Source organism: Pseudomonas putida (genome assembly GCF_050989985.1).
GTDB classification, from domain to species: domain Bacteria; phylum Pseudomonadota; class Gammaproteobacteria; order Pseudomonadales; family Pseudomonadaceae; genus Aquipseudomonas; species Aquipseudomonas putida_AI.
On sequence record NZ_CP158815.1, the window covers coordinates 963579 to 1019688 of the forward strand.

Annotated in this window: 54 protein-coding genes, 1 other RNA gene, 1 pseudogene and 1 riboswitch (2 of these 57 only partly in view); of the genes and pseudogenes, 35 read left to right on the forward strand and 21 right to left on the reverse strand. The window is 59.1% G+C overall.

Annotation, left to right across the window (positions count from 1 at the left end):
• Both ABTV29_RS04615 and ABTV29_RS04620 read left to right on the forward strand, forming a co-directional pair.
• A protein-coding gene (locus tag ABTV29_RS04615) for a hypothetical protein (protein ID WP_433769030.1) crosses the window boundary here: on the forward strand, positions 1-27 show its end. Its footprint begins 459 nt before the window's first position; 27 of the gene's 486 nt are visible here — the last part of the coding sequence; its start codon lies beyond the left edge, outside the window; its stop codon occupies positions 25-27.
• A gap of 63 nt (positions 28-90) precedes the next feature.
• Entirely contained in the window at positions 91-378 is a 288-nt protein-coding gene (locus ABTV29_RS04620) for a PA4642 family protein (RefSeq protein WP_433769031.1), read from the forward strand.
• A 74-nt stretch (positions 379-452) separates the two neighbouring features.
• Here the strand turns inward: ABTV29_RS04620 and mqo are convergent, their stop codons facing one another.
• Positions 453-1964, reverse strand: coding sequence for a malate dehydrogenase (quinone) (gene mqo, locus ABTV29_RS04625; RefSeq protein WP_433769032.1), 1512 nt, complete (start codon positions 1962-1964; stop codon positions 453-455).
• Positions 1965-2711: 747 nt separating this feature from the next.
• Entirely contained in the window at positions 2712-2945 is a 234-nt protein-coding gene (locus ABTV29_RS04630) for a hypothetical protein (protein ID WP_433769033.1), read from the reverse strand.
• A gap of 204 nt (positions 2946-3149) precedes the next feature.
• On the opposite strand from ABTV29_RS04630, the gene ABTV29_RS04635 reads away from it, so the two are divergent.
• Complete coding sequence (locus ABTV29_RS04635) at positions 3150-3734, forward strand: YajG family lipoprotein (protein WP_433769034.1); 585 nt, start codon at positions 3150-3152, stop codon at positions 3732-3734.
• A gap of 231 nt (positions 3735-3965) precedes the next feature.
• Positions 3966-4244, forward strand: coding sequence for a hypothetical protein (locus tag ABTV29_RS04640; protein ID WP_433769035.1), 279 nt, complete (start codon positions 3966-3968; stop codon positions 4242-4244).
• Positions 4245-4283: 39 nt separating this feature from the next.
• On the opposite strand, the gene ABTV29_RS04645 is transcribed toward ABTV29_RS04640, so the two are convergent.
• A complete protein-coding gene (locus ABTV29_RS04645) occupies positions 4284-5447 on the reverse strand; it encodes a 1-acyl-sn-glycerol-3-phosphate acyltransferase (RefSeq protein ID WP_433769036.1) in 1164 nt (387 codons plus the stop codon).
• A 141-nt stretch (positions 5448-5588) separates the two neighbouring features.
• Between ABTV29_RS04645 and ABTV29_RS04650 the strand changes: the two genes are divergently transcribed.
• The 3 genes from ABTV29_RS04650 to ABTV29_RS04660 are packed head-to-tail and all read left to right on the forward strand — an operon-like array spanning position 5589 to position 6700.
• Complete coding sequence (locus tag ABTV29_RS04650; protein WP_101161926.1) at positions 5589-5771, forward strand: CPXCG motif-containing cysteine-rich protein; 183 nt, start codon at positions 5589-5591, stop codon at positions 5769-5771.
• Positions 5772-5779: 8 nt separating this feature from the next.
• Complete coding sequence (locus ABTV29_RS04655; RefSeq protein WP_433769037.1) at positions 5780-6040, forward strand: putative signal transducing protein; 261 nt, start codon at positions 5780-5782, stop codon at positions 6038-6040.
• 36 nt (positions 6041-6076) lie between these two features.
• Entirely contained in the window at positions 6077-6700 is a 624-nt protein-coding gene (locus tag ABTV29_RS04660) for an SOS response-associated peptidase (RefSeq protein WP_433769038.1), read from the forward strand.
• 111 nt (positions 6701-6811) lie between these two features.
• On the opposite strand, the gene ABTV29_RS04665 is transcribed toward ABTV29_RS04660, so the two are convergent.
• Both ABTV29_RS04665 and ABTV29_RS04670 read right to left on the reverse strand, forming a co-directional pair.
• A complete protein-coding gene (locus ABTV29_RS04665; protein WP_433771736.1) occupies positions 6812-7654 on the reverse strand; it encodes a methyl-accepting chemotaxis protein in 843 nt (280 codons plus the stop codon).
• 60 nt (positions 7655-7714) lie between these two features.
• Positions 7715-8953: pseudogene (locus ABTV29_RS04670) on the reverse strand (PDC sensor domain-containing protein); the annotation flags it as partial.
• A gap of 285 nt (positions 8954-9238) precedes the next feature.
• Here ABTV29_RS04670 and ABTV29_RS04675 point away from each other — a divergent pair.
• Positions 9239-10054: a M48 family metallopeptidase gene (locus ABTV29_RS04675; RefSeq protein ID WP_433769039.1), complete on the forward strand. Its 816-nt coding sequence runs from the start codon at positions 9239-9241 to the stop codon at positions 10052-10054.
• Between the two features lie 148 nt (positions 10055-10202).
• Here the strand turns inward: ABTV29_RS04675 and ABTV29_RS04680 are convergent, their stop codons facing one another.
• The 3 genes from ABTV29_RS04680 to ABTV29_RS04690 all read right to left on the reverse strand — a co-directional run bounded on the left by ABTV29_RS04680 (position 10203) and on the right by ABTV29_RS04690 (position 13038).
• Positions 10203-10787: a TMEM165/GDT1 family protein gene (locus ABTV29_RS04680; protein ID WP_433769040.1), complete on the reverse strand. Its 585-nt coding sequence runs from the start codon at positions 10785-10787 to the stop codon at positions 10203-10205.
• Between the two features lie 89 nt (positions 10788-10876).
• Positions 10877-11001, reverse strand: a riboswitch (yybP-ykoY riboswitch).
• A 39-nt stretch (positions 11002-11040) separates the two neighbouring features.
• Positions 11041-12039 carry a methyltransferase gene (locus ABTV29_RS04685; protein ID WP_433769041.1) on the reverse strand — a complete coding sequence of 333 codons (999 nt, stop codon included), beginning with the start codon at positions 12037-12039 and terminating at the stop codon, positions 11041-11043.
• A gap of 33 nt (positions 12040-12072) precedes the next feature.
• On the reverse strand, positions 12073-13038 hold the full coding sequence (locus ABTV29_RS04690; protein WP_433769042.1) for a 2-hydroxyacid dehydrogenase: 966 nt from the start codon (positions 13036-13038) through the stop codon (positions 12073-12075).
• 91 nt (positions 13039-13129) lie between these two features.
• Here ABTV29_RS04690 and ABTV29_RS04695 point away from each other — a divergent pair, with 91 nt between their 5' ends.
• Complete coding sequence (locus ABTV29_RS04695; RefSeq protein ID WP_090464985.1) at positions 13130-13759, forward strand: LysE family translocator; 630 nt, start codon at positions 13130-13132, stop codon at positions 13757-13759.
• A gap of 49 nt (positions 13760-13808) precedes the next feature.
• Here the strand turns inward: ABTV29_RS04695 and ABTV29_RS04700 are convergent, their stop codons facing one another.
• Positions 13809-14447: a CatB-related O-acetyltransferase gene (locus ABTV29_RS04700; RefSeq protein WP_433769043.1), complete on the reverse strand. Its 639-nt coding sequence runs from the start codon at positions 14445-14447 to the stop codon at positions 13809-13811.
• A 45-nt stretch (positions 14448-14492) separates the two neighbouring features.
• Complete coding sequence (locus ABTV29_RS04705; RefSeq protein ID WP_433769044.1) at positions 14493-15386, reverse strand: glycosyltransferase family 2 protein; 894 nt, start codon at positions 15384-15386, stop codon at positions 14493-14495.
• Positions 15387-15663: 277 nt separating this feature from the next.
• On the opposite strand from ABTV29_RS04705, the gene ABTV29_RS04710 reads away from it, so the two are divergent.
• The 6 genes from ABTV29_RS04710 to ABTV29_RS04735 all read left to right on the forward strand — a co-directional run bounded on the left by ABTV29_RS04710 (position 15664) and on the right by ABTV29_RS04735 (position 25595).
• Positions 15664-17346 carry a fatty acid--CoA ligase gene (locus tag ABTV29_RS04710; RefSeq protein WP_433769045.1) on the forward strand — a complete coding sequence of 561 codons (1683 nt, stop codon included), beginning with the start codon at positions 15664-15666 and terminating at the stop codon, positions 17344-17346.
• Between the two features lie 337 nt (positions 17347-17683).
• Positions 17684-19570 (forward strand): DUF1302 domain-containing protein, encoded by a 1887-nt coding sequence (locus tag ABTV29_RS04715; protein WP_433769046.1) that lies wholly within the window; start codon positions 17684-17686, stop codon positions 19568-19570.
• Between the two features lie 28 nt (positions 19571-19598).
• On the forward strand, positions 19599-20963 hold the full coding sequence (locus ABTV29_RS04720) for a DUF1329 domain-containing protein (RefSeq protein ID WP_433769047.1): 1365 nt from the start codon (positions 19599-19601) through the stop codon (positions 20961-20963).
• A 333-nt stretch (positions 20964-21296) separates the two neighbouring features.
• A complete protein-coding gene (locus tag ABTV29_RS04725) occupies positions 21297-24035 on the forward strand; it encodes a LuxR C-terminal-related transcriptional regulator (RefSeq protein ID WP_433769048.1) in 2739 nt (912 codons plus the stop codon).
• 85 nt (positions 24036-24120) lie between these two features.
• Entirely contained in the window at positions 24121-24762 is a 642-nt protein-coding gene (locus tag ABTV29_RS04730; RefSeq protein ID WP_175377770.1) for an MBL fold metallo-hydrolase, read from the forward strand.
• 101 nt (positions 24763-24863) lie between these two features.
• Positions 24864-25595: an OmpA family protein gene (locus tag ABTV29_RS04735; RefSeq protein ID WP_433769049.1), complete on the forward strand. Its 732-nt coding sequence runs from the start codon at positions 24864-24866 to the stop codon at positions 25593-25595.
• A gap of 222 nt (positions 25596-25817) precedes the next feature.
• On the opposite strand, the gene ABTV29_RS04740 is transcribed toward ABTV29_RS04735, so the two are convergent.
• On the reverse strand, positions 25818-26252 hold the full coding sequence (locus ABTV29_RS04740) for a YhcB family protein (protein ID WP_110964824.1): 435 nt from the start codon (positions 26250-26252) through the stop codon (positions 25818-25820).
• 144 nt (positions 26253-26396) lie between these two features.
• Here ABTV29_RS04740 and ABTV29_RS04745 point away from each other — a divergent pair, with 144 nt between their 5' ends.
• The 3 genes from ABTV29_RS04745 to zapE all read left to right on the forward strand — a co-directional run bounded on the left by ABTV29_RS04745 (position 26397) and on the right by zapE (position 29591).
• The gene (locus tag ABTV29_RS04745) at positions 26397-27026 is read left to right on the forward strand and encodes an alpha/beta hydrolase (RefSeq protein WP_433771738.1); all 630 of its coding nucleotides are present in this window, start codon (positions 26397-26399) and stop codon (positions 27024-27026) included.
• Between the two features lie 24 nt (positions 27027-27050).
• Positions 27051-28406: a tryptophan--tRNA ligase gene (locus ABTV29_RS04750; protein ID WP_433769050.1), complete on the forward strand. Its 1356-nt coding sequence runs from the start codon at positions 27051-27053 to the stop codon at positions 28404-28406.
• Positions 28407-28496: 90 nt separating this feature from the next.
• Positions 28497-29591, forward strand: a complete 1095-nt coding sequence (zapE, locus tag ABTV29_RS04755; RefSeq protein WP_433769051.1) for a cell division protein ZapE — start codon at positions 28497-28499, stop codon at positions 29589-29591.
• A 46-nt stretch (positions 29592-29637) separates the two neighbouring features.
• On the opposite strand, the gene ABTV29_RS04760 is transcribed toward zapE, so the two are convergent.
• From ABTV29_RS04760 to ABTV29_RS04780, 5 genes are all read right to left on the reverse strand, one after another.
• A complete protein-coding gene (locus ABTV29_RS04760; RefSeq protein ID WP_433769052.1) occupies positions 29638-30648 on the reverse strand; it encodes an asparaginase in 1011 nt (336 codons plus the stop codon).
• A gap of 75 nt (positions 30649-30723) precedes the next feature.
• Positions 30724-31917, reverse strand: coding sequence for a hypothetical protein (locus ABTV29_RS04765; RefSeq protein ID WP_433769053.1), 1194 nt, complete (start codon positions 31915-31917; stop codon positions 30724-30726).
• A 14-nt stretch (positions 31918-31931) separates the two neighbouring features.
• On the reverse strand, positions 31932-32819 hold the full coding sequence (locus ABTV29_RS04770) for a nitrilase family protein (protein WP_433769054.1): 888 nt from the start codon (positions 32817-32819) through the stop codon (positions 31932-31934).
• Between the two features lie 203 nt (positions 32820-33022).
• A complete protein-coding gene (locus tag ABTV29_RS04775; protein ID WP_433769055.1) occupies positions 33023-34969 on the reverse strand; it encodes an FAD-dependent oxidoreductase in 1947 nt (648 codons plus the stop codon).
• 216 nt (positions 34970-35185) lie between these two features.
• Positions 35186-36106, reverse strand: a complete 921-nt coding sequence (locus ABTV29_RS04780; RefSeq protein WP_433771740.1) for a GlxA family transcriptional regulator — start codon at positions 36104-36106, stop codon at positions 35186-35188.
• A gap of 221 nt (positions 36107-36327) precedes the next feature.
• On the opposite strand from ABTV29_RS04780, the gene ABTV29_RS04785 reads away from it, so the two are divergent.
• A complete protein-coding gene (locus ABTV29_RS04785) occupies positions 36328-37464 on the forward strand; it encodes an acyl-CoA dehydrogenase family protein (protein WP_433769056.1) in 1137 nt (378 codons plus the stop codon).
• Between the two features lie 102 nt (positions 37465-37566).
• On the opposite strand, the gene ABTV29_RS04790 is transcribed toward ABTV29_RS04785, so the two are convergent.
• The gene (locus tag ABTV29_RS04790; protein WP_433769057.1) at positions 37567-38607 is read right to left on the reverse strand and encodes an NADP(H)-dependent aldo-keto reductase; all 1041 of its coding nucleotides are present in this window, start codon (positions 38605-38607) and stop codon (positions 37567-37569) included.
• A gap of 245 nt (positions 38608-38852) precedes the next feature.
• Between ABTV29_RS04790 and rplM the strand changes: the two genes are divergently transcribed.
• The 7 genes from rplM to ABTV29_RS04825 all read left to right on the forward strand — a co-directional run bounded on the left by rplM (position 38853) and on the right by ABTV29_RS04825 (position 43741).
• Positions 38853-39281, forward strand: coding sequence for a 50S ribosomal protein L13 (gene rplM / locus ABTV29_RS04795; protein WP_433769058.1), 429 nt, complete (start codon positions 38853-38855; stop codon positions 39279-39281).
• Positions 39282-39295: 14 nt separating this feature from the next.
• Positions 39296-39688: a 30S ribosomal protein S9 gene (gene rpsI / locus ABTV29_RS04800; RefSeq protein WP_433769059.1), complete on the forward strand. Its 393-nt coding sequence runs from the start codon at positions 39296-39298 to the stop codon at positions 39686-39688.
• A 268-nt stretch (positions 39689-39956) separates the two neighbouring features.
• Complete coding sequence (petA, locus tag ABTV29_RS04805; RefSeq protein WP_433769060.1) at positions 39957-40550, forward strand: ubiquinol-cytochrome c reductase iron-sulfur subunit; 594 nt, start codon at positions 39957-39959, stop codon at positions 40548-40550.
• A complete protein-coding gene (locus ABTV29_RS04810; protein WP_110964815.1) occupies positions 40550-41761 on the forward strand; it encodes a cytochrome b in 1212 nt (403 codons plus the stop codon). The genes petA and ABTV29_RS04810 overlap by 1 nt, the downstream gene beginning before the upstream one ends.
• Positions 41761-42543: a cytochrome c1 gene (locus ABTV29_RS04815; RefSeq protein ID WP_433769061.1), complete on the forward strand. Its 783-nt coding sequence runs from the start codon at positions 41761-41763 to the stop codon at positions 42541-42543. The genes ABTV29_RS04810 and ABTV29_RS04815 overlap by 1 nt, the downstream gene beginning before the upstream one ends.
• Positions 42544-42693: 150 nt before the next feature.
• The gene (locus ABTV29_RS04820) at positions 42694-43311 is read left to right on the forward strand and encodes a glutathione S-transferase N-terminal domain-containing protein (RefSeq protein ID WP_110964813.1); all 618 of its coding nucleotides are present in this window, start codon (positions 42694-42696) and stop codon (positions 43309-43311) included.
• A 16-nt stretch (positions 43312-43327) separates the two neighbouring features.
• The gene (locus ABTV29_RS04825; RefSeq protein ID WP_110964812.1) at positions 43328-43741 is read left to right on the forward strand and encodes a ClpXP protease specificity-enhancing factor; all 414 of its coding nucleotides are present in this window, start codon (positions 43328-43330) and stop codon (positions 43739-43741) included.
• A 54-nt stretch (positions 43742-43795) separates the two neighbouring features.
• Here the strand turns inward: ABTV29_RS04825 and ABTV29_RS04830 are convergent, their stop codons facing one another.
• From ABTV29_RS04830 to ABTV29_RS04845, 4 genes are all read right to left on the reverse strand, one after another.
• Positions 43796-44374 carry a BON domain-containing protein gene (locus tag ABTV29_RS04830; protein WP_433769062.1) on the reverse strand — a complete coding sequence of 193 codons (579 nt, stop codon included), beginning with the start codon at positions 44372-44374 and terminating at the stop codon, positions 43796-43798.
• Positions 44371-44964: a phosphoheptose isomerase gene (locus tag ABTV29_RS04835; RefSeq protein WP_095192986.1), complete on the reverse strand. Its 594-nt coding sequence runs from the start codon at positions 44962-44964 to the stop codon at positions 44371-44373. The genes ABTV29_RS04830 and ABTV29_RS04835 overlap by 4 nt, the downstream gene beginning before the upstream one ends.
• Before the next feature lie 101 nt (positions 44965-45065).
• Positions 45066-45428, reverse strand: a complete 363-nt coding sequence (locus ABTV29_RS04840) for a YraN family protein (RefSeq protein WP_433769063.1) — start codon at positions 45426-45428, stop codon at positions 45066-45068.
• Entirely contained in the window at positions 45428-47239 is a 1812-nt protein-coding gene (locus tag ABTV29_RS04845) for a penicillin-binding protein activator (protein ID WP_433769064.1), read from the reverse strand. Before ABTV29_RS04845 ends, ABTV29_RS04840 begins: the two co-directional genes overlap by 1 nt.
• A 209-nt stretch (positions 47240-47448) precedes the next feature.
• Here ABTV29_RS04845 and rsmI point away from each other — a divergent pair, with 209 nt between their 5' ends.
• The 9 genes from rsmI to mraY all read left to right on the forward strand — a co-directional run.
• Entirely contained in the window at positions 47449-48321 is an 873-nt protein-coding gene (gene rsmI, locus ABTV29_RS04850; protein ID WP_433771742.1) for a 16S rRNA (cytidine(1402)-2'-O)-methyltransferase, read from the forward strand.
• 76 nt (positions 48322-48397) lie between these two features.
• Positions 48398-48751: RNase P RNA component class A (gene rnpB / locus ABTV29_RS04855), an RNA gene on the forward strand.
• 355 nt (positions 48752-49106) lie between these two features.
• Positions 49107-49562: a division/cell wall cluster transcriptional repressor MraZ gene (gene mraZ / locus ABTV29_RS04860; RefSeq protein WP_007917012.1), complete on the forward strand. Its 456-nt coding sequence runs from the start codon at positions 49107-49109 to the stop codon at positions 49560-49562.
• The gene (gene rsmH / locus ABTV29_RS04865; protein WP_433769065.1) at positions 49559-50506 is read left to right on the forward strand and encodes a 16S rRNA (cytosine(1402)-N(4))-methyltransferase RsmH; all 948 of its coding nucleotides are present in this window, start codon (positions 49559-49561) and stop codon (positions 50504-50506) included. Before mraZ ends, rsmH begins: the two co-directional genes overlap by 4 nt.
• Entirely contained in the window at positions 50503-50796 is a 294-nt protein-coding gene (gene ftsL, locus ABTV29_RS04870) for a cell division protein FtsL (RefSeq protein ID WP_110964807.1), read from the forward strand. Before rsmH ends, ftsL begins: the two co-directional genes overlap by 4 nt.
• Entirely contained in the window at positions 50796-52535 is a 1740-nt protein-coding gene (locus ABTV29_RS04875; protein ID WP_433771744.1) for a peptidoglycan D,D-transpeptidase FtsI family protein, read from the forward strand. Before ftsL ends, ABTV29_RS04875 begins: the two co-directional genes overlap by 1 nt.
• Positions 52535-53998 carry a UDP-N-acetylmuramoyl-L-alanyl-D-glutamate--2,6-diaminopimelate ligase gene (locus ABTV29_RS04880; protein ID WP_433769066.1) on the forward strand — a complete coding sequence of 488 codons (1464 nt, stop codon included), beginning with the start codon at positions 52535-52537 and terminating at the stop codon, positions 53996-53998. The genes ABTV29_RS04875 and ABTV29_RS04880 overlap by 1 nt, the downstream gene beginning before the upstream one ends.
• A complete protein-coding gene (locus ABTV29_RS04885; RefSeq protein ID WP_433769067.1) occupies positions 53991-55358 on the forward strand; it encodes a UDP-N-acetylmuramoyl-tripeptide--D-alanyl-D-alanine ligase in 1368 nt (455 codons plus the stop codon). Before ABTV29_RS04880 ends, ABTV29_RS04885 begins: the two co-directional genes overlap by 8 nt.
• On the forward strand, positions 55358-56110 hold the 5' portion of the coding sequence (gene mraY / locus ABTV29_RS04890; protein WP_433769068.1) for a phospho-N-acetylmuramoyl-pentapeptide-transferase. 330 nt of this gene lie beyond the right edge of the window; 753 of the gene's 1083 nt are visible here — the first part of the coding sequence; it begins with the start codon at positions 55358-55360; the stop codon falls past the right edge of the window. The genes ABTV29_RS04885 and mraY overlap by 1 nt, the downstream gene beginning before the upstream one ends.

Below are 56110 nucleotides of genomic sequence, written 5' to 3' on the forward strand. Positions count from 1 at the left end.
CATACCGCTAGCGTTCGTCCGCGTTGAGTGCCGGGCCCGCGCAGGGGTAAACTGCCCGCCCCGTGAAATGTCTGCGAGCTGGAGTCGGCAATGCGTAAAGATAAGAAACAAGTGATTGGTGACGAGATCGGCGATGAGCAGATCAAGTTGTTCCTCGATTTCGAACCGGTCGACGCCACTTCGCCTTCGTTGCACAAACTGATCAAGGCCTACCGTGGCTTGCGCATCGACGATTTCGAGCGTTTCCTGACGTTCTTCATCGAGGCCGGTTATGACGTGAACGGCAAGGACGAGCACGGCAATGACTTCGTTGCCCTGATCCAGGACCAGCGCAACGCACCGGATTACATCGAGCTGATCCAGAAGGCTCGCGGTTAAGATCCGCGATCTTTCAAAGGCGTAAAAAAACGCCCCGGCCTCAATGAGGGCGGGGCGTTTTTATTGGGGCCGAATCAAGCGTAGCTTTCGGTTTCGCTGCTGGCTTCAACCAGTTCCAGTGCGACGTTGTTCTGCGCGTTGATCTTGCGATACAGCGCAGCGTCGGTTTCCAGGACTTTTTCGCGAGCCGGGAAGATTTCCGCCAGTTTGGCAGCCCATTCGCCGGAGGCTTTGCCCGGGAAGCATTTTTCGATCAGTTCCAGCATGATCGAAACGGTCACCGATGCACCCGGGGACGCACCGAGCAGGGCGGCAAGAGAACCGTCCTTGGCCGCGACCAGTTCGGTGCCGAATTGCAGCACGCCGCCTTTTTTCGGGTCTTTCTTGATGATCTGCACCCGTTGGCCGGCCACTTCCAGGCGCCAGTCTTCGGCTTTGGCTTCCGGGTAGAAACGACGCAGGGAATCCAGGCGCTGCTCCATCGATTGCATCACTTCGCTGACCAGGTACTTGGTCAGGTCCATGTTGTTTTTCGCCACGGCCAGCATCGGGCCGATGTTGCCGGCGCGAACCGACATCGGCAGGTCCATGAAGGAGCCATGCTTGAGGAACTTGGTGGTGAAACCGGCGTATGGTCCGAACAGCAGGGACTTCTTGCCGTCGACGACACGGGTGTCCAGGTGCGGCACGGACATCGGTGGCGAACCCACGGCGGCCTGGCTGTAGACCTTGGCCTGGTGGTGCTTGACCACTTCCGGATTGTCGCAGCGCAGCCACTGGCCGCTGATCGGGAAGCCGCCGAAACCCTTGCTCTCTTCGATGCCCGAAGCCTGCAGCAGCGGCAACGCCGCGCCGCCAGCGCCGAGGAAGACGAATTTGGCATCGACTTCACGGCTGTTGCCGCTGTTGACGTCCTTGATGCTGACGGTCCAGCCGCCGCTCTTGTTGCGCTTCAGGCCGGTCACGCGCTTGCAGTACTTGACCTGGGCATCGGGTGCGCTGGTCAGGTGCTTGAGCAACTGGTTGGTCAGGGCGCCGAAGTTGACGTCGGTACCATTGATCACGCGAGTGGCGGCGAGGACTTCATCCTTCGCGCGGCCAGGCATCATCAGTGGCATCCACTCGGCCATCTTGGCTTTGTCTTCCGTGTACTCCATGTCGGAGAAGGCGTGATGCTTGCTCAGCAACTTGAAGCGTTCCTTGAGGAACGACACGCCTTTGTCGCCCTGAACGAAGCTCAGGTGCGGCACCGGACTGATGAAGGATTTGCACGAACCGAAGGTGCCTTTTTTGGTCAGGTACGACCAGAACTGCTTCGACACCTCGAACTGGGTGTTGATGTGCACGGCTTTCTTGATGTCGACTTTGCCGTCGGCAGACTGCGGCGTGTAGTTCAGCTCGCACAGGCCGGCGTGACCGGTACCGGCGTTGTTCCACGGGTTGGAACTCTCCGCGGCACCGGAATCCATCAGCTCGACGACTTCCAGCTTGATCGCGGGGTCGAGCTCTTTGAGCAGTACTGCGAGGGTGGCACTCATGATGCCGGCCCCAACCAGTACTACGTCGACTGCTTCGTTATGCGCCATTTAACGCGTCTCCAAAATCTGCAGCACCAAATTGACGGCATGGCTGCCAGGAGTGACGGGGCGTGTCTGTGTTGCCCCAGGTACCCATGGCAGGATCGCCATGTCCGAATCTTCGCAATTTTTTGCAACTTCGACGGACGCTGCCTGCCGGGTCTAATCAGAGTCCATATGAACTCATTTCGACGGGCGACTGACAATTCGACTTATGGTCGATACATCCGTTTGTGCAACCAAATCCGTAGCGGACAGGCTTCAGGCCCCGGTCGTTGTGTACTCGGGCCTGTGTCGTCGGGCTGTTGTAGACGCCAATGATGCATATCCAGACGCAAAACTATTCATTTGCTCGCCACACTCTTGTGAAGTTGTGAAAACCCGTTTTTTTCACGCTCTTTTGAAGACGTGAACCTCAAAAAGGGCTGTCCCAGCCTGGCACCGTGCCCGGAGGGTTTGCCGCCAGGGAGTGCATGGCGGGCAAATCGGGCAAACAGCTCAGTGACCGAGCGTAATGACAGCTCTGCAGATTCGCGAAAAGTGGTGGTTTTGCCTGAGGAACAGCAAGCGCGCCAGCTTCACTCGATCTGTGTGGGCGGCTCTCTGTGGGCGGTGCGGGTGTCAATTCCGGTGCGATACCAGAGCATTGACGGTGTTGCGAGGCCCGATCAGGAGACGTCCTTATAATCGGGGGGAGATTGTATCTAAGAAATGCAGGGAAATGGACGTGTTTAACGACTTTTATTAGGCGTCTGGTCAGGTGGTCAACAGTTGTCGTACCCGTGGGCGGGCTTGATGCTGGGCGACACGGGCGCTGGCGGGCAGGGGCTGGTGCAGCCAGTTGAGGCGGATTTCCTCGATTTCGACCCATCCGTCGCCCATGGGCTGGAGGCTGCACTGCTTGAATGCCTGGCAATGACCGTTGCCATCGAGCAAAGCGAAGCAGCGATGCAGTGGACGCGGTGCGAACAACGAGATGAGAAAGCGCATGGCAAATGACCTTTTGGCTAATTGCCGGCTAAGTTGTCAGGCTGTCGTGACACGCCGGTGAAAGCCGGGTGAAAAATCTGTGACAGGAACCCCGGTCTGCCAGATGTGTCAGAGATTTCAGTAATCACTGTGCGACGCTGGTTCGCCGCAGTGGCGCACCGCTATACTGCCGGCCTGTTTGTGCCTGATTATGGAGAGAAGAGCATGTTGCAACGCCTGTTGTTCGGTTTGATCACTGTGACCAGCTTGACGCTGGTCGGCTGCGCCCACAGTCCGCAACAACTGAGCCCGGAGCCGAAGCTGACCGCGCAACTTGCACCGGTCGGTCATGGTCAGCCGGTGGTGGTGCGTGTGGTGGACGGACGGCCGTCGCCAACCCTGGGCACCCGTGGCGGACTGTATCCGGAGACCAGCGCGATCACCGTGCAGGGCCAGCAGATCCTGCCAAAGCTGCAAGCTCAGGCTGAAGCTGCCGTTCGCCTGTTGGGTTTCACCCCGACAGCCAATGCGATGAACGCACCGCAACTGACCGTTACCCTGGCCGAACTGAAGTATCAGTCGCCTAAGGAGGGCATGTATGTGACCGAGGCGACCATCGGCGCGACTTTCCGCTCCGACGTGCAGAACGCCAACCGTCGCTACAGCGGCCGCTACGGCGCATCCCTGGATCAGCGTTTCGGCATGGCGCCGAACCAGGAAACCAACACCAAGCTGGTCAGCGATGTGTTGAGTGATGCGTTGACCCGCCTGTTCAAGGATCCGACCGTGGGGCAGATTCTCGGCGAATAACCTTTCGCCGGATGTAAAAAAAGCCCGGTGCCAGCGATGGCCCGGGCTTTTTCATGCCTGCCGGATATTTGCGTACATGCATCGAACAGCCATGGGCGGCGGTCAGGCAGAAAATCGGGCAACCATTGGTTAATTGTCGGAAAGAGAGGGCAGGCCGCAAGGCATTCGGTAGAATCCCGGCCGCGGTCGTCGGTCGGCGCCTGCCCTACCTGTTTTTGCTTGAGGCTTGTGATGTCGCTGCACTTGATGACGCTGTTTACCGCCCATCCCGCCAAACTGATCAATCTGCTGGCTTTGCTGTTTGCCTTCCCGGGCAGCTGGCTGCTGCACGCCACCCGTCGCCGTGAATTGCGTGCCATGGCCAGTCTCCAGGCGCAGCGCCAGAACAGTTCTGGCGAAGAACCGACACTGGACTGGGCGACCCTGCGCATGAACCGGTTTTTCTACTGCTTCGGCTTTGCCTGCATGGGGCTGGCGTTGCTGGTGTCGTGGATCAGTACACAGGTTTAATGAAAACGGCGCCCACAGGCGCCGTTTTTGTATGCGGGGTTAAAGCGGCAAGCCAGCCTTGACCCGATACTGATTGCGCACCGGCGTTGCATATTGCAGCACCAGGTAAGGACGATGTTCTTCAGGGCAGGCGTCCAGGCGTTGCTGCCATTGTTCCTGGGCCTTGGCCAATTCGTCGGCCGCGAACATCTCGGCGGCGGCAGGCACCTGCAATTGCGGGTCGGCGTCCTTCCACTGTGCATAAGCCAGGTAGTGCACCGGAAACAGGCGATAGCCGCCCAGAATCTGCTTGTCCATCTCGACCGCCAATTGCTTGGTGTCTTCATACAAGTCAGTGATCGGTGCGGCGAAGTTCACGTGCACCCGGCCCTTGTAGCCGGTAATGCCCTTGGCGATGCTCACATCGTCCTCGCCCGGCGCCTTGGTGTAGGTACCGGTGGTGGCGCGGATGTAGAGTTCGCGGGCCTTGGCCTGGTCGCACGGGTCGTATTCATAGCTGATCGACACCGGCGTCAGGTTCAGCGAGCGAATGACCTCGCCGAACGGCTCGTCCTTGCGGCTCATGTGGAACATCTTGAGAATCGCCGACTCGGTACGGTCGTCGCCGTCCTTGGCCCGACCTTCGGCCTGGGCAATCCAGATGGAAGCGCAATCGTTGCGGATCGAATGGTTGATGTAGGCCGACAGCAACTGGTAGGCCGCCATTTTTTCGCGGCGGCCGGTGATCGAGCGGTGCACGATAAAGCTCTTGTTCAGGCGCATCAGGTCGCTGACGAAGGGCTTTTGCAGTAGGTTGTCGCCGATGGCGATACGCGGTGTCGGCAGGCCGGCGTGATACACGGCGTAGTTGACGAAGGCCGGGTCCATCACGATATCGCGGTGGTTGGCGATGAACAGATAGGCGCTGCCGGACTTGAACTGCTGGACACCGGTATACGTCACCCCGTCGGTGGCGCGTTCGATGGTGTGGTCGACGTAATGCTCGACTTTATCCTGCAAGGTGGCCACCGACGTGATGCCGGCGAACTCACGGCGCAGACGATGAGCTATAAGAGGTTTGAGTGCCCAGCCCAGGGCGCCGGCAAAACGCGGAAAGCGGAAGTGGGTGAGGATATCTAAAAACGCCTTGTCGCCGAGCAGTCGTGCCAGCACTGCCGGGACTTCACTGTCGTCATAAGGTCGGATGGCATCGAATTCGCCCATCATGCTCTCTTGTTAGAAACGGCTAGGGTAAGTAAAGGTTCTGATCGAAAACCGGCAGGGCACGGTCTGAAAAGTAGCCAGACAAAAATAGCCCTGCAAATAGACCGGCGATTATACGCACAAGTCACTCGGGAGACCGCGATGCTGGAAAACGCAGTGTATGAATGTCCGTATTGTGGTGAGGAAGTCGAGACCACGCTGGATCTGTCCGGTGGAGATCAGACCTATATTGAAGACTGTCAGGTGTGCTGTCGGCCGATAACCTTTGTGTTGCAGGTTCATGAGGACGAATGGCATCTGGAAGTGTTCAGCGAGAACGAATGAAGGCCTATATGCAGCGAATCTACGAACCGGAAAACCTGATGGAAGGCGAGTTGCTGCGAGGCATGCTCGCCAGCGAGGGCATCGAGGCGCATCTGGTGGGTCGCGACCTGGTCGGAGCCAGCGGCGAGTTGCCGATTTTCGGGCTGCTGGGCCTGGCGGTGGACAACGATCAGGCCGAATACGCCCGCGAGCTGATCAGCGCGTACAATGCCGCGCTGCCGCTCCCCGGTGATGAACCCGAGAGCTTTCCGGGCACGCTGGTCTGTTAGGCTGGCCGTTCGTTTGATCAAGAGTTGTGCTGCGCCATGTGTGGACGTTACGCCCTGTTTCGCTGGAATCCCGCCTTTGCAGCCCTGCCTGGCTTCCCCGCCGACCAGCAGGCTCAGTGGAACATTTCCCCCAATGATTCGGTGTTGATCCTGCGTGCCGGCGAAGACGGGCAGCGCAACCTGGCGCGTGCGCGCTGGGGCCTGACGCCACCGTGGCTGACCGATCTGTCCCGCACCCCGGCTCATGCCCGGGCCGAAACCGTGGCCGAACAACCGATGTTCCGCGAAGCCCTGCGCCTGCGCCGTTGCCTGTTGCCGGCCAACGGGTTCTACGAATGGCGGGGCGGTACGCGCAAACGCCCGTACTGGCTGACGCCGGGGGAGGGGGCGTCGCTGTTTTTCGCGGCAATCTGGGAGGCCTATCCGGTGCAGGAACAGGTGTGGCTGAGCACGGCGGTGATCACTCAACCCGCCGCCAGTCAGCGCCGGCCGTTGATCCTTGATGCGGCGGGGCAGGAGGCCTGGCTCGATCCGCAAACGCCGTTGCATACCCTGCAAGCCCTGCTGGCCAGTGAACCTGCCGCGTTGCGCGAACGGGTGCTGGCGAACATGGTCAATGACCCGAAGCTCAATGGGCCGGAGTGCCTGACTCCGGGTTGAGGTCTTCAGCGTTTGTGCCGTCCTCATCGCGAGCAGGCTCGCTCCCACAGGGATTTGTGAGTGCCACAGATCCAGTGTGGGAGCGAGCCTGCTCGCGATGGGGCCTTTGGATCAGACCTTGAACTGATTGATCAACCGCCGTTGCTGCTCGGCCAGTTTGGTCAAATCCGCACTGGCCGCGCTCGATTCATCCGCGCCGCCCGCCACTTCATTGGCCACCTGGCCGATGTTGATCACGTTGCGGTTGATGTCATCCGCCACCGCGCTTTGCTCCTCGGCGGCACTGGCGATCTGGGTGTTCATGTCATTGATCACCGACACGGCCTGGGTGATGGTTTCCAGCGCTTCAGCCGCTTTTGCCGCATGCTGTACGCTTTCGTCCGTACGGTGCTGGCTGTCCTCCATTACCCGCACCACATCTCGCGTGCCTTGCTGCAGCTGCTGGATCATGGTCTGGATTTCTTCGGTAGCCCCCTGGGTCTTCTGCGCCAGGTTGCGCACTTCGTCGGCTACCACCGCAAAACCACGGCCCTGCTCACCGGCCCGTGCCGCTTCGATGGCGGCGTTCAGCGCCAGCAGATTGGTCTGTTCGGCAATCCCGCGGATGGCGGTGAGGATCGCATTGATGTTTTCGCTGTCCTTGGCCAGGGTCTGCACAACGCCTACGGCACGACCGATTTCCACCGCGAGCGCGCCGATGGAGTTGGAGGTCTCATGGACAATCTGTTTGCCCTGGCTGGCCGCCTGGTCGGCATGGCTGGCGGCTTGCGCGGCCTGGGTTGCGTTACGCGCCACGTCCTGGGCGGTGGCGGTCATTTCCTGCACGGCGGTGGCCACCTGGTCGATCTCGGCCATTTGCTTGTGCACGCCGGTGTTGGTGCGGATGGCGATGTCGGCGGTGTGTTCGGATGAATCGCTGACACTCTGCACCGACGTCACCACCTGGGTGATCATCGCCTGCAGCTTGGCCAGGAAGGTGTTGAAGCCCTTGGCGATCGAGCCCAGTTCGTCGGCGCGATCGCTGCTCAGGCGGCGGGTCAGGTCGCCTTCGCCTTGGGCGATGTCATCGAGCATGGCGACCATCTGCTTCAGCGGGCGGGCAATGCCGTGGCCGACCAGCCAGATCACCAGCAGGCCGAGACCGGCAATCAACAGGCCGACCATGGCCATGCCGAAGGTGTCGGATTTGCGCTGGGTGTCCAGATCAGCCTGCAGCTTTTGCAAATCGGCCATCACTGCGTTCAGCGGCAATTGCAGCATCATGGTCCAGCGGGCGTCGGTCTGGCCGATGCCAAATGGCAGGTACAACTCGATCCGGCCCTGAGCCTTGTCGACGGTGTAGGTGACTTCGCCGCGCTTGAGATTGGCCATGTTGGCAATCTGCTGGCTGTCGAGGATGTCGCTGACTTTTTCGCCGAATTTGCTCGGATCCTTGGTGTAGGCAACGATCCGGCCGTTGCCGCCGATCAGGGTCATTTCCCCGGCGCCGCCGTAGAGTTTCTGGTTGGCGCCCAGGAGCATTTCCTGGATGAAGTTCACCGACAGGTCGGCGCCGACAATGCCCTGGAAGGCGCCGTTGAGCATGATCGGTTCAATGAAGGAAGCGAGCATGACGATTTTGTCGCCGACCTTGTAGGGCGCCGGATCGATCACACAGGATTTTTTCGTTTCCTTCGAGCACAGGTAGTACTCGCTGGCGCGCACGCCGGTAGACAGGGTTTTCTGGTCATCCACATCCACCAGTTTGTCCTGTCCCAGACTGCCGTCCGCGTTGCGGAACCACCAGGGCAGGAAGCGTCCGTCCTTGTCGTCGATACCGACCACCTGGGTGCCGACATAGGCGGCATCGTTGTGGTCCAGCGCGTCTTTTTCCCAGCCGATGTAAGTGCCGAGGATTTTCGGGTTTTTGGCGACGTTTTCCTTGATCAGGCCGATCAATTGCTCGCGGCTCAGCGTCAGCGCAGGCTGGCCGTCTGCGCCCTTCGTGCCGATCAAGGTGTTGACACGCACCAGGCCGCCGGCGATCAGCAGCGGCGCTTCGAGTTCGCGCTGGATCTGGCTGACCTGAGTCTGTGCCAGGGAGGTCAGGCGCTGTTCGATGACCTGCTCGAATTGAGCCTGGGTCCGCTGCTGGACCATGTCTTGCGTCCGGGCGCCGGAAAACAGCGCATAGACCACCAGTGCTACCACCACACTGAGAACAATGGCGCCCGCGAGGGCTGCCACGGAAAACTGGATTGACTTGAATTTCATGGGCACTCCGCACGCAAAGGGTCGTCTGCGGAGCAATATCGGCAGGGGGCTCGGCGGGCATGAGCGGGCCTGGTGCAAATCACTGCTTTTTGCGAGCTGGATGTCGCAAATGGATCGTCGTAGTTCGTAAACGACGTGGCTTTGCCGGGTTTGTGAATTTTTTGCTGCGCTGACGAGAGCTTTGTCCGAAATGTGCGTCTTAGCTTTGATCTAAGTTGGGTTGTATCTGGCGCCGATACATTTACACGCCTAGGATACGGTCAGGTTTTTTCAGGGAGTTTATTGATGAACAAGACATTGGTGTTGTGTGGCCTGAGCGCAAGTCTGCTGCTCGCCGGATGCCAGTCGGTCAATACCACCAGCGCGGGCGCCGTGGGCGTCGAGCGCAAGCAGTACATGTTCAGCATGCTGTCTGAGCAAGAGGTCAACCAGATGTACGCCCAGTCCTATCAAAAGACCGTGGGCGAGGCGACCAACCAGGGCGTGCTGGACAAGACCAGCAGCGATGCCAAGCGCGTTCAGGCGATTGCTGACCGGCTGATTGCCCAGGCGCCGAATTTCCGTCCGGATGCGGCCCAGTGGAAATGGGAAGTCAATCTGATCAAGAGCGACGAGCTCAATGCCAACTGCGGGCCTGGCGGCAAGATCATTTTCTACACCGGGCTGATCGACAAGCTGCAACTGACCGACGATGAAATCGCCGCGGTCATGGGCCATGAAATCGCCCACGCCCTGCGCGAGCACGGTCGTGAAGCGATGTCCAAGGCTTACGGTATCGAAATGGCCAAGCAGGGCGCCGGCGCGTTGTTGGGTCTGGGCCAGGACAGCCTGGCACTGGCGGACGCGGTCGCCAATTACGGCATGACCTTGCCTAACAGTCGTGAAAACGAAAATGAAGCGGATTTGATTGGCCTTGAGCTGGCTGCACGCGCCGGCTACAACCCGAACGCCGCGATCAGCCTGTGGGGCAAGATGAGCAAGGCCAGTGAAGGCGCGCCGCCGGAGTTCATGAGCACTCACCCATCTTCCAGTAGCCGGACTGCTTCGTTGCAGGCGGCGATTCCGAAGGTGATGCCGTTGTACGAGCAGGCTAAAAAGTAGTCATGTAGCGCGGCTGCTGACGCCATCGCGAGCAGGCTCGCTCCCACAGTGGATCTTCATTGTTCGCGGATTTTGTGTTCGCTGAAGATCAAATGTGGGAGCGAGCCTGCTCGCGATTAACGATGACGCGGTCTAAAGGCCTGTCGCGTCAAACCCACCCACTGGCCTGCATCGCCTTGTACACCGCGACAATCGCCAGGATGAAAAACGCCGAGGCGGCCAGTCGACGAATCAGCGTCAATGGCAATTTATCCGCCGCAAAATTCCCCGCCAGTACCACCGGCACGTTGGCAATCAGCATGCCTGCGGTGGTGCCGATGATCACCAGCCACAACTCCGGATACTGCGCCGCGAGCATCACGGTCGCGATCTGGGTCTTGTCACCGATTTCGGCCAGGAAAAACGCAATCAGCGTGGTCAGGAACGGCCCGAACTTGCGGGCGGTGCTGGCTTCGTCGTCATCCATCTTGTCCGGCACCAGGGTCCACAGTGCGGTCGCCGCAAAGCTCGCCGCGAGGATCCAGTGCAATAACGTGTCGGAGAAGAAACTGCCGACCCAGGCGCCCACCGCGCCGGCTGCCGCGTGGTTGGCCAGGGTCGCGGCAACGATGCCGGCGATGATCGGCCAGGGTTTGCGGAAGCGGGCAGCGAGAATGAGCGCGAGCAGTTGCGTCTTGTCGCCGATTTCGGCCAAGGCAACGATTGCGGTGGGAACGAGTAATGAATCCAGCATCAGGGGTTTTCCTAAGGGGCGGGTCGACACGGCTATGACACGTACAGCCTTCCCGCCCCGGGTAAGGTGTTCGTGTCATAGGTCTTGTCAAACCCTGCGATCCGTCTGATGCGGTCGCTTGGGTCGCATGCGCCATGGTCTGAGGACCAAGTATGTTGACGCACGCCGGACGAGCATGGCGCTCGTGGGAGACTACTCCCCTAGGACGGAGCGGATTCTGCCTAGGCAAAACCCATCGTGCAAGCACAAATTTCTACCCGCGCTTGGCCCGGTAGATTCGGAAGCCTTGTCCTTCGGCCTTGATTGCGCACGGGCCCAGATGCTCTTCGATCAACGGTTGATACTTCAGGAAGCTGTTGGCAACCAAGCGAAGTTCGCCGCCGTTTTTCAGATGTTTTGCCGCTTTTCGCAGCAAGTTTTCTGTGGCGTAGTAATCGGTGTGTACCCCGACATGGAACGGCGGATTGCTCAAGATTGCGTTCAATCCCATAGGCGCGGCATCAATGCCATCACCGGTAATCACATCGGCTTCCAGACCGTTGGCAGCCAGGGTCAAACGGCTGCTGGCGGCGGCGAACGCGTCGACGTCCAGCATCGTGACCTGATTGTGTGGGTAGCGACGTTTTACCGTAGCCCCCAACACGCCGGCGCCACAGCCAAAGTCCAGCAGATGGCCACTCGGCAGTTTGTCCAGGTGCTCCAGCAGCAGTGCGCTGCCGCGATCCAGTCGGCCATGGCTGAACACGCCCGGAAGGCTGATGACTTTGAGCGGGCCTTCGGCCAGTGGCAGTTCGTACTCCTGGGCCAGGCTTTCCAGCGATTTGGCTTGCGGGGCGTTGGCTACGGTGACCTGCCAGAGCTGGCAATGCCGTGCGCTGTCGAGCTTGCGCGGCTTGCCGAACGGGTTCAGTTGCTTGGCCGCGCCTTCGATGCCGCTTTTTTTCTCGCCGACCAGAAACACCTCGCGACCTTCCAGGCGGGAAGCCACGGCGTTGAGGATGTAATCGGTCAAATCCTTGGACTTGGGCAGAAACACCACGGCCGATTCGAATTCGAATTCAGGCGCGTTCACGCCAAAATCGCTGCGTCCAGCGAAGCGTGCATCCAGCGCGGCCTGATCGCCGGCGTGCCAGCACCAGCCGCGAGCGGCGGGCAGGCGACCCAGCAGATCGTCGGCGGGCAGGCCGGCCAACAGCACGGCACCCTGAAATAATTCAGCCTGACGAAGCAGTACTTCACTGCGCGGATCCATAACTGCTCCTTTGAAAAAAAGTGCCGCAGTCTATCAACTGACGACTCGCAATGCCTTACCGCTGAAGTAACCCAGAGCGTTTTCGGTGACCTGGCCCACGATCCGCTGGCGCGCTTCGCGGCTGCCCCAGGCGTTATGCGGGGTGACGATCAGGCGCGGGATGTCCTGGGCCAGCAATGGATTGCCGTTGACCGGTGGCTCCACGCTCAGCACGTCGGTGGCGGCGCCGCCCAGATGCCCGTTGCGCAAGGCATCGGCCAGCGCTTGCTCGTCGATCAGGCCGCCACGGGCGGTGTTGACCACGAAGGCGCCGGGCTTCATCGAGGCCAGTTCACGGGCGCCGATGAAATGTCGGGTGTGTTCGTTGAGGGGGCAGTGCAGGGTCAGCGCGTCGATTTGCGGCAGCAATTCATTCAGTGGCAAACGGTCGGGCCGGGCAGGGCGCCCCGGAATCTGGCCCAGCAGTACGCGCATGCCGAAGGCTTCTGCCAGTCGCGCCACGGCGCCGCCCAGTTCTCCGTGACCCAGCAGGCCAAGGGTTTTGCCTTCCAGTTCGACAATCGGGTAGTCCAGCAGGCAGAACTGTTTGGCCTGCTGCCAGCGACCTTCACCGACGGCTTTCTGATAGTCGGCCAGGCGCGTCGCGAGGTTGAGCAACAGCATGATGGTGTGCTGTGCCACGGACGGCGTGCCGTAGCCCTGGCAGTTGCACACGGTAATCCCGTGGGCGCGGGCGGCGGCGAGGTCGACGTTGTTGGTGCCGGTGGCGGTGATCAGGATCAGCTTCAAATCAGGACTGGCAGCGATGGCGCCAGCGTCAATCATGATTTTGTTGGTGATGGCGACGGTGGCGCCCTTGAGGTGATCGATCACCTGATCGGGCAACGTCTGGGCGAACAACTGCAATTCGCTGAAACACCCGCGCAGTGGGCTGAGGTCGAGATCGCCAAGATCCAGTGACGGGTGATCGAGGAAAACGGCGCGGTGGTTGTTCGTCATCAACTGTACCTTTTGTGCAATGAACTGAAGGCGTAATCTGCCGAGCCTAACAGATGAAACATACAGTTACGCTTAGCTTGAAGGAGCCCCCATGTACTGGACCGAGTTCTTGACCGTTGCGCTGATTCACCTGCTGGCGGTGGCCAGCCCGGGCCCGGATTTTGCCGTGGTGGTGCGCGAGAGCGTGACCCATGGTCGTCGAGCCGGCACCTGGACGGCGCTGGGCGTCGGTACGGCGATTTTCCTGCATGTGGGGTATTCGCTGCTGGGGATCGGGCTGATCGTGTCCCAATCGATTGTGCTGTTCAACGCACTCAAGTGGGCCGCCGCCGCTTACCTGCTGTACATCGGCTTCAAGGCGCTGCGTGCACAGCCGGCCAAACCGGTGGCGGACGACCTGCACAAAGAGGCGGGTGAGCGTACGGCCCGTGGCGCCTTCACATCCGGTTTCGTGACCAATGGTCTCAACCCGAAGGCCACGCTGTTCTTCCTGTCGTTGTTCACCGTGGTCATCAACCCGCACACCCCGCTGATGGTGCAGGCTGGTTACGGGATCTATCTCGCGGCAGCGACGGCGACCTGGTTTTGCCTGGTGGCGATGTTGTTCAGCCAGCAGCGTGTGCGCGCCGGTTTTGCTCGCATGGGGCACTGGTTCGACCGGACCATGGGCGCAGTATTGATCGCCATCGGTGTGAAGCTGGCGTTTACCGAGATGCATTGAGTCCTGTCGATATGGCCGCGACACGTCCCGTCGCGGCCAAAATGCACAATCAGTTGGCGTCAGCCCTCGCCGCCTGGCGTTTTCGGGCGTACTCCAGAAAGCCATCCATGTCGCTGCTGCTCAGAATCCGCGACGCGACCTTGACCTCTTCCATGGGCCAATCCCACCACGCCGATGCCAGCAACTCACGGCGCACATCTTCTTCAAACCGCCAGCGGATATGGCGGCAGGGATTGCCGCCGACTATCGCGTAAGGTTCGACGTCGCGGGTCACGACGGCGCCTGCCGCCACGACTGCACCATGGCCGATGGTCACGCCGGACAGGATCATGACGTCGGCGCAGATCCAGCAATCGCTGCCGATGACCACATCGCCCTTGGTAGGGCTGGCGCCGGGAATGTCCCGGGCTTCGTCAATCATCAAGGGGAAGGGGTAGGTGCTGATCCAGTCGGTGCGATGCCCGCCACCCAACAGAATTTTTACGCCTTCGGCAATCGACGTGTAAGAGCCGACTTTCAGGATCGTGTCGTCACCGAATTCCATGACTTCCGGAATGCCATAGGTGCCCACGCCGATTTCGTAGCGGGGGTAACGCAAGCGGATTTTTTCCGGTGCCCTTTGCAGTTTTTCCAGGCGCTTCAAATGCTTTCTGGTTTTTCGTTCTTTGAGTTTTTCTAGAAATTTCATTGGCAAGCCCGGGAAACGGGTAAAAAAGTACGGGTCAGCTGGTAACTAGCGATGCAGGACCAGGCGCTTGAAGCGCTTGAGCGTGGTTCGGTTCATGTGTCGCCAGGGGATGGAGCGCAGCAGTTTCCAGGCTTCTTTCTTGTCTTCGACCACCGCATATTTAAGGGCCTTGTTTACCAAATGGGCGCGGGCACTCTCGTAAGCAGGATGATCCAGGTACGGCTCGATGGCCTCAAGGTCCGCCTGGAGCAGCACCTTGTACTTTTTCGACAGGTTGTTGGCGTGTCGCCGATAACGGGTCACGCAGACCGGCAACTCATGAATTTCGTAACCCAGGCGGGCAATCCGCAAGGTCATCTGGAAGTCCTGGACCCGCAGGTGCGGTGCATAGAAACCGGCACTGCGCATCGCGCTCATGCGATAGAGCGCAGCAGGCGCACCGATCACGATGGCTTCGCTCAACACCTGATCGAAGTCATACACCTGGATCTTGTCGCGCTGTTGCTGCTTGATGGTCTTGCCATCGCTGTCCATGTAAATGATCAGCGCTCCCACGCATCCGACGTTCGGATGTCGATCCAGGTAATCGACACGTATGCGCAGTGACTCTGGCAGCATGATGTCGTCCAGATCGGGCGTCGAAACGTAGTCTCCCTTGGCATACCGCAAGCCATGATTGAGTGCCGCACTGACCCCCTGGTTGGGTTGCGAGTACAGCTGGAAGTCATAGGTTTTCTGCAGTTGCTTGAGCATTGCGACGCTGTTGTCGCTTGACCCGTCGTCCACAATGATCACTTCAAAGTTCTGATAGTCCTGGCCAAAGATGCTTTGGATGGCCTCCTCCAGATACTTTTCCGCGTTGTAACAAGGCGCCACGATGGAGACCAGGGGCGCTTGCGATTTGGCGTTATCAGCGGGAGATGTCGCGTTATCGTTCATTGTTGGTTGCAGTACCGATCGCTGTTGACGAGAAATGCCTTGAAACCAGGCAGCTTGCAGGTCGACGGGTCCATTGTTTCGCAGAGGATACACAGGCTCGCACGAAAGTCATTATGCCATCCATCACAACGTTGTATTCGAAAGGTAAGCGATGATGGCGCAAAGCTAGCATTTGTGCGGCTCTGCAAATCATTCCTTTGGCTGATTTGGCCGGCGAAAAGGCGCACTACAGTGCTTGCTTTCAGCCACGACCGTGCAGTCAGAAAAAGGGGTTCTTATGTTGCAGACACGCGTTATCCCCCCAGCCGAAGGCGCTTACCAGTATCCGCTGCTGATCAAACGGTTGCTGATGTCCGGAACACGTTATGAGAAAACCCGCGAAATCGTTTACCGCGACCAATTGCGCTACAGCTATCCGACCCTGATCGAGCGTGTCGCGCGTCTGGCCAATGTGCTGACGGCGGCCGGGGTCAAACCCGGGGATACAGTCGCGGTCATGGATTGGGACAGCCATCGCTATCTGGAATGCATGTTCGCCATTCCGATGATCGGCGCGGTGATCCACACCATCAATGTGCGTCTGTCGCCGGAGCAGATCCTCTACACCATGAATCATGCCGAGGACCGCTACGTGCTGGTCAACAGCGAATTCGTGGGTCTGTACAACGCGATCGCCGGGCACCTGACCACTGTCGAGAAAACCCTGCTGCTGACCGACCTGCCGGAAAAGACGGCGGACTTGCCGAATCTGGTCGGCGAGTACGAGCAGTTGCTGGCGGCCGCAAGCCCGCAGTATGACTTCCAGGACTTCGACGAAAACTCGGTCGCGACCACCTTCTACACCACCGGCACCACCGGCAATCCCAAGGGTGTGTACTTCACCCATCGGCAACTGGTCCTGCACACCATGGGCGTGTCGACCATCATGGGCGCCATCGACAGCGTGCGCCTGCTGGGCACCAATGACGTGTACATGCCAATCACCCCGATGTTCCACGTGCATGCCTGGGGCCTGCCGTATGTGGCGACCATGCTCGGGCTCAAGCAGGTGTATCCGGGCCGCTACGATCCGGAGTTCCTGGTGGAGTTGTGGCGCAAGGAAAAGGTCTCTTTTTCCCACTGCGTGCCGACCATCCTGCAAATGGTCCTCAACGCCAAGGCTGCGCAGGACGTCGATTTCGGTGGCTGGAAAATCGTCATTGGTGGCAGTGCGCTCAATCGCGCGCTGTACGAAGCGGCCAAGGCCAAGGGCATTCAACTGACTGCGGCCTATGGCATGTCGGAAACCGGGCCGTTGGTCTCGTGCGCGCACCTCAATGACGAATTGATGGCCGGCACCGAAGACGAGCGCACCACTTACCGGATCAAGGCCGGTGTGCCGGGGCCATTGGTGGAGGCCGCAATCGTCGACACCGAGGGCAATTTCCTTCCCGCCGATGGTGAGACCCAGGGCGAACTGGTGCTGCGTGCGCCGTGGCTCACCGAGGGTTATTTCAACGAACCGCAGAAAGGCGCGGAGCTCTGGGCTGGCGGCTGGTTGCACACCGGTGACGTCGCTACCCTGGACAGCATGGGCGTGATCGATATTCGCGACCGGATCAAGGACGTGATCAAGACGGGGGGCGAGTGGATCTCCTCTCTGGACCTCGAAGACCTGATCAGTCGCCACGTGGCGGTACGTGAAGTAGCAGTGGTGGGGATTGCCGATCCACAGTGGGGCGAGCGCCCGTTTGCCTTGCTGGTGGTGCGTGAAGGCCATGTAGTTGGGGCCAGGGAACTCAAGGAACACCTCAAGCCCTTCGTGGAGTTGGGGCACCTGAGCAAGTGGGCGATCCCGAGTCAGATCGCCCTTGTTACTGAAATTCCCAAGACCAGTGTTGGCAAGCTCGACAAGAAGAAAATCCGCCTCGACATCAGCGAATGGCAGGCCACCAACAGCACCTTCCTTTCGACGCTTTAAACCTCCTGCGGCGTGCCCGAAAGGGCGCGCCAGCCCCACCAAGCAAGCGCTTGGCTTGTCAAATCAGAATTTTCAGCCATCCTTGCCGTGCCGACGGTCGTCGGCCTGGCAAAGGACTGTTCCAGAGTGCCTGGCAGGTGCAAATCACACTTTAGAGGGATCAAGCACTACTACCTGCTGGCTATAGTCCGCTCAAGGATTTTTAAGAACGGAGCAAACGCACAAACCGGGGCGATGCAACTTTGGAATGACTTTGGGATGCCTTGGCTCCCTGTCCTCCAAGCGTTTTTAAAAGTGCTCACTGCCATAACAATAAAATGCACATGGAGTAGCGTCGATGACATCAGTAAACCAGTTCTGGCGCCGGGCTAAACTGCCCCTGGCCGTCAGCCTTGCCTCTACGCTCGCCGGACCCGCATTCGGCGTCAGTTTCAACATCGGAGAAATTGAAGGTCAATTCGACTCATCCCTGTCGATCGGTGCCAGTTGGTCTACTGAAAGCGCCAACAAGAACCTCATCGGTGTCAACAACGGCGGCCGCGGCCTGTCCCAGACTTCCGATGACGGTCACCTGAACTTCAAGAGCGGTGAAACCTTCTCGAAAATCTTCAAGGGCATCCATGACCTTGAGTTGAAGTATGGCGACACCGGCGTCTTTGTCCGTGGCAAATACTGGTACGACTTCGAACTGAAAGACGAAAGCCGCCCGTTCAAGGACATCAGCGACAGCAACCGCAAGGAAGGCGCCAAGTCCGCCGGCGGTCAGATCCTCGATGCCTTCGTCTATCACAACTATGCCATCGCCGAGCAGCCGGGTTCCGTGCGTCTGGGCAAGCAGGTGGTGAGCTGGGGTGAAAGTACCTTCATCGGCGGCGGCATCAACTCGATCAACCCGATCGACGTGTCCGCGTTCCGTCGTCCGGGCGCCGAGATCAAGGAAGGCCTGATTCCGGTCAACATGTTCTATGTGTCCCAGAGCCTGACCGACAATCTGTCGGCCGACGCCTTCTACCAGCTCGAATGGGACCAGACCGTCGTCGACAACTGCGGCACCTTCTTCTCCCAGCCCGACATCGTCGCCGACGGTTGCGATGGCAACCTGCGCGTGCTGAACAAGCGCTCGACCATTCCGGCAGCCGCCCTGCCGACACTGACCCGACTGGGCGTCGACGTCGACAACGAAGGTGTGCTGGTGCGCCGTGCTCCGGACCGCGACGCGCGGGACAGTGGTCAGTGGGGCGCGTCCCTCAAGTACATGTTTGACCCGCTGGACACCGAGTTCGGTGCCTACTTCATGAACTACCACAGCCGTGCGCCGGTCTTCAGCGCCACGGGTGCGCCGGCATCGACCTTTGCCGGTGTTGCGGCCTTGCCGGCGCAACTACGCGCACTGGCACCATTGATTGTCGCGGGTAACTCCAGCTACTTCATCGAGTACCCGGAAGACATCCGCCTCTACGGCTTGAGCTTCTCCACCACCCTGCCTACCGGTACGGCGTGGAGCGGTGAGATCAGCTACCGTCCGAACGCGCCGGTACAACTCAACACCACCGACATCCTGTTCGCCGGTGTACGCCCTCTGGGCGGTGCGCTGGCCAACGCTTCGTTGCTCTCCGCGCCACCTGGTTCGGACCTGCACGGTTACCGTCGCAAGGAAGTCACCCAGTTCCAGACCACCCTGACGCACTTCTTCGATCAGGTCATGGGCGCCAGCCGTCTGACCCTGGTGGGCGAAGTGGGCGTGACCCATGTGGGCGGCCTGGAAAGCACCTCCGACGTCCGTTACGGCCGTGACCCGGTCTACGGTCCTGGCGAACTGCCGGCTACCGGTGGCCAGAATACTTGTATCGCGCTCAACCAGAGCACGATCAACGGTGCCGGCCCGGGTACACCGACCAACAACCTCAGCCGTAACTGCAACGACGACGGCTTCACCACTGCGACTTCCTGGGGCTATCGCGGTCGTGCCATCTGGGAATACAACGACGTATTCGCCGGTGTGAACCTCAAGCCGAACGTGGCCTGGTCCCACGACGTGGAAGGTTACTCCCCTGGCCCTGGCGGCAACTTCGAGGAAGGTCGCAAAGCGGTCAGCCTGGGTGTCGACGCCGAGTACCAGAACACCTACACCGCAAGCCTGGCGTACACCAACTTCTTCGACGGCAAGTACACCACCGTGGATGACCGCGACTTCGTTGCGCTCAGCTTCGGCGTGAACTTCTAAGCACTGTATTTTCAGGACGAGTACACACATGAAAATTACAAAAAGTCTGTTCCACGCCGGTGTCCTGGGACTTTCGCTGCTGGCGACCAGCGTAATGGCAGCGGTCCCAGCGGCCGAAGCGGACAAACTGGGCAAGAGCCTGACCCCGATGGGCGCCGAAATGGCGGGTAACGCCGACGGTTCGATCCCGGCCTGGAAACCGTTGCCGAAGAACGCCGGCGCCGTCGACAGCAAGGGCTTCCTGGCCGATCCGTTCGCAAGTGAAAAGCCGTTGTTCACCATCACGGCGCAGAACGTCGACCAGTACAAGGACAAGCTCGCGCCGGGCCAGTACGCAATGTTCAAGCGCTACCCGGACACCTACAAGATGCCGGTGTACCCGTCCCATCGCGGCGCTACCGTGCCGGATGAGGTGTTCGCCGCCATCAAGAAAAACGCCACAAACACCGAGCTGGTGTCCGGTGGCAACGGGCTGAAAAATTTCGAGACCGCCGTACCGTTTCCGATCCCGAAAAGCGGTGTCGAGGTGATCTGGAACCACATCACCCGCTATCGCGGTGGCAGCGTGACCCGCCTGGTCACCCAGGCCACGCCACAGCCGAACGGTTCGTTCAGCCTGGTGTACTTCGAAGATCAGTTCGTGTTCCGCGACAGGATGAAGGATTACGATCCGAAGAACCCGGGCAACATCCTGTTCTACTTCAAGCAGAAAGTGACCGCGCCGGCACGTCTGGCCGGTGGTGTGCTGCTGGTGCACGAAACCCTCGACCAGGTCGCGGAGCCGCGTTCGGCGTGGGTCTACAACGCCGGCCAGCGTCGGGTGCGTCGCGCGCCGCAAGTGTCCTACGACGGCCCGGGTACCGCCGCCGACGGTCTGCGTACTTCCGACAACCTCGACATGTACAACGGTGCGCCGGATCGTTACGACTGGAAGCTGGAAGGCAAGAAAGAGATGTACATCGCCTCCGATGCCTACAAGCTCGACGATCCCAAGCTCAAGTACGCCGACATCATCAAGGCAGGCCACATCAACCAGGACCTGGCTCGCTACGAACTGCGACGTGTGTGGCATGTGGTGGCAACCCTGAAGGAAGGTCAACGTCACATCTACGCCAAGCGTGACTTCTACATCGATGAAGACACCTGGCAAGCGGCGGTGATCGACCACTACGACGGTCGCAACCAGCTGTGGCGTGTGGCGGAAGCTCACGCCCAGCCCTACTACAACGTCCAGGTGCCGTGGTACACCCTGGAAGCCCTGTACGACCTGCAATCGGGTCGCTATCTGGCACTGGGCATGAAGAACGAAGAGAAGTCTGCCTATAACTTCGGCTTCACTGCGACCACCGCAGACTTCACTCCGAACGCCCTGCGTCAGGACGGCATTCGTTAAGCGTCTGTAAAGCGAGGTTGCATCCTCTGAAACGCCCCGACTGGTTCGGGGCGTTTTTTTTGGTCACCGTTTCTGTAGGAGCGAGCTTGCTCGCGATGAGCCCGAGAACACCATGGGGTGTCAGGCATCCTGCGTCATCGTTGGCGATCATCGTCGGAACGCCGCCCGGAGCAAGCTCGCTCCCACAGTAGAAGGCATTGCGGCACGCGGTGTTTGAAATGTCCTGTAGTCTTTTTGTAGCCATTTGTAGCAATTATCTTCATTCCCTCATCGTTTACCGCTAGTCTGCGGACATCTGCAACGCCGCCACCCGCAATTCAACAAGAGCCGGCCATGACTGATCTGTCCCCACCACCAGGTCCTGCAAGCGTTGCTGTCGCTGCGTTGGACGGGCGCTTTTATCGACCGCCATTGCCCGACGGCCATGTGCTGCGTCCGCGGCTTTGCGAGCGTCTGAGCGCGGGTCTGGATGGCCGGTTGCTGCTGGTGAGCGCACCGGCGGGGTTCGGCAAGAGTTCATTGGCGGTGGAGTTCTGTCAGTCGTTGCCGGGTCATTGGCAAAGCCTGTGGCTGGGTTTGAGTCCACGTGACAGTGATCCGGGACGCTTCCTTGAGCGACTGCTCGAAGGCCTTCAGGACTATTACCCGCAACTGGGCAGGCAGTCCCTGGGGCTGTTGAAAATGCGCCAGCGGCATCAACCTTTCGCCTTCGAAGAATGGCTGGACGGATTACTCGACGAGCTGGCCGTGCACCTGTCGACGGCAACGCCACTGTTGCTGGTGCTCGATGACTATCATCTGGCCCAGGGTCCGGTACTCGATCGTTGCCTGCAGTTTTTCCTCAATCACCTTCCCGATGGCTTACTGGTGATGGTCACCAGCCGTCAGCGTCCTGACTGGCATCTGGCGCGCCTGCGTCTTTCGCGGCAGCTGCTGGAGTTGCACGAGCAGGACCTGCGCCTGACCCACGACGAAGCCTTGAGCCTGCTCGATCGTCACAGCAGCTCGCTGCGTGGCGAGGCGCTGGAAACGCTGATCCAGCGCAGTGAAGGCTGGGTCGCCGGGCTGCGTTTCTGGCTTCTGGCGGCGTCAGAAGCGGGCACGCATGGCGCATTGCCCCAGACGCTTCACGGCGGGGAAGGGCTGATCCGCGACTACCTGCTTGAAGAAGTCATCGATTGCCTGCCCGCAGAAGTGCAGGCTTTCCTCTACGACACCGCACCTCAGGAACGCTTCTGCAGCGAACTGTGCGACGCCGTTCGCGATGCCCATGATAGCGCCGAGATCCTGCGTTTCCTGGCGGCCCATCAGGTGTTTCTGGTGCCGCTGGATGAACATGGTCACTGGTATCGCTATCACCATCTGTTTTCCGATCTGCTGCGTTCGCGGCCGGCCGTCCAGTCGATGGTGCCGGCTGCCAGCCTGCACTTGCGCGCCTGTCGCTGGTTCAATGCCCAGGGCTTGCTTGACGAGGCGGTGGAGCAGGCGTTGCGCGCCGGGCACCTGGACGTCGCGGCGAATCTGGTGCAAAACCTCTCGGAAGAACAACTGCTGGCCGAACAGAATGTCGGCATGTTGCTGCGCTGGAAAATGGACCTGCCTGACAGCCTGCTGATCAGCACGCCACGACTGATCGTGCTCTACAGCTGGGCCTTGGGATTGGCTTGTCAGCTGGACGCTGCCGAGGAATTGGCCGCCCATCTGAGCCGCTTCCTCCCGGCGCCATCCGCCACAGCGCAAAAATCGATGCTGGCGCAATGGCTGGCCCTGAGCGGCATCATCGCCCGTGGGCGCGGCAACCGTGAGCTCACGCTGCGCTATTGCACCGAAGCGCTGGAGAGCCTGCCCGCCAAGCGCTACGGCCAGCGCTTGATGTGCCTGTCCACGCTGTCCAACCTGGCCATTGCCGATGGTGACTTGTGGCGTGCACGCAAGTTGAACCGTGATTCACTGGAATTGGCGCAACGGGTCGGCAACCCGTTGTTCGAAGCGCTGACTCACTACGACCGCGCACGTGTGCTGCAGGCACGAGGGGAGATCCTTCGCGCCATGGATGAAGTCCGGCAGGGGCTGCGTCGCCTGCAAGGGCTGTCACCGCAACGCCTGTATGCCGTTCGCGCACGGTTGACGCTGTACGAGGGTTTCCTGCTGGCACTGCGTCAGCAACCGCACGCGGCGCGCCAGCGCTTGCAGGTCGGCTTGAACGAGGCGCGAGCCTGCCGCGATATCAGTGTCCTGATCGGCCATTGCGTGATTGCCCGGATCGAAGGCAGCAGCGGGGAGTTTGCCAAAGCCTTTGCCGAACTGGCCGAAGCCGAACGGCTGATGCATATCTGGGACGTGCCGCCGATTTACTATCTGGCGATGATCACCCTGGTCAAATGCGAGTTGTGGCTGGCCCAGGGACGCATCGATCTGGCGGAGGCCTGGCTGGCGCGACTGGGGCAGACCTACAACGGTGAACACCCCGCTGCACCGCCGGAATTCCATCCGCAATTGCCGTTGCACATCGAATTGCAGCAGGCCTTGCTGGAAGTCATTCAGGGCCAGCCGATGCTGGCCGAGGGGCGCTTGAATTCGCTGCTCGAGCACGGTCAACAAACCGGTCGGCAGATGCTGAGCGCGATGGCTCTGACGCAAAAAGTCTCGCTGTTGCTCGGCACCGGGCGTGAACCTGAGGCGCGCAAGGCGTTGGCTCAGGCACTGGACGCCGCAGCCGGAGGCATTCTGCAACCGTTCGACAGGTTGCTGGCAGAACATCCCGACTGGCTTCGCGGGCAACTGCTTGGCGGCGCAATGACGACCGTTGCCCAGGACCTCGTCGAAAAACTTCCGGCGCAAACTGTGCGTGCTGCCCTGGAAGTCGCTCCTGTTTCCGAGCAACTGAGCACCCGGGAATTGGCTGTCCTGCGCTTGATCGCCCAGGGCTGTTCGAATCAGGAAATCAGCGACCAGCTGTTTATTTCCCTGCACACGGTCAAGACCCACGCCAGCCATATCAACAGCAAACTCGGCGTCGAGCGGCGGACACAGGCGGTGGCGCGGGCGAAGGAACTGGGGGTTCTGGGTTAAGGAATCTTCACGTTACATCGCCCGGTAAATCCCTCGATACTCAAGTGTGCGAAAATCGCCCGTCCCGTTTATCGAGCAGGCCCAGATGTCCCAGCAACCTTCCCTCATCCGCGAAACCTTCCCCGTCGGCCCGTTGCAGTGCAACTGCACGATCATCGGCGATCCGGTCACGAAAAAGGCCATCGTCGTTGATCCGGGGGGCAATCACGAGCTGATCCTTGCCCGGCTCGAGGCGCTGGGCCTGAAGCTGGTCAGCATCATCCACACCCACGCGCACCTCGATCACTTCCTGGCTTCCGGCCAGTTGAAGGAAAAAACCGGCGCAACCCTGCATTTGCACAAGGAAGATCAGTTCCTCTGGGACAATCTGGAAATGCAATGCCAGATGTTCGGCGTGCCCTATACGCCGGTGCCATCGCCGGATCGCTGGTTGGCTGACGATGAAGAACTGGCTTGCGGCTGCGGCGTTGCCCTGCACACGCCAGGGCACACCCCGGGTTCCATGAGCTTCTGGTTTTCGGAGGCTAAACTCCTGATTGCCGGCGATACCTTGTTCCGTCGTGGAGTCGGGCGTACGGATTTGTGGGGTGGCGATCAGGCGACGATCGTGCGTTCGATCAAGCAGCGCCTGTATACCCTCGATGAGGAGGCAACCGTGGTCGCCGGGCATGGTCCTGACACTCGCCTGGGCGACGAAATGCGTGAAAACCCATTCGTTCGCGCCTGATTTGTAACAAGCGGAATTTTCACCGGGCGAAATGATCCAACGCCCGCAACCTCGATGCTTACGTTCGTTGCACCACAGAATGCAAAAAGTAGGAGCTCTTCATGTTCACCACCCGTCGTTTGATTCTTGTTGCTACTGCCGTGGCGCTCTTGTCCGGTTGTGCATCGCCTAACCCTTATGACGGAAGTCAGGGGCAAGCTGATGGCGGCTCGCAAGGCATGAGCAAAACCGCCAAATACGGTGGCCTCGGTGCCTTGGCCGGTGCCCTGGCCGGTGCCGCCATCAACCACGACAACCGTGGCAAGGGTGCGCTGATCGGCGCAGCGGTGGTGGGTGCGTCCGCTGCCGGTTACGGCTACTACGCCGACCAGCAGGAGAAGAAACTGCGCGCCAGCATGGCCAACACTGGTGTTGAAGTGCAGCGCCAGGGCGATCAGATCAAGCTGATCATGCCGGGCAACATCACCTTCGCCACCGATTCGGCGAACATCGCTCCAAGCTTCTACCAGCCGCTGAACAACCTGGCTGGCTCGCTGAAGGAATTCAACCAGAACCAGATCGAAATCGTCGGCTACACCGACAGCACTGGCAGCCGTCAGCACAACATGGACCTTTCCCAGCGTCGGGCCCAGAGTGTGGCGACTTACCTGACCTCGCAAGGTGTGAGCGGCACCAACCTGAGCTCCCGCGGTGCCGGCCCGGATAGCCCGGTTGCCAGCAACGCCGACGTCAATGGTCGTGCGCAGAACCGCCGTGTAGAGGTCAACCTCAAGGCGATTCCGGGTCAGCAATATGGTGGCCAGCAGCAGGGTAACGTTCAGCAATACCCATAACGCCAGGCCCTATGAAAAATGCCCGATTCGATGATCGGGCATTTTTTTGTGTTGCCTGTACGGCCCCATCGCGAGCAGGCTCGCTCCCACAATGGCCTGCACAGAACTTGTGGGAGCGAGCCTGCTCGCGATGGGGCCTGCATCAGCGCAGAAAAGCCCCGGAAATAAAAAAGCCCCCGGACAATCACTTGTCCGGGGGCTTTTCATTGGCGCGAAGGCGAATTACTTCTTCAGACCATAATGCTCATCAAGCATGCCCGGGGCGTTCGGGGCTTTAGGGGCGTAATCGCGCGGCGGTTCCTGGCTGCGCGGTGGCGTCAGGCGTTCCCGTGGAGCCTGCGTCGCATCCGCGTGCAGGGAGGCCAGCAAGCGTTGGCGGGTCTGCTCGTCCAGGGCCAGGCGGTTGGCACCCTCGGCGAGATGATCCTGCACTTCCTGATAGCTCTGAGTCAGTTTCTTGACCAGTGTCGCGGTGCTGTTGAAGTGGGTCACCACCTCGTTCTGATAACTGTCGAAACGTTCCTGAATATCGTCCAGCTGACGTTGCGTGCTGCTAGGCGCGGCATTCGGCGCAAGGCGAGCGATCAGGAATCCAATGGCGACACCCACAACCAGGGCAAGAGTCGGCAACAACCAAACTAAGAGCGAGTGTTCCACGAGTCCTTCCTCTATAAACGGCTTTGCTTTACGTTAACGGCTCGAACCTGCGCTGTATACCGCGATTCGCTCGCAATAGACAGTCGCAGACAATTTGCTAGACGAGTCGACCCGATTCAAGGTCACGGAGTTCTTTCCTTGCTGATGCGTGAAACCCCTGTAGTGATTGATGGCCCGGTCGGCCAACTGGAAGGTCTGTACCTGGATAACGAGCAGCCGCGCGGCATCGCGCTGATCTGCCACCCCAACCCGGTGCAAGGCGGCACCATGCTCAACAAAGTGGTTTCGACCCTGCAACGCACCGCCCGCGATGCCGGCCTGATCACCCTGCGCTTCAACTACCGTGGCGTCGGTGCCAGCGAAGGCACCCACGACATGGGCACAGGTGAAGTCGACGACGCCCAGGCCGCAGCGGCATGGTTTCGTGAAAAGCACCCGGATCTGCCCCTGACCCTGTTCGGCTTCTCCTTCGGCGGTTTTGTCGCCGCCAGCCTCGGTGGACGCCTGGAAGCCAGAGGCGAGCAGCTCAAGCACCTGTTCATGGTCGCGCCGGCGGTCATGCGTCTGGGGGATCAGGATCCACTGCCGCAGCAGGGTGAACTGACGCTGATTCAGCCGGAAACCGACGAAGTCATCGACCCGCAAGTCGTCTACGACTGGTCCCAACAACTCGAACGTCCCCATGAGCTGCTGAAAGTGGCAGAATGCGGACACTTTTTTCATGGCAAGCTGACTGATCTCAAGGATCTTATCCTGCCGCGTCTTTCGAATTGATTGCAGTCTGACAAGCGATTACCCATGACGACTCGTACCCGTATCCTCACCGGCATCACCACCACCGGCACGCCGCACCTGGGCAACTACGCTGGCGCCATCCGCCCGGCGATCGTCGCCAGCCGTGACAGCAATGCCGATTCGTTCTATTTCCTGGCCGACTATCACGCCTTGATCAAATGCGATGACCCGCTGCGCATTCAGCGCTCGCGTCTGGAAATCGCCGCGACCTGGCTGGCCGGTGGCCTGGATGTGGACCGCGTGACCTTCTACCGCCAGTCCGACATTCCGGAAATTCCCGAACTGACCTGGCTGCTGACCTGCGTCGCCGCCAAGGGCCTGCTCAACCGCGCCCACGCCTACAAGGCCTCGGTGGACAAGAACGTCGAGACCGGTGAAGACCCGGACGCGGGCATCACCATGGGCCTGTACAGCTACCCGGTGCTGATGGCCGCGGACATCCTGATGTTCAATGCGCACAAGGTGCCGGTCGGTCGTGACCAGATTCAACACGTGGAGATGGCCCGTGACATCGGCCAGCGCTTCAACCACCTGTTCGGCCAGGGCAAGGAGTTCTTCACCATGCCCGAAGCCCTGATCGAGGAAAGCGTGGCTACCTTGCCAGGCCTCGACGGTCGCAAGATGTCGAAAAGTTACGACAACACCATCCCGCTGTTCAGCAGCTCGAAAGAGATGAAGGACGCGATTTCGCGGATCGTCACCGACTCCCGTGCCCCGGGCGAAGCGAAAGATCCGGACAATTCGCACCTGTTCACCCTGTTCCAGGCCTTTGCTACCCCCGCGCAAGCCGACGAGTTCCGCAGTGAACTGCTGCAAGGCCTGGGTTGGGGCGAGGCGAAGAATCGCCTGTTCCAGTTGCTGGACAACGAGCTGGGCGAGTCCCGTGAGCGTTATCAGCAGCTGATCGAGCGCCCGGCGGACCTGGAAGACATCCTGCAACACGGTGCAAAAAAGGCCAGATCGGTGGCGACCCCGTTCCTTCACGAGCTGCGCGAAGCGGTTGGCCTGCGTTCTTTCGTTGCTCAGACACAAGTGGCGGCTACCACCAAGAAGAAAGCTGCGAAAGCCGCGCGTTTCGTCAGCTTCCGCGAAGACGACGGCAGTTTCCGCTTCCGTCTGCTGGCGGCCGATGGCGAACAGCTGCTGCTGTCGCGCAACTTCGCTGATGGTAAGACCGCCGGTCAAGTGACCAAGCAGCTGCAATCGGGCCAGCCATTGGACGTGCGCAGCGAAGACCTGAGCTTCAGTGTCTGGCTGGAAGGCGAGTGCGTTGCCGACAGCCCGGCTTTCGCTGACAGCGCCGCGCGCGATGGCGCGATCGACGCTCTGCGCATTGCTCTGATGCCGATTCAGGAATAATCAACGGCTCGGCCCGACCAAGGGCTGATTGCCATTCCCACGGGCCATCGCTAAAGTGACGGCCCGTTTTTGTTGCCTTGCTAACGAATTATGACGCCCCTAGAACGATATCAAGCTGATCTGAAACGCCCGGAGTTCTTCCATGACGCTGCGCAGGAAACGGCTGTGCGTCATTTGCAGCGCCTGTACGACGATCTGGTCGCAGCCGCGCAGAACAAACCGGGCCTGCTGGGCAAACTGTTTGGCAAGAAGGATCAGGCGCCGGTCAAGGGCCTGTATTTCTGGGGCGGCGTAGGCCGCGGCAAGACTTACCTGGTCGATACTTTCTTTGAGGCGCTGCCGTTCAAGGAAAAGACCCGTACGCACTTCCATCGCTTCATGAAGCGCGTGCACGAAGAAATGAAAACCCTGGGCGGCGAGAAAAACCCGCTGACCATCATCGCCAAGCGTTTCGCCGCCGAGACTCGGGTGATCTGCTTCGATGAGTTCTTCGTTTCCGACATCACCGACGCCATGATCCTTGGCACCCTGATGGAAGAGCTGTTCAAGAACGGCGTGACCCTGGTCGCGACTTCGAACATCGTACCGGACGGCCTGTACAAGGACGGCCTGCAACGTGCGCGTTTCCTGCCGGCCATCGCGCTGATCAAGCAAAACACTGAAATCGTCAACGTCGATAGCGGTGTCGACTACCGTCTGCGTCACCTCGAACAAGCGGAACTGTTCCACTTCCCGCTCGACGAAGCCGCCCACGAAAGCCTGCGCAAGAGCTTCCGTGCGCTGACGCCGGAATGCACGGCAGCGGTCGAGAACGACGTGCTGATGATCGAAAACCGCGAAATCCGCGCCTTGCGCACCTGCGATGACGTGGCCTGGTTCGACTTCCGCGAACTGTGCGACGGCCCGCGCAGCCAGAACGACTACATCGAACTGGGCAAGATCTTCCACGCCGTATTGCTCAGCGGCGTCGAGCAGATGAGCGTCGCCACCGACGACATCGCCCGTCGTTTCATCAACATGGTCGACGAGTTCTACGACCGTAACGTGAAACTGATCATTTCTGCCGAAGTGGAGTTGAAAGACCTCTACACCGGTGGTCGCCTGACTTTCGAATTCCAACGGACCCTCAGCCGCCTGCTGGAAATGCAGTCCCACGAGTTCCTGTCTCGGGCGCACAAGCCGTAAGCGTTTCAAAAAAAGGCCTGCGAAAGCAGGCCTTTTTTTATGATCATCAGAAGCCCGTTGTGGGAACGTTGAAAGCTGTATCGCCACTGAGATAGCGCTCCAGCTGCTCCTGCTGCTGACATCCTATAAGCAACCACAACAGAATCCTGGCTTTGCGCGGACACACAAACCCCGCCATCGACACCCCCTTGCGGATCAAATCCATCTCACCACCCCTGAAACCGTAAGAGGCCCGCGCGGTGGAGCCGGAGCCTGTGCGGGTGGCGATGATCACGGGAATTTTTCTCGCGATATGCTCAATCTCCTTCGCCCAATCAGGCGAGACATGGCCAGCCCCGAAACCGGCGATGACCAGCCCGTCGTATCCCAGCGCAACGATGTTCTCCAACAGGAGGGTGTCGGCTGACAGGCAAGCCTCAAGCATTGCCACTTTGTGTGTGGTCTGTTGCGGCAGGGGCAACAGGGGGCGCGGATCTGGCGGGCGCTGGTAGCAAACATGATCCTCCAGTAGCAGACCGACCGGGCCCACGTTGGGAGAGGAAAACGCTTGCAAGGCGAGCGAATCGGTTTTGCGTACGCTGCGCGCCAAGTGAATCTGCCCGTTCATCACCACCTGAACCCCGCGCTGGCGACTGTTCTCTGCCAGGGCGACGCGACAGGCATCCAATAGGTTCGCCGGTCCATCCGCACCTGGCTGCGCAGCGGAGCGCATGGCGCCAGTCAGCACCAAGGGAGTGTCGTGAGGCCACAGGTAGTCGAAAAACTGTGCGGCCTCTTCGAGAGTATCGGTGCCTTGGGTAATCACGACGCCCGAGGCGCCCTGTTCGACCTGAAACTTCGCCCAGGCCAGTACGCTCAACAAAAACTCGAAATCCTGCGATGCGCTGGGCAGCAGGCCGAGGGTTTCCACGGTCACCCGGGCCAATGTCTCCAGTCCCGGAATGGAGGCCAGCAGGGATTCACCGCTGACGGTCGGAATCACCCCTTCACCGGGCTTGCTGGCTTGCATGCTCACCGTGCCGCCGAGTGCCGCGATGGCCAGTTTTGGCAGGTCCATGTCATACCTCTCTTTCAGATGAAAAGTGGCTGTATCCGTTGTTCAGGCCGGGATACAGCCGAATGCCAGGGCTTGTTATTCCCCGAACAGGAAGCCGATCAGCGGCACGATCAACAGCGTGCTGATGGCCATCGACAGGACATTGGCGATGTAGGCGTGCATATCGCCTGGTAAACGTTTGGCAATTGCGCAGGCCAATGGCGGCGCTAGCAACGCCCCCAGTAACGCGCTCGACACTATGATCTGCCAGCTTCCCCCGTGGGCCAGAAGCGTCGCGGGCACGACTGACACCAGCGGGATGTAGGTGGGATACCAGCCGCGCAACATCCATTGACGACGCCAGACCAGAACTCCAATTGCCGAGGCCAGCGCCTGGGCAGCGATGATGTGCAACAGCAGGCCGGAACCGTATGCCGGACTCAAGGGGTTGAGGCTATAGGCCAGCAATGCACCCAGCAGCAGGCCAAGGCTGGCCAGTTCATTGCCAAAGAACGGTGCCTCGGAGAAATCCGCCAATACCCGGCGCAGGGTCCAAATGACGCCATAGTCGGGTACCTTGGTGGTCGGCGCAGCGCTCACGGCCGGCGGTGTTTCGGACTGTCCGGATTTCACCATACTGGGGTAATAACGACAGATCAGAAATGCCACCACGCTGGCGCTGGCCATTCCCAGCACGTTGCCGATGACAGCTGGCAGGGCCAGTGGGTTGCACACGTAGTTAACGATCAACAGGCACATCGGCGTGACTAGAACCGCCCCCATGATTGCGCCGTTGATCGTGACCCTCCAGCCACCGCCAAACATCAATACCATCGCCGCGGGCAAAGAAACGAAGGCGACGAACGTGGGCTGCCAGTCACTGGTGCTCACCGTCCAGCCCCACAGCAGATTGCTCAGAAGCAGGCCCAGCAACGAACTGGTAACCAGCCAGGGCCAAAGCCCTGTGCCATAGCAGATGGCAAAGCCCTGCCAGGATCTTCCAGTTCGATTTGCCCAGTAGCCCAGGTAGGCGCCGGCCAGCAAGCCGACAGAGGCGAACTCGTGTTTGTAGAACGCCACCTCACTGATATCGCCCAGTAGCCAGCGCAACCAGGCCCCTGGCTCGGGTAGCGCAGATACCATGTCGCCGTAACCGGGCCAGTGGGCTGTCCAGATAGAACGGTTACTCAGCCACAGCCAGATAGTCAGCCATGCTGCGCCGATCATCAGCAAGGCAACGGCTTTATCCACAGGGCTGAAGCGTTGATTGTTTGCGTTCGGGATTTCCATTGGTCATGCCTCCTTCAGCGTGGGAGGCAACGGTGTTGGGTATAACCGAGCATCTGATCGTAAAGATCGGCCCGGCGATCACGATGCAGGTCGTTCAGGTCGTTCCAGATTGGCGCGCTGCGGGAACTGGTCAGGTCGATATCGGCGAACAGGATTTCCTGCCGGTCGGCCGATGCCACGGCACCTATGGGCCAGCCGTTGGTTCCGGCAATCAGTGAGCAACCCAGGTAGCGAGCGCCACGCTCCTCGCCAATGCGGCTGGCTGCTGCGATAAACACGTTGTTGACGTGCGCTGCGGTCATCGTCAGGTACGACGCCATGCACTTCCCTGCGTCGTCGAACAGCGGTGGTGGCGTCCAGACCCAGTTGTTCAAACTGCAAATAATGTCCGCACCTTGCTGGCTGAGAATTCGCGGCACTTCCGGAAACCAGATGTCCCAGCAAATCAGCAGCCCTATACGACCGATGGGCGTGTCAAACACCGGAAAGCCCAGATCGCCGGGGGTGAACCAGAGTTTCTCCAGATTCCACAAATGGGCTTTTCGATACTTGCCGATAAACCCGTCCGGCCCGAGCAACACCCCCGTATTGAAAAGCCGCATGCCATCGCGCTCGACCAATCCGGCTACAAGATAAACCTTTTGTTTGCGTGCGAAGTCGATCCAGAGTTGCACGCTCGGCCCATCGGGAATCCTCTCCGCATGGGCGTATGCATCTTGCCGATTGCCGAAGAAATAGCCTGTGCTGCACAGCTCGGGCAGCACGATGAGATTGGCGCCGTTGTTAACTGCCTCTTGTGCCAATTGCAGGCTGCGCCGCAAATTTTCTTCATGATTATCGACGCCGACTTGAGGATCGAATTGCACGACTGCTACACGAACGGGGCTTGTTGGCTCGCTCATTCCGGATGACCTCTGTTTATTGTTATTCACGCTGTTTAATTGCGTTTTTATGAGAGGTGAAAAGACAAATGAGCGTAAGTCAGCTCCTTCCTTTCATCGTGTAGTCCGCGTCCGAAGATGCTGGGGGCATTTGATCTGGTTCGCTGAAACCGAGAGAAGGGCAGAGCCATTGCACGTCGTGCATGGCTCTGGTGTGAGGGCGGTCAGGCTTTGAGCTGATAGTGCGGATAGTCGCTCATGGAGAATCCACCATTGAATGTCGCGGCGGTTTTGTTGCAGATATGTATGACTGCGTCGATGGCACCTCGAAAGCACGGCTCTGTCCAACCTGCATCGACGGAAAACGATTCTCCGGACAAATACAGGCCCGAAACATGACCGAAGTCCCGGTTATATTTCATCAGGCTGACAGCGTCGTAATAAGTGCCGGGTCGATACAACTTTGCACAACCCAACGCGTTCTTATCAGTGATCCAGCGTTGAACCACTGCCTGATCAAGACCGATGTAGGGTGAGATTTTCTCCTGGATGTTAGTGGAGTTCATCAGGATGCGGTCCAGTTCCTTGGCGCATCTGCCCACCAGTTCCTTATCGCTGAATGAGGCCAGTTTGGTGGCATCGTCCTCCCATGTGTAACTCAGGAGGATGCAGTCATAGCTGTAATGATCGTTATAGCGGTAGGTGTAGACATCATGGATAAAGCTGTCGGTGACGATGACTTGGGGGATGTTGGTGTTTTTTGAAAGAAAGGATTTTTTCAATGGTGCGAACACTTTACAGCTGGTTTCCCAATGCGCCGTTTTATAAGCATTGATGATTTGGAAGGGCAGCATTTCCTGGGAGAAGTTTTCCAGTTTGATTCGCGTTTCGATGAGCCAGGACGGCAGCGTCATGATGACGGAGTCGAAGTCATCGAAGTGCTCCTCAATTTCCTCGGGTTGGCTGTGCTTCCAGTTGAAGTGAACACGAATTTTTTGGTTGGTCAGTTTTTTCAGTTTGGTGACGGAAGAGTCGGTCAGAAGGCCGTTTGTTCTCTCGCGACTGTGCTCATAGACGGACCTTCCGGTTTCGGTAGTCTTCATGAACAACAGGCATTCGTCCAAAGCGGCGAGCCCGATGTAGCGAGGCTTTTCGAAAGTCAGTCCCCTCGAGTCAAAAACGGCGTCAGTATCGAGGTAGGGCGAATCCAGTGGATCGCCATTTGAGTCCACTCGGCCATGGATCAATTGCAATTGGCTGCTGAATCCGAAAATTGCAGTGCGTAGAGGGTAAAGGCAGCAGACGTCGTAAAAGGCACCCCAACTACCGTCACCTATTCCGATCGCATAGAAAATGGCCGACTCCTGTGCGGACATTCCCATGCCACCAAAGTCACCCGGGGCGTTTTGATCCCATGCTTCCAGAGCGGGCATGCTGACCAGGTCGCGAAACGAAACACCCTCATATTTCTCCACGATGGCAGACCACATCGCCTCCCATTCAGGGCTGGCATAAACCTCTGCAATGTGTCGTGTCATCCGGTCAGCAAAGTTTTTCCATTTGGCATAAACCCTCTGTAGTTCCTCACTGGGGGGAGGGGTCAAGCCGTCTGTATTTATCCATATCAACATTTGCGGTGCCGACCCGTCACCCATACTGCCTTCTCTCAGATAGATGCCTGTCGATCGGACCCATTGGCTTCCGGGGTTGGCAAAGTCTGAGAATGCCAAGTCGAACGATTTTGCGTAGTAAGCCATCAACGACCGGCCTTCCGTAGCGGGTTCGTCAGTCTGGTTAAAGAAGGGCATTCGCATGGCGCCCATTTCGAATGGTGTATGGCTTTGCGAGGAATGTCGGCTGCCGGGAACAGTCAGGTGTCTGCCGCCTATGCGTCTGGATTGTTCGATGAGGGTTATATGGGTGAAGCCGCAGCGGTAGAGCTCTCTGACCGCAGTCAGACCGGTGACACCGGCACCAATGATGCAAATTTTATGTTGTGGGTCGCTGGCTTTGGCTATGCCGTCTTCTTGCTCGACCAAAGCTCGATAGTCAAAGCACAAGTCCGGTGGGTTGGGAAAGCGGGCAGCCCATCTGCTCTTGGCCGAGCGCTTCGTTCGAGTGGTAGTCCTGCCGACGTATGAAGGGTAGTTGTAGCTTGATCCGATAGTCATTGATGTCTTCCCTGACAGTGCTGGGCATGTTTGGAAGGAAAATCATGACGTCGTGAGTCTTTAGCGAAAATCAGTCACGTGGCCTATATGGCGATGCGTTTTCGTGTGGTTGCGTAGGAAAACTGATTCAGAAAAGGGGGGGGCGTAATTCTGTGTAGGAACAGCCGATCGACGCGCAACGAGCGATAGCGCGTCGAACGGCTTCTCCTACAGAACTCAGGCCGCTTGCTGAAACTGCTGCCGATACTGGTTCGGCGACAATTCAGTGTGTTGGCGGAACAATCGGGCGAAGAAGCTGGCGTCGTCGTAGCCGACTTCATAGCTGATGGTCTTGATGCTCTTGCGGCTGCCGGACAGCAAGCCTTTGGCGGTTTCGATGCGCAGGCGTTGCAGGTAGTGCAGCGGCTTGTCGCCGGTGGCGGTCTGGAAGCGGCGCATGAAGTTACGGATGCTCATGCCGTGCTCGCGAGCGACGTCTTCGAAGCGGAATTTGTCAGCGAAGTGTTCTTCGAGCCAGTGCTGGATCTGCAGGATGATCACGTCCTGATGCAGTTTCTGGCCACCGAAGCCGATACGCCCGGGCGAGTAGCTGCGCTGCACCTCATAGAGAATGTCCCGGGCCACGGCCTGGGAAACATTGGCGCCGCAGAACCGCTCGATTAGATAGATGTACAGATCGCATGCCGAGGTGGTGCCCCCAGCGCAGTAGAGGTTATCGGCGTCGGTCAGGTGTTTGTCCTGGTTGAGGTAAACCCGTGGGAAACGCTCGGCAAAGGCATTGAAGAAGCGCCAGTAAGTGGTCGCTTCCTTGCCGTCGAGCAGCCCGGCTTCAGCCAGCCAGAAAACCCCGGTGGCCTCGCCGCACAGTACGGCGCCGCGCGCGTGTTGCTGGCGCAGCCAGGGCAGGACTTGGGGGTATCGCTTACAGAGGGTTTCGAAGTCATCCCAGAACGCGGGAAGGACGATAATGTCGGCATTTTCCAGCCCGCCATCCACCGGCATGAGCACATTGCTGAAACTGTTCACCGGCTTGCCGTCGGGGCTGACCAGGCGGGTTTCGAAGGCCGGAACCAGGCCGTGGCCCAGTTGTTTGCCGTAGCGCAGGCTGGCGAGGTGGAAGAAATCCTTGGCTTGCATGAGGGTGGAAGCGAAAACCCGGTCGATGGCCAGGATGCTGACGCGCCGCAGGGGCGTGGAGGCTTGGTTAGACATAATTCAACTTTATTCTTATAGGGGAAAGTGGTCACCAGACGGCTGGATCGTCTTATTTTTTGTCGGATGTGTCCAGTGTCCTGTATCGGACACGGGGCTTAGTCTCTGAAGGTCTACCTCTTCTAAAAACTAACCACAGGTGCCGCATGATTCCCAGAACCTTGTTCAGTTCCGAGCACGAACTCTTCCGTGACAGCGTAAGAACCTTTCTCGAGAAAGAGGCGGTGCCGTTCCACGGGCAATGGGAAAAACAGGGCTATATCGACCGCAAACTCTGGAACAAGGCGGGGGAGGCGGGGATGTTGTGCTCGCATCTGCCGGAAGAGTACGGCGGGTTGGGGGCGGACTTTCTTTATAGCGCGGTGGTGATCGAAGAAGTGGGGCGGCTGGGGCTGACCGGCATCGGTTTCTCCCTGCATTCGGACATCGTGGCGCCGTACATCCTGCATTACGGCAGTGAAACGCTGAAACAGAAATACCTGCCGAAACTGGTCTCCGGTGAAATGGTCAGTGCCATCGCCATGACCGAGCCGGGCGCCGGTTCGGACCTGCAAGGGGTGAAGACCACTGCAGTGCTGGACGGCGACGAGTACGTGATCAACGGCTCGAAAACCTTCATCACCAATGGCTATCTCGCGGATCTGGTGATTGTCGTGGCCAAGACTGATCCGAAGGCGGGCGCGAAGGGAACCAGTCTTTTTCTGGTGGAGGCCGGTACACCGGGCTTCGACAAGGGCAAGCGCCTGGAAAAGGTCGGTATGAAGGCCCAGGACACGTCTGAGTTATTTTTCCAGGATGTCCGGGTGCCCAAGGAAAATCTCCTGGGTCAGGCCGGGATGGGCTTCGCCTACTTGATGCAGGAATTGCCTCAGGAGCGCCTCACCGTGGCGATTGGTGGCCTGGCGTCAGCCGAAGCGGCGTTGGAGTGGACGCTGGATTACACCCGTGAGCGCAAGGCGTTCGGCAAGTCGATTGCCGATTTCCAGAACACTCGGTTCAAGCTGGCGGAGATGGCGACCGAAATCCAGATCGGTCGGGTTTTCGTCGACCGCTGCATGGAACTGCATCTGCAAGGCAAGCTCGACGTACCCACGGCGGCGATGGCCAAGTACTGGGGCACCGACCTGCAATGCAAGGTTCTCGATGAATGCGTGCAGTTGCATGGCGGATACGGCTTCATGTGGGAATACCCGATCGCCCGTGCCTGGGCGGATGCGCGGGTGCAGCGGATCTATGCCGGGACCAATGAGATCATGAAGGAGATTATTGCGCGGTCGCTTTGATCTTTAGTGACTGAGCTGGCGCCATCGCGGGTAAACCCGCTTCCACAGGTTAGGTGATACCTGTGGGAGCGTGGCTTGCCCGCGATTGGTTTTGAAGATCAATCAAGGCGCAGGATTTGGATGATCCTTATGAATCGCCTCGATCCCTTCCAGTACCTCATCCGACAGTTTCAGATCAAAACTGCCAATGTTGCTGTCCAGTTGCTCAAGCGTCGTCGCGCCGATGATGTTACTGGTCACGAACGGCTGCTGAGTCACGAAGGCCAGGGCCATTTGTGCCGGGTCCAGGCCATGCTCACGCGCCAGTGCCACGTAGCGGCTGCACGCTGCTTCCGACTGCGGGTTGAAATAGCGGCTGAAGCGACTGTAGAGGCTCAGGCGGCCTTTCGGCGGACGGGCACCACCTTCGTACTTGCCTGACAGGAAACCGAACGCCAGCGGCGAATAGGCCAGCAATCCGCATTGTTCGCGAATGGCGATTTCCGCCAGGCCGACCTCGAAGCTGCGGTTGAGCAGGTTGTAGGGGTTCTGGATCGACACCGCGCGTGGCCAGCCACGGGCTTCGGCCAGGGCGAGGAAACGCATGGTGCCCCAAGGCGTTTCGTTGGACAGGCCAATGTGGCGGATCTTGCCGGCCTTGACCTGCTCATCGAGCGCTTCGAGGGTGTCTTCCAGTGGTGTCAGGTTGGCTTCGATCTTGTGCTTGTAGCCCAATTGTCCGAAGAAATTGGTGCTGCGCTCGGGCCAGTGCAGCTGGTAGAGGTCGATGTAATCGGTTTGCAGGCGCTTGAGGCTGCCATCCACGGCTTCGGTGATGTGCTGGCGGTTGTGCCGCAGGTTCTTGTCGCGGATGTAGTCGATGGTATTGCCGGGGCCGGCGATCTTGCTGGCCAGGATCCAGTCGGCGCGATCGCCGCGGCTCTTGAAGTAATTGCCGATGTAGCGTTCGGTAGTGGCGTAGGTTTCGGCCTTGGGCGGCACCGGGTACATCTCGGCGGTATCGATAAAATTGATCCCGGCGCTCTTGGCCCGCTCAATCTGGGCGAAGGCGTCAGCTTCGCTGTTTTGCTCGCCCCAGGTCATGGTGCCTAGGCAGAGTGCGCTCACGTTCAGATTGGTCCGGCCTAGCTGGCGATACTCCATCGGGGGGCTCCTTGGGCAAAACATTCATAAAAGCAGGTTGAATTATTTTTCGCAATCTGCATAATTGCGCACCTCTTTCTGCAGTGGAAGTGATGCGCCGCCGCCGAAGAATCTTGCCGTTGAACGGACGCGCCGACCCGAGCCCCCGAAAGCGTCTGTATCCGGCTGCCTTTGACTTGTCAAAGTACGCACTATTCAGTAAGATCCGCCGTCTTATTTACAGGCGGCCCCTGAGGCTATAAAGAATGAAAACTTTTACTGCTAAACCGGAAACAGTAAAGCGCGACTGGTTTGTCGTCGACGCTGCTGGTCAGACCCTGGGTCGTCTGGCCACCGAAATCGCCAGCCGTCTGCGTGGCAAGCACAAGCCTGAGTACACTCCTCACGTTGACACCGGCGACTACATCGTCGTGATCAATGCTGAGCAAGTTCGTGTTACTGGCTCTAAAACCAGCGACAAAATGTACTACTCCCACTCCGGTTTCCCGGGCGGCATCAAGTCGATCAACTTTGAAAAGCTGATCGCCAAGGCCCCTGAGCGCGTGATCGAGACCGCGGTGAAAGGCATGCTGCCTAAGAACCCACTGGGTCGCGACATGTACCGTAAGCTGAAAGTCTATGCGGGCGCTGCACACCCTCATACTGCTCAGCAGCCCCAAGAACTGAAGATTTAACGGAATAGTTCATTATGTCGGCGACTCAAAATTACGGCACTGGCCGTCGCAAGACCGCAACCGCACGCGTTTTCCTGCGTCCGGGCACTGGTAAAATTTCCATCAACAACCGTACGCTGGATACCTTCTTCGGCCGCGAAACTGCCCGCATGGTAGTTCGTCAGCCGCTGGAGCTGACCGAGACTGTCGAGAAATTCGACATCTACGTCACCGTGATCGGTGGTGGTGTAAGTGGCCAAGCTGGCGCAATCCGCCACGGCATCACTCGCGCCCTGATGGACTACGACGAAACTCTGCGCAGCCCGCTGCGTAAAGCTGGCTTCGTAACCCGCGATGCACGTGAAGTTGAACGTAAGAAAGTTGGTCTGCGTAAAGCGCGTAAGCGTCCGCAGTACTCGAAGCGTTAATTCGCTTCCACGTTCAAAAAAGAACGCCCAGTTTCCTCACGGAGCTGGGCGTTTTTTTGTGCCTGCGATTTATAAAAGAATTGCTCTGTGACAACTTGCCACATCCGTAGACGCCCTATACTACAAGGCTTAGGGGGATTGGCTCCCGGTAATTACCTTGTCAGAATTGGGGGTTTTCATTACCATTCGGCAAAATTTTTATAAGTACAGAGTTTTACTTAGTAGATGCCTGATTTAACAGGCCACAAAGCTGATGGGAGAGGACTGAATGAGCAATGACGGCGTGAATGCAGGCCGGCGTCGCTTCTTGGTAGCAGCCACATCCGTGGTGGGTGCTGCAGGAGCGGTGGGGGCTGCGGTCCCGTTCGTGGGGTCATGGTTTCCCAGTGCCAAGGCGAAAGCCGCAGGGGCACCGGTGAAAGTGAATGTCAGCAAAATCGAGCCAGGCCAGCAGATGATTGCTGAATGGCGCGGCCAGCCGGTATTCATCGTCCGCCGTACACCGGAAATCCTGGGGAATCTGAAGAAGATCGAGGGCCAGCTGTCTGACCCTACCTCCAAGAACTCGACACAACCGACCTATGTTGATCCGGAAACCCGTTCGATCAAACCTGAGGTTCTGCTGCTGATCGGTATCTGCACGCACCTGGGCTGCTCGCCGACATTCCGTCCCGAAGTCGCCCCCGCAGATCTGGGCAAGGACTGGGTAGGTGGTTATTTCTGCCCCTGCCACGGCTCCCACTACGACCTGGCTGGTCGCGTCTACAAGTCGCAACCTGCGCCTTTGAACCTGCCAGTTCCCCCGCATTCCTATGAGACCGATGAAATCATTGTCATTGGCGTCGATAAGGAGAACGCGTGATGAGCAAGTTCATGGATTGGGTTGATGCGCGCTTTCCCGCGACCAAAATGTGGGAAGACCATCTCAGCAAGTATTACGCGCCAAAAAACTTCAACTTCTTCTACTTCTTCGGTTCCCTGGCTCTGCTGGTGCTGGTCAACCAGATCGTCACCGGTGTCTGGCTGACCATGAGCTACACCCCGTCGGCGGAAGAGGCGTTCGCTTCCGTCGAATACATCATGCGCGATGTCGAGTACGGCTCGATCCTGCGTCTTCTGCACTCCACCGGCGCTTCGGCGTTCTTCATCGTGGTCTATCTGCACATGTTCCGTGGCTTGCTCTACGGTTCGTATCAGAAGCCCCGTGAGCTGGTGTGGGTCTTCGGCATGCTGATCTACCTGGCACTGATGGCTGAAGCCTTCATGGGTTACCTGCTGCCGTGGGGCCAGATGTCCTACTGGGGTGCCCAGGTGATCATCTCGCTGTTTGGCGCGATCCCGGTCATCGGTAACGACCTGACCCAGTGGATCCGTGGTGACTACCTGATTTCCGGTATTACCCTGAACCGCTTCTTCGCCCTGCATGTGGTTGCATTGCCGATCGTGATTCTGGGGCTGGTGGTGTTGCACATTCTGGCGCTGCACGAGGTGGGTTCGAACAACCCGGACGGCGTGGATATCAAGAAGCACAAGGACGAAAACGGCGTACCGCTGGATGGCATTGCCTTCCACCCGTACTACACCGTGAAAGATATCGTCGGCGTGGTGGTATTCCTGTTCATTTTCTGTTCGATCGTGTTCTTCTTCCCGGAAATGGGTGGTTACTTCCTCGAGAAGCCGAACTTTGAAGTGGCGAACGCCTTCAAGACCCCAGAGCATATCGCTCCGGTCTGGTACTTCACCCCGTTCTACGCGATTTTGCGTGCGGTTCCGGACAAGCTCTTCGGCGTTATCGCCATGGGCGCGGCCATCGCAGTGCTGTTCGTCCTGCCGTGGCTGGACCGCAGCCCGGTCAAGTCGATGCGCTACAAAGGCTGGCTGAGCAAGATCTGGCTCTGGGTATTCTGCATTTCGTTCGTGATCCTGGGTGTTCTGGGTGTATTGGCGCCTACCCCTGAGCGTACGTTGCTGTCGCAGGTATGTACCTTCCTGTATTTCGCTTACTTCATTCTGATGCCTTTCTATACCAGGCTCGAGAAGACCAAACCGGTTCCGGAAAGGGTGACTGGCTGATGAAAAAGCTATTTGCGGTATTGATGCTTGCGGCACTGCCAGTGTTTGCTTTCGCTGCTGAACATGGTGGTCCGGAACTGGAAAAAGTCGACATCGACGTATCCGACAAAGCAGCCATGCAGGACGGCGCGCGTACCTTTGCCAACTATTGCATGGGTTGCCATAGCGCCAAATTCCAGCGCTACGAGCGTGTTGCCGATGACCTGGGTATTCCTCATGAGCTGATGCTCGAGAAGCTGGTGTTCACCGGTGCCAAGATTGGCGACCACATGAGCATCGGCATGCAACCGGCTGACGCCAAGACCTGGTTCGGTGCGGCACCGCCAGATCTGACCCTGGTGGCTCGCGTTCGTGGTACTGACTGGCTCTACGGCTATCTGAAGTCGTTCTATGAAGATCCGTCGCGCCCTTGGGGTGTGAACAACAAGGTCTTCCCGAACGTCGGTATGCCTAACGTACTGGTTGGCTTGCAAGGCCGTCAGGTTGTCGGTTGCAAACAGGTCCAGATCGTCGAAGACGGCAAGAAACAATTTGACCCGTTGACCGGTACGGCGTTGACCCATGAGGCGTGCGATCAACTGACGATCGTGCCGAAGAGTGGTTCTTTGACCGAAGAGCAGTTCGATGAGAAGGTCAAGAATCTGGTAACCTTCCTGGCTTACTCGGCTAACCCGGTTAAGCTGCAACATCAGCGCATCGGTACGTATGTATTGCTGTACCTGGCGTTCTTCTTCGTATTTGCATACTTGCTCAAGCGTGAATACTGGAAAGACGTGCACTGATAAAGCTTCAAGCTATTGCTGTTAATCGCGCGCGCCCAAGGGCGCCTCTGAATATGTAACGAATCTGGCTTGCCAGGCGTTACGAGAGGCGCCCTCTGGGCGCGTTCGTTTTTCCGCTTTCGATCATTTCTACAAGCGAGGAGGACCGCCATGGGCGTGACCAATCGGTTGGCCTGCTACTCCGACCCCGCCGACCACTATTCCCACCGAGTGCGAATCGTACTGGCAGAGAAGGGTGTAAGCGCCGAGATCATTTACGTGGAGGCTGGTCGTCAGCCGCCTAAACTGATCGAAGTGAACCCTTATGGCAGCTTGCCTACCCTGGTCGATCGGGACCTGGCGCTGTGGGAGTCCACGGTGGTAATGGAATATCTGGATGAGCGCTATCCGCACCCGCCGCTGCTGCCGGTGTATCCGGTGGCGCGTGCCAACAGCCGTCTGCTGATGCACCGTATTCAGCGGGACTGGTGTGGTCTGGTGGATCTGATTCTGGATTCGCGGACCAAGGACGCGGCTCGTGCAGTAGCGCGCAAGGAGCTGCGTGAAAGCCTGACGGGCGTGTCGCCGTTATTCGCCGACAAGCCGTTTTTCCTCAGTGAGGAACAAAGCCTGGTGGATTGCTGCCTATTGCCAATACTCTGGCGATTGCCGATTCTGGGTATAGAACTGCCGCGGCCCGCCAAGCCGCTGCTTGATTACATGGAGCGCCAGTTTGCGCGTGAGGCTTTCCAGGCGAGTCTGTCTGGCGTCGAACGCGATATGCGCTAAGGCTTAAGGAGCCGCTATGAACTCCAGTCGACCTTATCTGGTCCGCGCGCTCTATGAGTGGATTGTGGACAACGACTGCACCCCGCATATCCTCGTAAATTCCGAGTATCCGTCGGTTCAGGTGCCGCAAGGGTTTGCCAGTGATGGGCAAATTGTCCTTAACGTATCGCCTCAAGCCGTGCGTCATTTGCACATGGATAACGAGGCGGTGAGCTTCGAAGGCCGTTTTGGGGGCGTACCGCACACGTTGTATGTGCCTATCGCATCGATCCTGGGCATCTACGCCCGGGAGAATGGGCAGGGCATGGTGTTCGATCTGGAGTCGCCTATGGGTGATGAGGATGAGATCGAGCCGGATGACGATATTCCGCCACCTGATAGCGAGCCTCCGCGTCCCAGCGGTCGGCCTAGTCTGAAAGTGGTGAAATAAAAAAAGGCGACCCGTAAGGGTCGCCTTTTTTATTGCATGCAGGTGCGGTGTGTATCAGTCGATGTACTCAAACAGCTTAACGATCTTCTGTACGCCCGATACGCCCTGCACCAGATTGGTCGCCTGCGCAGCTTCCTGTTTGGTCAGCAGGCCCAGCAGATAAACGATGCCATTCTCTGTAACTACTTTGATCCGTGAACCCGGGATGTTCGGATCGGTGAGCATCTGGGTCTTGATCTTGGTGGTCAGCCAGGTGTCGTTCTGGCGAGCCAGCAGCGAGGAGGGTGGCAGGATCTGCAGTTCGTTGTGTACGGTCTTCACCCGCTGAACGGCGGCTGCGGCCTGCTCGGCCTTGGCCTTGAGGTCGGCGCGCGGGGTCTGGCCGGCGAGCAATACTACGCCGTTGAAGCTGGTGACGACGATGTGCGAGTCCTTGTCCAGGGCCGGGTCGGCCTTGGCGACGTTCACGCCGACCTTGGTGTCGATCAGGGAGTCGTCGATCTTGCTGCCGAAGGTGCGGGTGCCGCGGTCATCTTCAATCGGCGCTTCGCGGCTGGCATTAACCACCGAGGTGCAGCCGCTGATGCCGAGGCACAGAGTCAGGGCCAGTAGGCCGAGGCGATTAGGGGTCATTCTTCACTCCCGAACAGTTGGCTGTCGATCAAGTCGCAAAGGCAATGGATCGCCAGCAGGTGGACTTCCTGAATACGAGCGGTGACGTTGGCAGGTACGCGAATCTCCACGTCCTCGGGCAATAGCAGCGACGCCATGCCGCCGCCATCGCGACCGGTCAATGCTACGACAATCATTTCGCGATCATGTGCGGCCTGGATCGCTTGAATAATGTTCGCCGAGTTACCGCTGGTGGAAATTGCCAGCAGTACATCGCCTGGCTGGCCGAGGGCGCGGATCTGCTTGGAAAAGACTTCGTTGTAGCTGTAGTCGTTGGCGATCGAGGTGATCGTCGAACTGTCGGTGGTCAGCGCGATGGCGGGCAGGCTCGGGCGCTCGCGCTCGAAACGGTTAAGCAGTTCGGAGGAAAAATGCTGGGCGTCGCCGGCGGAGCCGCCGTTGCCGCAGGACAGCATTTTGCCTTCGTTGAGCAGGGCGTTGACCATCACCTGGCTGGCTTGCTCGATGTGCGGTGCAAGTACTTCCATCGCCTGTTGCTTGGTGTCGATACTGGCCTGAAAAAGCTGGCGAATTCGGGATTGCATGTCCATCTGTGTGACCTTAATGAGCGCGGCTGTTCGGCACGTGAATGTGCAGCCCGCAAAGCAAAGAGCAAAAGTGTTGGGCGTTTTCCGGTTCGGTGTGCAAGCGATCAGCTGTCGAAGGCATTTTGTAACCAGTTCAACTGATCGAGGTCGCTATCAATGGCAACTACATCGAAACGGCAAGGGGAGTTGGCCCAGCGCGACTCGCGCTGAAGAAAATACTGTGCGGCAAAAATCAGTTTCTGCCGTTTGCGCTCATCGATGCTATCGAGCGCGCCACCCCATTGAGTGTTTTTTCTGTAACGAACTTCAACGAATACTACTGTATCGCCATCTAACATGACCAGATCAAGCTCGCCGCGTTTACACAACCAGTTCTGCGCCAGCAGGCGCAGGCCTTGTTGTTGAAGATGGCCGAGCGCCTGGCGCTCGGCATCTTTACCGCTTTGCTGGCGTGACCTGTCTGGCATCAGTGCGTGGTATCCGGCAGACGCTGAACCTGGCCGTTAACGAACTCTGCCCATGGCAGCTGTCGCACAACGCGCTGGTTCTGCGACATGCCCAGGCTGCCGGACTGACCTTCAATGCGGCTGTCCGGCAAGGCCTTGAGTTGCCCCAGGCGTGGCGCCAGGCGATAGGCATCGACACCCATTGCATACAGGCGGCCCAGGCTGCTGGCAGCTTGTGGCCATTGCGCGGTGACCTGCTTGCGCAACGGATCATTGGCGTCCAGCAACCATGGGGTTTCGCAGAAGCGGATGCCATTCATGTCGTTGTACTGGTTTACGTCGCCGCTGGCGCTGAACACGTGGGACGTGGCGTAGACCGGAACGTCACCTGCGTACTGGAAGTTCAGGGTCGGTTTGATCTGCTGTGCCTGTTGTGGTGTGGCGGCCAGGAAGATGAACTCGATGTCCTGCCGGCGAGACGGCTGGGCTGCAACCTGTGAACCTACTGTGCTTTGCAGGCTCTTGGCGCGACCTTCGCTCTGGCGCAGCTGGAACATGTCGGCAATTTGCTGGGCCAATTGCACCGGTTGGTCGACGCGCTCGGTGGCGACGATGTTGCCGCCGTTAGCTTGCCAGTCCTGGCTGAACGCTCGCAGTACGCGGTCGCCCCACTCACCTTTCGGAACCATGATGGCGGCGCGATGCAGGCCGTCGGCACGGGCGCGGCGGGACACTTCGCGGGCTTCGTCTTCAGCGGCGAGACCGAACTGGAACAGTTGGGCCGGACCTTGTGCGCCTTCGCTGTAGTTCAGCGCCAGGGTGGTGATCGGCAGTTGCGGGCGAGCGCTCAGTTGTTTGACCAGCGGCTTCTCGAGCGGGCCGACGACCAGCTGCACGCCATCAGCTTGGGCCTTGCGATAGAACTCATCGAGGGATGTGAGCTTGGAGCTGTCATAGAACTCGATGGCTGGCGGTTTCTGCCCGGCTTGTTGCGCCTGGTAGTGAGCGGCCATGAAACCTTCGCGCAATGCCTTGCCTACCGAGGCCAATGGGCCGTCCTGTGGCAGCAGCAAGGCGATTTTGCTCAGGGGCTGGCTGGCCAGTTCCTTGAGTTTGGTTAGCGGCAGAGGCAGCTGAATGGCGGCGGGGTGTTTCGGGTTCTGCGCACGCCAGTTGTCGATGGCAGTCTGTTGTTGTTCCACGGTGCCGGCAGATTTGACTGCCAGGGCCAGGCCCATCCAGCCGCCGAGGTCGTCGGAGGTGTTCGGGTGCAGCTGGTCGGTCGGAAGCGATGCGATCAGTGCCCAGATAGCTTCGTGGTTTTTGCTGGCAGCTTCACCGCTGAGCATCGGCGCAATGAAGATCCGTTCCCGTGCGGCAGCCAGGGTCTGGCCGTCGGCTTCAAGGGCGCGAGCACGAACGGTGCCGGTGCGGGCTTGCTGTTCCTGGGGCAACTCTCCCAGGCGCTGCATGCTCGGGTGGTTAAGTGCAGTCAGCGCGGCTTTCGGCTGGTTGCGGGTCATGGCCAGTTCTGCGGCCAGTGTGCTGGCGAACACCTGTTGGCCAGGCTTGAGTTGCTCCACGGGCACTTGCTGCAGAATTTGTGCAGATTGCGCGGCATTGCCTTGACGATAAGCCAGGTCTGCTGCACTCAGGCGCAACAGGGCGGCATCTTCCGGCGATTTGCTTTGGGCGGCTTTTTCAAGCAGTTGCTCGATACTGGCGTCCGGGGTCCGTGGGAGTTCGCCAAGGCTGGAGGAGGGCGAACTGGCGCAAGCCGCCAGCAGGGCAGCGAGGCAGAGGGCAGTGAACAGCCGCAGGCAAGCGATCATGTAAGCGTTCCTGATACTCGATCAAATTAGCGTGGAATTGTACCCAAGCGTTGGCCGGGGTGCGATCTTACTGGCGTGAATCGATCAATTTAGCTGGTGCAAATGTTGCGCTGCACCACAAACGACGGAAAAGCCGAGTGTTACCTGTGACTGTTGCGAGTGCCGCTACGCGCTACAATGGCGGCTTTATCGATCATGAGGTGTGCGCTTTGACTGCTCCAGGTGCTTTGAATTCCGCTGTGGGCTCGCTTTATGTGGTGGCGACGCCCATCGGCAACCTGGATGACATCAGTGCGCGTGCGCTGAAGATTTTGCGCGAGGTTGCGTTGATCGCTGCGGAAGATACCCGTCATTCTCAGCGCTTGATGCAGCACTTCGGCATTTCTACTCCGCTGGCTGCTTGCCATGAGCACAATGAGCGCGATGAAGGCAGTCGCTTCATTACCCGTCTGCTCGCGGGTGATGATGTCGCGCTGATTTCCGATGCCGGGACCCCGCTTATTTCCGATCCGGGTTATCACTTGGTGCGCCAGGCCCGCGCCGCCGGGATCAATGTGGTGCCAGTTCCTGGGGCCTGCGCCTTGATCGCCGCATTGTCGGCTGCCGGGTTGCCGTCCGATCGTTTCATCTTTGAAGGTTTTCTGCCGGCGAAGGCCGTGGGCAGGCGTGCTCGTCTTGAGGCAATAAAGGAAGAGCCACGTACGCTGATCTTTTATGAAGCTCCGCACCGCATCCTCGAATGCCTCCAGGATATGGAGTTGGTGTTCGGCGCCGAGCGTCCTGCCTTGCTGGCTCGCGAACTGACCAAGACCTTCGAAACGCTCAAGGGATTGCCGCTGGCCGAGTTACGACAGTTCGTCGAGTCGGACACGAATCAGCAGCGTGGCGAATGCGTGGTGTTGGTCGCAGGTTGGTCGGTGCCCGAGAGCGAAGATGCGGTCAGTAGCGAGGCGATGCGCGTCCTCAATCTGTTGCTCGAAGAGATGCCGCTCAAGCGTGCCGCGGCATTGGCGGCGCAAATTACCGGGGAGCGCAAGAATGTTCTCTATCAGGTTGCGCTGGATAAACAGAAAGGTGAGTAAAAACCCGACGCAAAGGCGTGGCTAAAGGCTTTTAGCGCTTGTTCTTCGGGCGCTCTGCCGTTAACCTGCGCGGCGGAGAGTCGATCGGACAGTCGCTGCCCTCTATGAAAATTAGGGGGGGGAGGAAAGTCCGGGCTCCATAGGGCGAAGTGCCAGGTAACGCCTGGGAGGCGTGAGCCTACGGAAAGTGCCACAGAAAATAACCGCCTAAGCGCTTCGGCGCCGGTAAGGGTGAAAAGGTGCGGTAAGAGCGCACCGCACGTCTGGCAACAGTTCGTGGCTAGGTAAACCCCACTTGGAGCAAGACCAAATAGGGTCCCAAGGCGTGGCCCGCGCTGGGACCGGGTAGGTTGCTAAAGATGTCCAGTGATGGCCATCGTAGACGAATGACTGTTCAAGACAGAACCCGGCTTACAGATCGACTCTCCACCTTTTTCTTCCCTCTGCTTAAATCATTGAGCAGAGCACCGGTGATAGCAATTTCCCTCCTTTCATAATCGTCGGCATAAGCACTTTTGTAATACCGAAAAAATCTTACTCTTAATAAATTACTTTAACTTCCGAACGCAGCCGTCTGTGCTGATTCAAGTTATCGGGCGGTTTCATCTGCCGGATTCTCGTGCCCCCTCCTTTTATGCTCCTAAATCTCAGTTCTGTAAGGGTTTTCCTTTAATCCGCGCCTTGACGGTGCGGTGGGCGCATTCCTATAGTGTGCACAAGTGGCGGAAAGTGGCATGAAGTGGGTTTTTTAAGCGTAAAACGCTAACATTTGGAGAAACGCTGACGTGTTTCGCGGAGCCAATGCAATCAGTCTCGATGCAAAGGGCCGTCTCGCTATGCCGAGTCGGTACCGTGACGAGCTCGATTCGCGCAGTTCCGGTCAGTTGATCGTCACAATTGATGCCGTTGATCCGTGTTTGTGTGTTTACCCCCTCGATGAGTGGGAAATTATTGAAACCAAACTGCGCGCACTACCTTCGCTTCGCGAAGAAAACCGCCGTCTGCAACGTTTACTGATTGGTAACGCCGTCGACCTCGAGCTCGATGGCAGTGGTCGTTTTCTGGTCCCGCCGCGTCTTCGTGAATATGCCAAGTTGGATAAGCGCGCGATGTTGGTAGGCCAACTGAACAAGTTCCAATTGTGGGACGAGGATGCCTGGAATGCGGTTTCTGCCGCCGACCTGGCTGCTATTCAACAACCAGGCGCCATGCCTGATGAACTGCGTGATTTGATCCTGTGACTATTGATAGCGGCTTTAACCACATCACCGTACTGCTTGACGAAGCCGTCGAGGCTCTCGCCGTACGTCCTGATGGCTGCTATCTGGATGGCACGTTCGGGCGCGGTGGGCACAGCCGGTTGATCCTCAGTCGGCTCGGTCCGGATGGTCGGCTTCTCGGATTCGACAAAGACCCTCAAGCGATTGCCACCGGGCAGACGCTAGCGGCCGAAGACGGCCGCTTTGTCGTTGTGCAGCGCAGCTTTGCCGAACTCGGATCCGAAGTCGTCGAGCGTGGCCTGCACGGTAAGGTCAGCGGCATTTTGCTCGACCTCGGTGTGTCTTCGCCGCAACTCGATGATCCTGAGCGCGGCTTCAGCTTCCTCAATGATGGTCCCTTGGACATGCGCATGGACCCGTCCCGCGGGATCAGCGCGGCCGAGTTCGTCAACACCGCACCTGTGGAAGAGATCGCCCGGGTATTCAAGGAATACGGTGAAGAGCGTTTTTCCGGACGCATGGCCCGTGCAGTGGTCGAGCGTCGGGACGTCAAGCCGTTCGAGCGCACCGCGGACCTGGCTGAAGTCTTGAAAGTCGCCAACCCATCCTGGGAAAAGGGCAAGAACCCTGCGACTCGCGCGTTCCAGGGCCTGCGTATTCACGTCAATAACGAACTGGGCGATCTGGAAACCGGCCTCGAAGCCGCGCTGGAATGCCTGGAAGTTGGCGGTCGTCTGGTGGTGATCAGCTTCCACTCGCTGGAAGACCGTATCGTCAAACTGTTCATGCGCAAGCTGGTGAAAGGCGAAGCCGACAACCTGCCGCGCAACCTGCCGGTTCGGCATGTCGCCTTCGAACCGAAAATCAAAATCCACGGCAAAGCGCAGACGGCTTCCGACGCCGAACTCAAAGCCAATCCACGTTCCCGTAGTGCCGTAATGCGTGTTGCGGAGAAACTTCGGTGAGCAAGCTCTTCGCCAAGCCACTGCCCGGCGGAAGCTTTTTCATGCTGCTGCTGTTTCTCGGCGTGCTCGTGTCTGCCATCGGCGTGTCTTACAGCGCGCACTGGAACCGCCAGTTGCTGAACTCGCTGTACAACGAATTGAGCGTGCGCGACAAGGCACAGGCCGAGTGGGGCCGGTTGATTCTTGAGCAAAGTACCTGGACGGCTCACAGCCGAATCGAAGTACTGGCCACCGAACAGCTGAAGATGCGCATCCCGGGTGCAGCAGAAGTACAGATGGTGGCGCCATGATGAAGCTCGAAGGCGCACTCTTTCCCTGGCGGTTCCGCCTGGTGCTGGGTTTGCTCGGTGTCATGGTGGCGGCGATCGCCTGGCGCATCATCGACCTGCAAGTGGTTGACCGTGACTTCCTCAAGGGTCAAGGCGACGCGCGCAGTGTTCGTCATATCCCCATTCCGGCTCACCGTGGTCTGATTACCGACCGTAACGGCGAGCCATTGGCCGTCAGTACGCCAGTGACTACCTTGTGGGCCAATGCCAAGGAAATGCAGCTGGCCAAGGAAAAGTGGCCCGAACTGGCCGCTGCTCTGGGGCAGGACCCGAAAGCCCTGGCCGAGCGTCTCGAAGCGCAGGCCAATAAGGAATTCATGTACCTGGTCCGCGGGCTGACGCCTGAGCAGGGCCAGGCTGTGCTTGATCTGAAAGTGCCAGGCGTCTATGGCATCGAAGAGTTCCGCCGTTTCTATCCGGCCGGTGAAGTCACCGCGCATATGGTCGGCTTTACCGACATCGATGACCACGGCCGCGAAGGTGTCGAACTGGCCTATGACGAATGGCTGGCCGGGGTTCCGGGCAAGCGGCAGGTCATCAAGGACCGGCGAGGCCGGCTGATCAAGGATGTCCAGGTCACCAAAAACGCCAAGGCTGGAAAGCCCTTGGCGTTGTCCATTGACCTGCGCCTGCAATACCTGGCCAACCGCGAATTGCGTAACGCGATCATCGAAAACGGCGCCAAGGCCGGCAGTCTGGTGATCATGGATGTGAAGACAGGTGAAATCCTGGCCATGGTCAACCAGCCGACCTACAACCCGAACAACCGACGCAACCTGCAACCGGCGATGATGCGCAACCGCGCGATGATCGACGTGTTCGAGCCGGGTTCGACCATGAAGGCGATCTCCATGAGCGCCGCCATCGAAACCGGGCGCTGGAAGCCGAGTGACACCGTCGAGGTGTATCCGGGGTCTCTGCAGATCGGTAAATACACCATCAAGGACGTATCCAAGACCGAAGGTCCGGTACTGGATATGACCGGTATCCTGATCAATTCCAGTAACGTCGGCATGAGTAAGGTCGCGTTCGATATCGGTGGCGAAACCATTTTCCGCCTGGCGCAAAAGCTCGGCCTCGGCCAGGACACTGGACTTGGCTTCCCGGGTGAGCGTGTCGGTAACCTGCCCAATTACCGCGAATGGCGCAAGGCTGAAACCGCCACGCTGTCCTACGGCTACGGCGTTTCGGTGACAGCGATCCAGTTGGTTCACGCCTTCTCCGCGCTGGCCAACAACGGTCGCCTGGCTCCGTTGACGCTGATCAAAACCGACAAGCCACCACAAACCACCCAAGTACTGCCGGAAGCCGTTGCCAAAACCATGCATGGCATGCTGCAGCAGGTCATTGAAGCTCCGCGCGGTGTGTTCCGTGCGCAGGTTCCGGCGTATCACGTCGGTGGCAAATCCGGTACTGCGCGCAAGACGTCGGTGGGTACCAAGGGTTATGCCGAGAACTCCTACCGCTCGCTGTTCGCCGGTTTCGGTCCGATGAACGATCCGCGTTACGCCATCGTGGTTGTCATTGATGAGCCGACCAAGGCCGGTTACTTCGGTGGCCTGGTATCGGCGCCAGTGTTCAGTCGCGTGATGTCCGGCACCCTGCGTCTGATGAACATCACGCCGGACAATCTGCCACCCGTTCAACAAGTCAACGCCACCCCGGTCGTTCCGCTGAAAGCCAATGGAGGGCGCGGCTGATGTCATTGAGTCTGAACAAAATTTTCCCCCACGCCGGCCACGATCTGTTGATCCGTGAATTGGCGCTCGACAGTCGCAACGTCCGCGCCGGTGATCTGTTCCTCGCCGTGCCGGGCGGCAAGTTCGATGGTCGCGCGCACATTGCCGACGCATTGCAGCGCGGTGCCGCCGCTGTGGCTTACGAAGTGGAAGGCGCCACCGTGTTGCCGATCACCGAAGTGCCATTGATTCCGGTCAAGGGCCTGGCTGCACAGCTATCTGATATCGCCGGCCGCTTTTATGGCGAACCCAGCCATCACCTGAATCTGGTCGGTGTGACCGGTACCAACGGTAAAACCAGCGTGACCCAACTGGTCGCCCAGGCGCTTGACTTGCTCGGTCAACACTGCGGCATCGTTGGCACCCTGGGCTCCGGTTTCTACGGCGCACTGGAAAGCGGCCTGCACACCACGCCGAATCCGATTGCCATGCAAGCGACCCTGGGCGACCTGAAGAAGGCCGGTGCCAAGGCCGTTGCCATGGAAGTCTCGTCCCATGGTCTGGATCAGGGCCGGGTCACCGCGCTGGCATTCGACGTGGCGGTGATGACCAATCTGTCCCGGGATCACCTGGATTACCACGGCACCATGCAAGCCTACGGCGAGGCCAAGGCCAAGCTGTTCGCCTGGAACGATTTGAAATGCCGGGTGGTTAACCTCGATGACGAATTCGGCCGGCAACTGGCTGCCGAAAAGCGCGAGTCGCGGCTGATCACCTACAGCCTGCTCGACAACAGCGCCTACCTCTATTGCCGCGAAGCACAGTTCGACGACGAAGGCGTGCGTGCGACGCTGGTTACGCCGCAGGGCGAACATCATTTGCGTAGCACCTTGCTTGGGCGTTTCAACCTGAGCAATGTGCTGGCGGCCGTCGGTGCCTTGCTGGGCCTGGACTATCCCCTCGACGAAATTCTCAAGGTACTGCCGAAACTCGAAGGCCCGGCCGGTCGCATGCAGCGCCTTGGCGGTGGCACCCAACCGTTGGTGGTGGTCGATTACGCCCACACCCCGGATGCTCTGGAAAAAGTCCTGACCGCTCTGCGTCCACACGTCAAAGGCCGTTTGCTGTGCCTGTTCGGCTGTGGCGGCGATCGCGATCGGGGCAAGCGATCGCTCATGGCGGAAGTGGTGGAGCGTTTGGCCGACGGCGTACTGGTTACCGACGACAACCCGCGTACCGAAGACCCGACCGTAATTTTCGACGACATTCGCGCCGGTTTTGCGGCTGTGGATAAAGTCACCTTCGTGGCGGGTCGTGGCAAGGCAATTGCCCAATTGATCGCTGAAGCTTCGGCGGATGACGTGATCGTACTCGCGGGCAAAGGTCACGAGGACTATCAGGAAATCAATGGCGTGCGCCACGCCTTCTCCGATCTGGTCGAGGCCGATCATGCCTTGACCGCCTGGGAGGTGGCCCATGCTTAAGGCTTTGAAACTCAGTGAGCTGACCAGCGCGCTCAATGGCCGATTGATCAGTGCAGATGCCTGCTTCGACGGTGTCAGCATCGACAGTCGCGCGATCAAACCGGGCCAGTTGTTCATCGCCCTGGCCGGTCCGCGTTTCGATGGTCACGACTATCTGAATGAGGTGGCAGCCAAGGGCGCCGTTGCGGCACTGGTCGAGCGCGAAGTCGCCGACAGCACCCTGCCGCAATTGCTGGTAAGCGATACCCGCCAGGCACTGGGGCAACTCGGCGCGCTGAACCGTGCGGCGTTTACCCAGCCAGTCGCTGCTATCACCGGCTCCAGCGGCAAGACGACGGTCAAGGAAATGCTCGCGAGCATCCTGCGGACCCGCGGCTCGGTGCTGGCCACCCGTGGCAACCTGAACAACGACCTCGGCGTTCCGCTGACCCTGCTTGAACTGGCGCCGGAACACACTGCTGCTGTTATCGAACTGGGTGCTTCGCGCCTGGGTGAGATTGCCTACACCGTCGGCATGACCAAGCCCCACGTAGCCATTCTCAACAACGCCGGGACCGCTCACGTTGGCGAGTTCGGCGGCCCGGAAAAAATCGTCGAAGCCAAGGGCGAGATTATTGAGGGGCTGGCTGCCGATGGCATCGCCGTTCTCAATCTCGACGACAAGGCTTTCGAGATCTGGAAGAAGCGCGCAGCCGGTCGCAAGGTGCTGACCTTCGCCCTGACCAACAGCAGTGCGGACTTCCACGCCAGCGACCTGACCACGGACGCTCGCGGATGCCCGGCATTCAACCTGCACACGCCTGAAGGTGTGGAGCACGTTCAACTGAACCTGCTCGGCACCCACAACGTCGCCAACGCCATGGCCGCTGCGGCCGCCGCCCATGCGCTGGGTGTGTCGCTGTTCGGCATCGCCACCGGCCTTGGCGCGGTGCAGCCGGTCAAGGGCCGCACCGTCGCGCAACTGGCCAGCAATGGCATGCGTGTGATCGATGACACTTACAACGCGAACCCCACCTCCATGTGCGCCGCCGTTGATATACTCGCCGGCTTTTCCGGCCGCACCGTCCTGGTGCTCGGGGATATCGGCGAGTTGGGTGATTGGGCGGAGCAGGGGCACCGCGACGTGGGCGCGTACGCCCGCGGCAAGGTTTCCGCGCTGTACGCCGTCGGGCCGATGATGCAGCACGCCGTCAACGCCTTCGGTCCACAGGCCTTTCATTTCAGCACGCAGGCTGAACTGATCAAGGCGCTGGGCGCCGAGCAAGACACAAACACCACCATTTTGATCAAGGGCTCGCGCAGCGCTGCGATGGAAAACATCGTCGCGGCTTTGTGCGGTTCCAGTCTGGAGAAACATTAATGCTGCTGCTGCTAGCGGAGTATCTGCAACAGTTCTACAAAGGCTTCGCGGTCTTCCAGTACCTGACCCTGCGCGGGATTCTCGGTGTACTGACCGCGCTGGTTTTGTCGCTGTGCTATGGCCCGTGGATGATCCGCACCCTGCAGAACCGTCAGATCGGCCAGGCCGTTCGCAACGATGGTCCGCAATCGCACCTGTCCAAGTCGGGCACCCCGACCATGGGTGGCGCACTTATTCTCTCTTCGATTGGCGTCAGCACCCTGCTGTGGGCTGACCTGAGCAATCGTTATGTCTGGGTCGTTTTGCTGGTCACCTTGCTGTTCGGTGCCATCGGTTGGGTCGATGACTATCGCAAGGTGATCGAGAAGAACTCCCGTGGCCTGCCAAGCCGCTGGAAGTACTTCTGGCAGTCGGTGTTCGGTCTGGGCGCGGCAATCTTCCTTTATATGACTGCTGCCACACCGGTGGAGACCACCCTGATCCTGCCGATGCTCAAGGACTACAGCATTCCGCTGGGCGCGGGCTTCATCGTGCTGACCTATTTCGTGATCGTCGGCTCGAGCAACGCGGTCAACCTGACCGACGGTCTCGACGGCCTGGCGATCATGCCGACTGTGATGGTCGGCGGTGGCCTGGGGATCTTCTGCTACCTGTCGGGTAACGTGAAATTCGCTGAATACCTGCTTATCCCTTACGTACCGGGCGCGGGCGAACTGATCGTGTTCTGCGGCGCACTGATTGGTGCGGGCCTG

Bases quoted from the DNA above. Each gene is read 5' to 3' on its own strand.
- ABTV29_RS04885 (WP_433769067.1), top strand. From the start codon at position 53,991: ATGCTTAAGGCTTTGAAACTCAGTGAGCTGACCAGCGCGCTCAATGGC.
- ABTV29_RS04620 (WP_433769031.1), top strand. From the start codon at position 91: ATGCGTAAAGATAAGAAACAAGTGATTGGTGACGAGATCGGCGATGAG.
- ABTV29_RS04880 (WP_433769066.1), top strand. From the start codon at position 52,535: ATGTCATTGAGTCTGAACAAAATTTTCCCCCACGCCGGCCACGATCTG.
- ABTV29_RS04720 (WP_433769047.1), top strand. From the start codon at position 19,599: ATGAAAATTACAAAAAGTCTGTTCCACGCCGGTGTCCTGGGACTTTCG.
- ABTV29_RS04760 (WP_433769052.1), bottom strand. From the start codon at position 30,648: ATGGACCTGCCAAAACTGGCCATCGCGGCACTCGGCGGCACGGTGAGC.
- ABTV29_RS04845 (WP_433769064.1), bottom strand. From the start codon at position 47,239: ATGATCGCTTGCCTGCGGCTGTTCACTGCCCTCTGCCTCGCTGCCCTG.
- ABTV29_RS04640 (WP_433769035.1), top strand. From the start codon at position 3,966: ATGTCGCTGCACTTGATGACGCTGTTTACCGCCCATCCCGCCAAACTG.
- ABTV29_RS04705 (WP_433769044.1), bottom strand. From the start codon at position 15,386: ATGAACGATAACGCGACATCTCCCGCTGATAACGCCAAATCGCAAGCG.
- ABTV29_RS04700 (WP_433769043.1), bottom strand. From the start codon at position 14,447: ATGAAATTTCTAGAAAAACTCAAAGAACGAAAAACCAGAAAGCATTTG.
- ABTV29_RS04710 (WP_433769045.1), top strand. From the start codon at position 15,664: ATGTTGCAGACACGCGTTATCCCCCCAGCCGAAGGCGCTTACCAGTAT.
- ABTV29_RS04830 (WP_433769062.1), bottom strand. From the start codon at position 44,374: ATGACCCCTAATCGCCTCGGCCTACTGGCCCTGACTCTGTGCCTCGGC.
- ABTV29_RS04745 (WP_433771738.1), top strand. From the start codon at position 26,397: ATGCGTGAAACCCCTGTAGTGATTGATGGCCCGGTCGGCCAACTGGAA.
- ABTV29_RS04635 (WP_433769034.1), top strand. From the start codon at position 3,150: ATGTTGCAACGCCTGTTGTTCGGTTTGATCACTGTGACCAGCTTGACG.
- mqo (WP_433769032.1), bottom strand. From the start codon at position 1,964: ATGGCGCATAACGAAGCAGTCGACGTAGTACTGGTTGGGGCCGGCATC.
- ABTV29_RS04730 (WP_175377770.1), top strand. From the start codon at position 24,121: ATGTCCCAGCAACCTTCCCTCATCCGCGAAACCTTCCCCGTCGGCCCG.
- ABTV29_RS04825 (WP_110964812.1), top strand. From the start codon at position 43,328: ATGAACTCCAGTCGACCTTATCTGGTCCGCGCGCTCTATGAGTGGATT.
- ABTV29_RS04775 (WP_433769055.1), bottom strand. From the start codon at position 34,969: ATGACTATCGGATCAAGCTACAACTACCCTTCATACGTCGGCAGGACT.
- ABTV29_RS04780 (WP_433771740.1), bottom strand. From the start codon at position 36,106: ATGCAAGCCAAGGATTTCTTCCACCTCGCCAGCCTGCGCTACGGCAAA.
- ABTV29_RS04725 (WP_433769048.1), top strand. From the start codon at position 21,297: ATGACTGATCTGTCCCCACCACCAGGTCCTGCAAGCGTTGCTGTCGCT.
- ABTV29_RS04630 (WP_433769033.1), bottom strand. From the start codon at position 2,945: ATGCGCTTTCTCATCTCGTTGTTCGCACCGCGTCCACTGCATCGCTGC.
- petA (WP_433769060.1), top strand. From the start codon at position 39,957: ATGAGCAATGACGGCGTGAATGCAGGCCGGCGTCGCTTCTTGGTAGCA.
- ABTV29_RS04650 (WP_101161926.1), top strand. From the start codon at position 5,589: ATGCTGGAAAACGCAGTGTATGAATGTCCGTATTGTGGTGAGGAAGTC.
- ABTV29_RS04675 (WP_433769039.1), top strand. From the start codon at position 9,239: ATGAACAAGACATTGGTGTTGTGTGGCCTGAGCGCAAGTCTGCTGCTC.
- ABTV29_RS04685 (WP_433769041.1), bottom strand. From the start codon at position 12,039: ATGGATCCGCGCAGTGAAGTACTGCTTCGTCAGGCTGAATTATTTCAG.
- ABTV29_RS04665 (WP_433771736.1), bottom strand. From the start codon at position 7,654: ATGATCACCCAGGTGGTGACGTCGGTGCAGAGTGTCAGCGATTCATCC.
- ABTV29_RS04645 (WP_433769036.1), bottom strand. From the start codon at position 5,447: ATGGGCGAATTCGATGCCATCCGACCTTATGACGACAGTGAAGTCCCG.
- ABTV29_RS04875 (WP_433771744.1), top strand. From the start codon at position 50,796: ATGAAGCTCGAAGGCGCACTCTTTCCCTGGCGGTTCCGCCTGGTGCTG.
- ABTV29_RS04810 (WP_110964815.1), top strand. From the start codon at position 40,550: ATGAGCAAGTTCATGGATTGGGTTGATGCGCGCTTTCCCGCGACCAAA.
- rplM (WP_433769058.1), top strand. From the start codon at position 38,853: ATGAAAACTTTTACTGCTAAACCGGAAACAGTAAAGCGCGACTGGTTT.
- ABTV29_RS04715 (WP_433769046.1), top strand. From the start codon at position 17,684: ATGACATCAGTAAACCAGTTCTGGCGCCGGGCTAAACTGCCCCTGGCC.
- ABTV29_RS04735 (WP_433769049.1), top strand. From the start codon at position 24,864: ATGTTCACCACCCGTCGTTTGATTCTTGTTGCTACTGCCGTGGCGCTC.
- ABTV29_RS04660 (WP_433769038.1), top strand. From the start codon at position 6,077: ATGTGTGGACGTTACGCCCTGTTTCGCTGGAATCCCGCCTTTGCAGCC.
- ABTV29_RS04655 (WP_433769037.1), top strand. From the start codon at position 5,780: ATGCAGCGAATCTACGAACCGGAAAACCTGATGGAAGGCGAGTTGCTG.
- zapE (WP_433769051.1), top strand. From the start codon at position 28,497: ATGACGCCCCTAGAACGATATCAAGCTGATCTGAAACGCCCGGAGTTC.
- ABTV29_RS04690 (WP_433769042.1), bottom strand. From the start codon at position 13,038: ATGACGAACAACCACCGCGCCGTTTTCCTCGATCACCCGTCACTGGAT.
- ABTV29_RS04765 (WP_433769053.1), bottom strand. From the start codon at position 31,917: ATGGAAATCCCGAACGCAAACAATCAACGCTTCAGCCCTGTGGATAAA.
- rpsI (WP_433769059.1), top strand. From the start codon at position 39,296: ATGTCGGCGACTCAAAATTACGGCACTGGCCGTCGCAAGACCGCAACC.
- ABTV29_RS04835 (WP_095192986.1), bottom strand. From the start codon at position 44,964: ATGGACATGCAATCCCGAATTCGCCAGCTTTTTCAGGCCAGTATCGAC.
- ABTV29_RS04815 (WP_433769061.1), top strand. From the start codon at position 41,761: ATGAAAAAGCTATTTGCGGTATTGATGCTTGCGGCACTGCCAGTGTTT.
- ABTV29_RS04820 (WP_110964813.1), top strand. From the start codon at position 42,694: ATGGGCGTGACCAATCGGTTGGCCTGCTACTCCGACCCCGCCGACCAC.
- ABTV29_RS04695 (WP_090464985.1), top strand. From the start codon at position 13,130: ATGTACTGGACCGAGTTCTTGACCGTTGCGCTGATTCACCTGCTGGCG.
- ABTV29_RS04840 (WP_433769063.1), bottom strand. From the start codon at position 45,428: ATGCCAGACAGGTCACGCCAGCAAAGCGGTAAAGATGCCGAGCGCCAG.
- ABTV29_RS04785 (WP_433769056.1), top strand. From the start codon at position 36,328: ATGATTCCCAGAACCTTGTTCAGTTCCGAGCACGAACTCTTCCGTGAC.
- ABTV29_RS04750 (WP_433769050.1), top strand. From the start codon at position 27,051: ATGACGACTCGTACCCGTATCCTCACCGGCATCACCACCACCGGCACG.
- ABTV29_RS04790 (WP_433769057.1), bottom strand. From the start codon at position 38,607: ATGGAGTATCGCCAGCTAGGCCGGACCAATCTGAACGTGAGCGCACTC.
- ABTV29_RS04680 (WP_433769040.1), bottom strand. From the start codon at position 10,787: ATGCTGGATTCATTACTCGTTCCCACCGCAATCGTTGCCTTGGCCGAA.
- ABTV29_RS04770 (WP_433769054.1), bottom strand. From the start codon at position 32,819: ATGAGCGAGCCAACAAGCCCCGTTCGTGTAGCAGTCGTGCAATTCGAT.